Source organism: Nocardioides sp. (assembly GCF_035576065.1).
Lineage (GTDB): Bacteria > Actinomycetota > Actinomycetes > Propionibacteriales > Nocardioidaceae > Nocardioides.
Map to the genome: position 1 here is coordinate 110,766 of NZ_DATLWX010000011.1, position 56,604 is coordinate 167,369.

55 protein-coding genes (2 of these 55 running past the window's edge) are annotated in these 56,604 nt (G+C 68.9%); 38 read left to right on the forward strand and 17 right to left on the reverse strand.

The window, feature by feature from the left end:
* Positions 1 to 292, reverse strand: the 5' portion of a protein-coding gene (locus VNJ48_RS05210; protein WP_325599789.1) for a hypothetical protein. Its footprint begins 59 nt before the window's first position; only the first 292 of its 351 coding nucleotides appear in the window; the start codon lies at positions 290 to 292; its stop codon lies beyond the left edge, outside the window.
* Between the two features lie 67 nt (positions 293 to 359).
* Here VNJ48_RS05210 and VNJ48_RS05215 point away from each other — a divergent pair, with 67 nt between their 5' ends.
* Positions 360 to 1,787, forward strand: a complete 1,428-nt coding sequence (locus VNJ48_RS05215; RefSeq protein ID WP_325599791.1) for an HNH endonuclease signature motif containing protein — start codon at positions 360 to 362, stop codon at positions 1,785 to 1,787.
* Positions 1,788 to 1,834: 47 nt separating this feature from the next.
* Complete coding sequence (locus VNJ48_RS05220; protein WP_325599793.1) at positions 1,835 to 2,380, forward strand: maltokinase N-terminal cap-like domain-containing protein; 546 nt, start codon at positions 1,835 to 1,837, stop codon at positions 2,378 to 2,380.
* A 26-nt stretch (positions 2,381 to 2,406) separates the two neighbouring features.
* Here the strand turns inward: VNJ48_RS05220 and VNJ48_RS05225 are convergent, their stop codons facing one another.
* Positions 2,407 to 3,492: a Rossmann fold nucleotide-binding protein gene (locus VNJ48_RS05225; RefSeq protein WP_325599795.1), complete on the reverse strand. Its 1,086-nt coding sequence runs from the start codon at positions 3,490 to 3,492 to the stop codon at positions 2,407 to 2,409.
* 27 nt (positions 3,493 to 3,519) lie between these two features.
* A complete protein-coding gene (locus VNJ48_RS05230; RefSeq protein WP_325599797.1) occupies positions 3,520 to 4,401 on the reverse strand; it encodes a serine protein kinase RIO in 882 nt (293 codons plus the stop codon).
* Positions 4,402 to 4,570: 169 nt separating this feature from the next.
* On the opposite strand from VNJ48_RS05230, the gene VNJ48_RS05235 reads away from it, so the two are divergent.
* Positions 4,571 to 5,998 carry a M1 family metallopeptidase gene (locus VNJ48_RS05235; RefSeq protein WP_325599799.1) on the forward strand — a complete coding sequence of 476 codons (1,428 nt, stop codon included), beginning with the start codon at positions 4,571 to 4,573 and terminating at the stop codon, positions 5,996 to 5,998.
* 9 nt (positions 5,999 to 6,007) lie between these two features.
* On the opposite strand, the gene VNJ48_RS05240 is transcribed toward VNJ48_RS05235, so the two are convergent.
* Together VNJ48_RS05240 and VNJ48_RS05245 are read right to left on the reverse strand one after the other, a co-directional pair.
* Positions 6,008 to 7,393 carry an FAD-binding oxidoreductase gene (locus VNJ48_RS05240; protein ID WP_325599801.1) on the reverse strand — a complete coding sequence of 462 codons (1,386 nt, stop codon included), beginning with the start codon at positions 7,391 to 7,393 and terminating at the stop codon, positions 6,008 to 6,010.
* Positions 7,378 to 7,869, reverse strand: a complete 492-nt coding sequence (locus tag VNJ48_RS05245) for an Lrp/AsnC family transcriptional regulator (RefSeq protein ID WP_325599803.1) — start codon at positions 7,867 to 7,869, stop codon at positions 7,378 to 7,380. Before VNJ48_RS05245 ends, VNJ48_RS05240 begins: the two co-directional genes overlap by 16 nt.
* Positions 7,870 to 8,027: 158 nt before the next feature.
* On the opposite strand from VNJ48_RS05245, the gene VNJ48_RS05250 reads away from it, so the two are divergent.
* The 4 genes from VNJ48_RS05250 to VNJ48_RS05265 are packed head-to-tail and all read left to right on the forward strand — an operon-like array spanning position 8,028 to position 12,107.
* A complete protein-coding gene (locus VNJ48_RS05250) occupies positions 8,028 to 9,278 on the forward strand; it encodes a spermidine/putrescine ABC transporter substrate-binding protein (protein WP_325599804.1) in 1,251 nt (416 codons plus the stop codon).
* Positions 9,278 to 10,417, forward strand: a complete 1,140-nt coding sequence (locus VNJ48_RS05255; protein WP_325599805.1) for an ABC transporter ATP-binding protein — start codon at positions 9,278 to 9,280, stop codon at positions 10,415 to 10,417. Before VNJ48_RS05250 ends, VNJ48_RS05255 begins: the two co-directional genes overlap by 1 nt.
* On the forward strand, positions 10,414 to 11,307 hold the full coding sequence (locus VNJ48_RS05260; protein ID WP_325599806.1) for an ABC transporter permease: 894 nt from the start codon (positions 10,414 to 10,416) through the stop codon (positions 11,305 to 11,307). Before VNJ48_RS05255 ends, VNJ48_RS05260 begins: the two co-directional genes overlap by 4 nt.
* Positions 11,304 to 12,107 carry an ABC transporter permease gene (locus VNJ48_RS05265; RefSeq protein ID WP_325599808.1) on the forward strand — a complete coding sequence of 268 codons (804 nt, stop codon included), beginning with the start codon at positions 11,304 to 11,306 and terminating at the stop codon, positions 12,105 to 12,107. Before VNJ48_RS05260 ends, VNJ48_RS05265 begins: the two co-directional genes overlap by 4 nt.
* 147 nt (positions 12,108 to 12,254) lie before the next feature.
* On the opposite strand, the gene VNJ48_RS05270 is transcribed toward VNJ48_RS05265, so the two are convergent.
* Positions 12,255 to 13,628: an aspartate aminotransferase family protein gene (locus VNJ48_RS05270; protein WP_325599810.1), complete on the reverse strand. Its 1,374-nt coding sequence runs from the start codon at positions 13,626 to 13,628 to the stop codon at positions 12,255 to 12,257.
* A gap of 157 nt (positions 13,629 to 13,785) precedes the next feature.
* On the opposite strand from VNJ48_RS05270, the gene VNJ48_RS05275 reads away from it, so the two are divergent.
* From VNJ48_RS05275 to VNJ48_RS05310, 8 genes are all read left to right on the forward strand, one after another.
* Positions 13,786 to 15,432 carry an amidohydrolase gene (locus VNJ48_RS05275; protein WP_325599812.1) on the forward strand — a complete coding sequence of 549 codons (1,647 nt, stop codon included), beginning with the start codon at positions 13,786 to 13,788 and terminating at the stop codon, positions 15,430 to 15,432.
* A gap of 133 nt (positions 15,433 to 15,565) precedes the next feature.
* Positions 15,566 to 16,999: a gamma-aminobutyraldehyde dehydrogenase gene (locus tag VNJ48_RS05280; protein WP_325600201.1), complete on the forward strand. Its 1,434-nt coding sequence runs from the start codon at positions 15,566 to 15,568 to the stop codon at positions 16,997 to 16,999.
* A complete protein-coding gene (locus tag VNJ48_RS05285) occupies positions 16,996 to 18,240 on the forward strand; it encodes a saccharopine dehydrogenase family protein (RefSeq protein ID WP_325599814.1) in 1,245 nt (414 codons plus the stop codon). The genes VNJ48_RS05280 and VNJ48_RS05285 overlap by 4 nt, the downstream gene beginning before the upstream one ends.
* 24 nt (positions 18,241 to 18,264) lie before the next feature.
* Positions 18,265 to 18,858, forward strand: a complete 594-nt coding sequence (locus VNJ48_RS05290; RefSeq protein WP_325599816.1) for a hypothetical protein — start codon at positions 18,265 to 18,267, stop codon at positions 18,856 to 18,858.
* On the forward strand, positions 18,855 to 19,976 hold the full coding sequence (locus VNJ48_RS05295) for a 1-deoxy-D-xylulose-5-phosphate reductoisomerase (protein WP_325599818.1): 1,122 nt from the start codon (positions 18,855 to 18,857) through the stop codon (positions 19,974 to 19,976). Before VNJ48_RS05290 ends, VNJ48_RS05295 begins: the two co-directional genes overlap by 4 nt.
* On the forward strand, positions 19,973 to 21,319 hold the full coding sequence (locus VNJ48_RS05300) for a M50 family metallopeptidase (RefSeq protein ID WP_325599819.1): 1,347 nt from the start codon (positions 19,973 to 19,975) through the stop codon (positions 21,317 to 21,319). Before VNJ48_RS05295 ends, VNJ48_RS05300 begins: the two co-directional genes overlap by 4 nt.
* A 44-nt stretch (positions 21,320 to 21,363) precedes the next feature.
* Positions 21,364 to 22,527: a flavodoxin-dependent (E)-4-hydroxy-3-methylbut-2-enyl-diphosphate synthase gene (ispG, locus tag VNJ48_RS05305; protein ID WP_325599821.1), complete on the forward strand. Its 1,164-nt coding sequence runs from the start codon at positions 21,364 to 21,366 to the stop codon at positions 22,525 to 22,527.
* Between the two features lie 36 nt (positions 22,528 to 22,563).
* Positions 22,564 to 23,412, forward strand: coding sequence for a GNAT family N-acetyltransferase (locus VNJ48_RS05310; RefSeq protein ID WP_325599823.1), 849 nt, complete (start codon positions 22,564 to 22,566; stop codon positions 23,410 to 23,412).
* Here VNJ48_RS05310 and VNJ48_RS05315 read toward each other — a convergent pair.
* Positions 23,402 to 24,451 (reverse strand): hypothetical protein, encoded by a 1,050-nt coding sequence (locus VNJ48_RS05315; RefSeq protein WP_325599825.1) that lies wholly within the window; start codon positions 24,449 to 24,451, stop codon positions 23,402 to 23,404. The genes VNJ48_RS05310 and VNJ48_RS05315 overlap by 11 nt on opposite strands.
* A gap of 131 nt (positions 24,452 to 24,582) precedes the next feature.
* Here VNJ48_RS05315 and VNJ48_RS05320 point away from each other — a divergent pair, with 131 nt between their 5' ends.
* Both VNJ48_RS05320 and VNJ48_RS05325 read left to right on the forward strand, forming a co-directional pair.
* Complete coding sequence (locus tag VNJ48_RS05320) at positions 24,583 to 26,364, forward strand: proline--tRNA ligase (protein ID WP_325599827.1); 1,782 nt, start codon at positions 24,583 to 24,585, stop codon at positions 26,362 to 26,364.
* Entirely contained in the window at positions 26,357 to 27,061 is a 705-nt protein-coding gene (locus VNJ48_RS05325) for an HAD family hydrolase (protein ID WP_325599829.1), read from the forward strand. Before VNJ48_RS05320 ends, VNJ48_RS05325 begins: the two co-directional genes overlap by 8 nt.
* Before the next feature lie 225 nt (positions 27,062 to 27,286).
* Here the strand turns inward: VNJ48_RS05325 and VNJ48_RS05330 are convergent, their stop codons facing one another.
* Positions 27,287 to 27,712, reverse strand: coding sequence for a ferritin-like domain-containing protein (locus VNJ48_RS05330; RefSeq protein ID WP_325599831.1), 426 nt, complete (start codon positions 27,710 to 27,712; stop codon positions 27,287 to 27,289).
* Entirely contained in the window at positions 27,709 to 28,185 is a 477-nt protein-coding gene (locus VNJ48_RS05335) for a hypothetical protein (RefSeq protein ID WP_325599833.1), read from the reverse strand. The genes VNJ48_RS05330 and VNJ48_RS05335 overlap by 4 nt, the downstream gene beginning before the upstream one ends.
* 86 nt (positions 28,186 to 28,271) lie before the next feature.
* Between VNJ48_RS05335 and rimP the strand changes: the two genes are divergently transcribed.
* The 8 genes from rimP to VNJ48_RS05375 all read left to right on the forward strand — a co-directional run bounded on the left by rimP (position 28,272) and on the right by VNJ48_RS05375 (position 36,548).
* Positions 28,272 to 28,766, forward strand: coding sequence for a ribosome maturation factor RimP (gene rimP / locus VNJ48_RS05340; RefSeq protein WP_325599835.1), 495 nt, complete (start codon positions 28,272 to 28,274; stop codon positions 28,764 to 28,766).
* On the forward strand, positions 28,766 to 29,752 hold the full coding sequence (gene nusA / locus VNJ48_RS05345) for a transcription termination factor NusA (protein WP_325599836.1): 987 nt from the start codon (positions 28,766 to 28,768) through the stop codon (positions 29,750 to 29,752). The genes rimP and nusA overlap by 1 nt, the downstream gene beginning before the upstream one ends.
* A 123-nt stretch (positions 29,753 to 29,875) precedes the next feature.
* Positions 29,876 to 30,178 carry a YlxR family protein gene (locus VNJ48_RS05350; protein ID WP_325600203.1) on the forward strand — a complete coding sequence of 101 codons (303 nt, stop codon included), beginning with the start codon at positions 29,876 to 29,878 and terminating at the stop codon, positions 30,176 to 30,178.
* A gap of 94 nt (positions 30,179 to 30,272) precedes the next feature.
* Positions 30,273 to 33,089, forward strand: coding sequence for a translation initiation factor IF-2 (infB, locus tag VNJ48_RS05355; protein WP_325599838.1), 2,817 nt, complete (start codon positions 30,273 to 30,275; stop codon positions 33,087 to 33,089).
* Between the two features lie 189 nt (positions 33,090 to 33,278).
* The gene (gene rbfA, locus VNJ48_RS05360) at positions 33,279 to 33,761 is read left to right on the forward strand and encodes a 30S ribosome-binding factor RbfA (RefSeq protein ID WP_325599840.1); all 483 of its coding nucleotides are present in this window, start codon (positions 33,279 to 33,281) and stop codon (positions 33,759 to 33,761) included.
* Positions 33,761 to 34,636 carry a tRNA pseudouridine(55) synthase TruB gene (gene truB / locus VNJ48_RS05365; RefSeq protein ID WP_325599842.1) on the forward strand — a complete coding sequence of 292 codons (876 nt, stop codon included), beginning with the start codon at positions 33,761 to 33,763 and terminating at the stop codon, positions 34,634 to 34,636. Before rbfA ends, truB begins: the two co-directional genes overlap by 1 nt.
* Positions 34,637 to 34,659: 23 nt before the next feature.
* Positions 34,660 to 35,604: a bifunctional riboflavin kinase/FAD synthetase gene (locus VNJ48_RS05370; protein ID WP_325599844.1), complete on the forward strand. Its 945-nt coding sequence runs from the start codon at positions 34,660 to 34,662 to the stop codon at positions 35,602 to 35,604.
* On the forward strand, positions 35,601 to 36,548 hold the full coding sequence (locus tag VNJ48_RS05375) for a hypothetical protein (RefSeq protein ID WP_325599846.1): 948 nt from the start codon (positions 35,601 to 35,603) through the stop codon (positions 36,546 to 36,548). Before VNJ48_RS05370 ends, VNJ48_RS05375 begins: the two co-directional genes overlap by 4 nt.
* A 7-nt stretch (positions 36,549 to 36,555) precedes the next feature.
* Here the strand turns inward: VNJ48_RS05375 and VNJ48_RS05380 are convergent, their stop codons facing one another.
* From VNJ48_RS05380 to VNJ48_RS05390, 3 genes are read right to left on the reverse strand one after another with little or no spacing between them, the layout of a single operon-like run.
* Positions 36,556 to 36,798, reverse strand: a complete 243-nt coding sequence (locus VNJ48_RS05380) for an HPr family phosphocarrier protein (protein WP_325599848.1) — start codon at positions 36,796 to 36,798, stop codon at positions 36,556 to 36,558.
* A gap of 37 nt (positions 36,799 to 36,835) precedes the next feature.
* Positions 36,836 to 37,792, reverse strand: coding sequence for a 1-phosphofructokinase family hexose kinase (locus tag VNJ48_RS05385; RefSeq protein ID WP_325599850.1), 957 nt, complete (start codon positions 37,790 to 37,792; stop codon positions 36,836 to 36,838).
* On the reverse strand, positions 37,789 to 38,529 hold the full coding sequence (locus VNJ48_RS05390; RefSeq protein ID WP_325599852.1) for a DeoR/GlpR family DNA-binding transcription regulator: 741 nt from the start codon (positions 38,527 to 38,529) through the stop codon (positions 37,789 to 37,791). Before VNJ48_RS05390 ends, VNJ48_RS05385 begins: the two co-directional genes overlap by 4 nt.
* Before the next feature lie 132 nt (positions 38,530 to 38,661).
* Between VNJ48_RS05390 and VNJ48_RS05395 the strand changes: the two genes are divergently transcribed.
* Positions 38,662 to 40,350, forward strand: a complete 1,689-nt coding sequence (locus VNJ48_RS05395) for a phosphoenolpyruvate--protein phosphotransferase (RefSeq protein ID WP_325599854.1) — start codon at positions 38,662 to 38,664, stop codon at positions 40,348 to 40,350.
* Positions 40,351 to 40,395: 45 nt separating this feature from the next.
* Here the strand turns inward: VNJ48_RS05395 and VNJ48_RS05400 are convergent, their stop codons facing one another.
* Positions 40,396 to 41,442: a zinc-dependent dehydrogenase gene (locus VNJ48_RS05400; RefSeq protein ID WP_325599856.1), complete on the reverse strand. Its 1,047-nt coding sequence runs from the start codon at positions 41,440 to 41,442 to the stop codon at positions 40,396 to 40,398.
* Between the two features lie 184 nt (positions 41,443 to 41,626).
* On the opposite strand from VNJ48_RS05400, the gene VNJ48_RS05405 reads away from it, so the two are divergent.
* The 11 genes from VNJ48_RS05405 to VNJ48_RS05455 all read left to right on the forward strand — a co-directional run bounded on the left by VNJ48_RS05405 (position 41,627) and on the right by VNJ48_RS05455 (position 53,975).
* Positions 41,627 to 43,141, forward strand: a complete 1,515-nt coding sequence (locus VNJ48_RS05405; protein ID WP_325599858.1) for a PTS mannitol transporter subunit IICBA — start codon at positions 41,627 to 41,629, stop codon at positions 43,139 to 43,141.
* Between the two features lie 51 nt (positions 43,142 to 43,192).
* Entirely contained in the window at positions 43,193 to 43,627 is a 435-nt protein-coding gene (locus VNJ48_RS05410) for a PTS sugar transporter subunit IIA (RefSeq protein WP_325599860.1), read from the forward strand.
* Positions 43,628 to 43,741: 114 nt separating this feature from the next.
* A complete protein-coding gene (locus VNJ48_RS05415; protein ID WP_325599862.1) occupies positions 43,742 to 44,068 on the forward strand; it encodes a PadR family transcriptional regulator in 327 nt (108 codons plus the stop codon).
* Positions 44,065 to 45,126 (forward strand): hypothetical protein, encoded by a 1,062-nt coding sequence (locus VNJ48_RS05420; protein WP_325599864.1) that lies wholly within the window; start codon positions 44,065 to 44,067, stop codon positions 45,124 to 45,126. The genes VNJ48_RS05415 and VNJ48_RS05420 overlap by 4 nt, the downstream gene beginning before the upstream one ends.
* A gap of 54 nt (positions 45,127 to 45,180) precedes the next feature.
* Positions 45,181 to 46,404 carry a glycosyltransferase 87 family protein gene (locus VNJ48_RS05425; RefSeq protein WP_325599866.1) on the forward strand — a complete coding sequence of 408 codons (1,224 nt, stop codon included), beginning with the start codon at positions 45,181 to 45,183 and terminating at the stop codon, positions 46,402 to 46,404.
* Positions 46,401 to 47,888, forward strand: a complete 1,488-nt coding sequence (locus VNJ48_RS05430; RefSeq protein ID WP_325599868.1) for a bifunctional glycosyltransferase/class I SAM-dependent methyltransferase — start codon at positions 46,401 to 46,403, stop codon at positions 47,886 to 47,888. The genes VNJ48_RS05425 and VNJ48_RS05430 overlap by 4 nt, the downstream gene beginning before the upstream one ends.
* A gap of 87 nt (positions 47,889 to 47,975) precedes the next feature.
* Positions 47,976 to 48,239: a DUF6458 family protein gene (locus VNJ48_RS05435; protein WP_325599871.1), complete on the forward strand. Its 264-nt coding sequence runs from the start codon at positions 47,976 to 47,978 to the stop codon at positions 48,237 to 48,239.
* 180 nt (positions 48,240 to 48,419) lie between these two features.
* Entirely contained in the window at positions 48,420 to 48,695 is a 276-nt protein-coding gene (gene rpsO / locus VNJ48_RS05440) for a 30S ribosomal protein S15 (RefSeq protein ID WP_325599873.1), read from the forward strand.
* A gap of 241 nt (positions 48,696 to 48,936) precedes the next feature.
* Positions 48,937 to 51,183, forward strand: a complete 2,247-nt coding sequence (locus VNJ48_RS05445) for a polyribonucleotide nucleotidyltransferase (protein ID WP_325599875.1) — start codon at positions 48,937 to 48,939, stop codon at positions 51,181 to 51,183.
* Between the two features lie 2 nt (positions 51,184 to 51,185).
* A complete protein-coding gene (locus VNJ48_RS05450; RefSeq protein WP_325599877.1) occupies positions 51,186 to 52,550 on the forward strand; it encodes a pitrilysin family protein in 1,365 nt (454 codons plus the stop codon).
* Positions 52,551 to 53,015: 465 nt separating this feature from the next.
* Entirely contained in the window at positions 53,016 to 53,975 is a 960-nt protein-coding gene (locus VNJ48_RS05455) for a hypothetical protein (RefSeq protein WP_325599879.1), read from the forward strand.
* Between the two features lie 102 nt (positions 53,976 to 54,077).
* On the opposite strand, the gene VNJ48_RS05460 is transcribed toward VNJ48_RS05455, so the two are convergent.
* A complete protein-coding gene (locus VNJ48_RS05460; RefSeq protein ID WP_325599881.1) occupies positions 54,078 to 54,593 on the reverse strand; it encodes a class I SAM-dependent methyltransferase in 516 nt (171 codons plus the stop codon).
* 80 nt (positions 54,594 to 54,673) lie between these two features.
* Here VNJ48_RS05460 and dapB point away from each other — a divergent pair, with 80 nt between their 5' ends.
* On the forward strand, positions 54,674 to 55,426 hold the full coding sequence (dapB, locus tag VNJ48_RS05465) for a 4-hydroxy-tetrahydrodipicolinate reductase (RefSeq protein WP_325599883.1): 753 nt from the start codon (positions 54,674 to 54,676) through the stop codon (positions 55,424 to 55,426).
* A gap of 6 nt (positions 55,427 to 55,432) precedes the next feature.
* Here dapB and VNJ48_RS05470 read toward each other — a convergent pair whose 3' ends face one another.
* The 3 genes in view from VNJ48_RS05470 to VNJ48_RS05480 are tightly spaced (each overlapping or abutting the next) and all read right to left on the reverse strand, a layout consistent with a single transcriptional unit that may run on beyond the window.
* Positions 55,433 to 55,729, reverse strand: coding sequence for an AzlD domain-containing protein (locus VNJ48_RS05470; RefSeq protein ID WP_325599885.1), 297 nt, complete (start codon positions 55,727 to 55,729; stop codon positions 55,433 to 55,435).
* Positions 55,729 to 56,421 (reverse strand): AzlC family ABC transporter permease, encoded by a 693-nt coding sequence (locus VNJ48_RS05475; RefSeq protein ID WP_325599887.1) that lies wholly within the window; start codon positions 56,419 to 56,421, stop codon positions 55,729 to 55,731. The genes VNJ48_RS05470 and VNJ48_RS05475 overlap by 1 nt, the downstream gene beginning before the upstream one ends.
* Positions 56,421 to 56,604, reverse strand: partial view of a GNAT family N-acetyltransferase gene (locus VNJ48_RS05480; protein WP_325599889.1) — the 3' portion only. 362 nt of this gene lie beyond the right edge of the window; only the last 184 of its 546 coding nucleotides appear in the window; its start codon lies off the right edge, out of view; it ends in the stop codon at positions 56,421 to 56,423. The genes VNJ48_RS05475 and VNJ48_RS05480 overlap by 1 nt, the downstream gene beginning before the upstream one ends.

Below are 56,604 nucleotides of genomic sequence, written 5' to 3' on the forward strand. Positions count from 1 at the left end.
TCCCAGCGACTTGGGCGACCGCGTCACAGAGCTGGTCACACCGCTCCTGGCGCGACTCCGCCCGACTGGCGAACCACTTCGATCGGACCTCGACCACGATGTCGAGACCGCCGGAATCGTAGACACCTCGTGGGCGGAACCGAAGGTCCACGTCACCCGGCTGGAGCAGCCCGTCGTACGGCTCTTCAGGACATTCCACCGCGAGCGAGACTGCGTGCGGGAGCACTTCGGCGATGGCCTGCAACCTTGCCGCCGCGATCTCAGGGTCGTAGGTGACATCGACGATGGGCATGGGATGACGTTAGTTCCTCGCAGGAACGAGGGCCGCGTTGTCGGTGGTCGCGTCTAGGGTCGAAGACATGACCAGCACCCGTGAACGCGCCACTTCCGCGGCCGACGCGACCGACGGATTGTCGGCTCGTGAGGTGCTGGAGCTGGCCCGTTCGCAGCAGCGAGCGGAGGACGCTGCTGCGGCCCGGAAGCTCGAAGCGGCCGCGATGTGGGCCGACCTCCACCCGCCGGAGTCGATCCATGCCGCTGCGTCCTACATGGTGGCCGGGAGCGAGCACGAGGAGCCCATTGCCGGGCCGGGATGTCCGGCCGTGGCGCAGTTCTGCATCGCCGAGCTCGGCACGGTGCTGGGCATCTCCACCACCGCAGCGACCCGCCTCATCGGCCACGCGTTGGAGCTGCGTCACCGCCTTCCACGGCTCTGGGCGGCCGTGCACTCCGGCCGAGTCCCGGCGTGGCGAGCCCGCCTCGTCGCCGAGGCCGCCATCCACGCCACCCCAGGCCTGACGCCTGAGTCCGTGGGTTGGATCGACAGGCAGATCACGCCGTACGCCGCCAAGGTCGGCCCCGCGCAGCTCGACCGCCTCGTCTCCGAGGCCATCGCCCGCCAACACCCCGCCGAACGGCTCGACCCCGACGACCCGCACCCCGTGTGTCCTGACACCCGCCACGTCACCATCGACGCCGGGCAAGTTGCCTACGCAGGCACCACACAGATCACCGCGGAGCTCGACCTGGCCGACGCCTGTGACCTCGACCACGCGCTGCGCACCGGAGCAGCTGAGCTCAAGGCCCTCGGCTCCAACGCGCCCCTCGACGCTCGCCGCGCGATGGCGCTGGGACACCTCGCCCGACACCAGCTCGCCCTCGACCTTGCCGGCACACCCGCGACCTCGGCGTCGGGTTCGGGTTCGGGTTCGGCAGGTCACCCTGTCGGTGCCGGCCTGCCCACCACCCGGGCCCTGGAGCTGCACCTGCACTTCGACGCTGGGCTCGCGAGCGATCTCACGATCGACGCTTTCGGTCGGTTGGAAGAGGGCCAGCGACTGCTGCTCCTCGAGACGGTCAAGCAGTGGTGCGGCGACTCCCACACCCGCATCACCATCAAGCCCGTCATCGACCTCAACACCGAGCTGCACACAACGGGCTACGAGCCCACCGACCGCCAACGCGAGCAGATCGCTCTCCGTGATCGCACCTGCGTGTTCCCCTGGTGCAGCCAACCGGCCCGCCGTTGCGACCTCGACCACACGGAGCCGTTCGACCCGACGGCCGCCGCTGGAGGACGATCACAACCCGGCCCCACCACGACCGTCAACCTCGGCGCCCTGTGCCGGCGACACCACCGCCTCAAGACCCACGGTCGCTGGCACGTCACCCAACCCACCAGCGGGGTCTTCGACTGGACCAGCCCACACGGCCACACCTACCGCCGCGACCACACCGGCACCACCCGCACAGACACCGATCCCGACCCGCCCGCAGCCGCGCCCTGAGCGAACACCCGCGTACCGCGTCGCACGCGGCGCCTATTCTCCGACCCATGGCGATCATCCATCGGGCAACGATCTCTCCCACCAAGCTGGAGCTCCTCGACGAGTGGCTCGCTGGCGCCTTGCCGGGCGACTCGGCGCTGCAGCAGGTCGGCAGCTACCGCTTCGACGACCCCGACGGCGAAGTCGGCGTCGAAGCGTTGCTCGTCACTCGCGGCCGCCCGGTGCGCCACGTCGTGCTGACCTACCGGGCAACGCCACACGAGGCTGCGGACGCCCACCTGATCACCACGATGGAGCACTCAGTCCTGGGCCGCCGTTGGGTGTACGACGGTCGCAGCGACCCGGTCGCGGTGGCGGCATACCGGCGCGCGCTCGCCGCCCAGCAGCAGCAGGCGCCACTCGAGGTCTGGGATGGCGACTCGCTCGTCGAGACCCGGGCACCCACGGTCGAACTCTCGGTCCGTCACCCGGCGGCATCCCCGGACGCGCTCGACGTACGGATGGCAGAAGAGATCACACCGAGGGCGACGACCGGACCCAGCTTGTTCGCCCGATGGGCCGGCGGCGAGGGCACTGTCGCCTGGGTCGAATAAGGCCTGATCTCAGGGCAGAGCAAGCGTCACGGAGCAAGCACCGCGACCGCCTCGTCGACCGAGTCGACGAGGTGGACGTACGACTCCATGGTGCGGCCCGCGGCGAGCGAGGAGAGCAGGGGCCACGCAGGCACTGTCACCGTCCAGTGCTCCACGCCGACGAGCACCATCGGAGCGACGGACGACTCGTCGGCGTAGTAGTTCTCGCAGGCGTCCTGGAAGATCTCCTGCACCGTTCCGCCGGCGCCGGGCAGGAACACGATCCCCGCGTTGCAGACCTCCAGCAGGACCGCCTCCCGGGTGGCGTTGCGGACGTACTTCGCAATGGCGGTCGCGAAGGGGTTGGGCGGTTCGTGCCCGTAGTGCCACGTCGGGATGCCGAGCGAGTCGACGCCGGGGGAGTGCTCCTCGATCACCGCGAACGCGCCTGCCGCCCAGGCGCCGATGTCGGGACTGAAGGAGGGGACCGATGCCAGTGAAGCGAGCGCCGACTCAAGGACGGCCTCCGGTTCCGCCGACAGGAACGCCCCCAGGTTGGCCGCCTCCATCGCCCCGGGCCCACCGCCGGTGGCCACCGTGAGGCCAGACTCGGCCAGCAGCCGGCCGAGGCGCGCCGCCTCGGCATAGCCGGCTGAGCCGCGCTGGTGCGCGTGCCCACCCATCACGCCCACGATCGATCGGTCCCCGGTCCACGCCAGGAGGGCCCGGTCGACCGAGTGGTCGTGCAGCGCCTGCGCGAGGGCATCGTCCGGGTCGGGTGCCCGTTGCGACCACGCGTATGCGCGGGCGTCGACGGTGTCCGGATAGCGGGGGGTGTCGAAGAGCTCGCCGGGGGAGTAGAGCGTGGTGCGGTAGGTGTCGACCGGCGTGTCGGTGAGTCGCGGCAGGACGATGGCCCCCCGTCGGCGTACGGCCTCCTCGTCACCAGGAGCGAACGTGCAGCCCTGGAAGAGCGACTGCGCCACGCTGACGGCGCCCAACGCGTCGCCGCGCTGGCTGAGGTCGAGGCCCGTCACCCGCCAGCCCGACAGGGACCGCGCCCCCGCTGCGAGGCGCTGGTCCAGGTCGGCCAGCGAGGTGACGTCGACGACGCGTCCATGGGTGTGCTGCACGCGCCGACTCTAGAACGCGTGCAGGACTCAGAAGGCGTGCGCCATCAGCTCGGAGAAGAACACCTGCTCATCGACGTCGTGCCCGCGGGCCCGGAACCACGTGCACATGTTGGTGCAGTCACGCAGCAGGAAGTCCATGCCCTGGGGGTTGCCGACGAGGTCGACGATCTGCGGGAGGTCGATGATGACCAGGCGGTCGCCCGCAGCAAGCGTGTTGTACGGCGACAGGTCACCGTGCACCACGCCCGCCTGCACCATCGTCGTCAACGCATCTCGGAGCTGCTCGAAGTAGTGCTCAAGGAGGTCCGGCGTCGGTCGGGTCTGAGCGAGACGTGGGGCTGTCTCCACCTCTCCGTCGATGGAATGGGTGATCCACTCCATCAGGATCTCGGTGCCCTCGATCTGCACCGGGTAGGGCACCGGCAGACCGAGCTCGTACAACCGCTTGAGAGCGCCCCACTCGGAGGCCGCCCACTCGCCGGAGGCCACCAATCGGCCCCAGGTCGACTTCCGCTTGAGAGCGCGCACGTCGCGCGATCGCTTCATCGAGCGACCCTCGGTGTAGCTGGCGGCGCGGTGGAAGGTGCGGTGGTCGGTGTCTCGGTAGCGCTTGGCGGCCATGACGACGCCGCGGTCGGGCTCGAGCGGATCAGTGCGCTCGACCAGGAAGACGTCTGCTTCCTTGCCGGTCTTGAGGATGCCGAGATCGGTGTCGATGGCGCCCTGGGACGTCACTACCCAGTCGGGGCGTGGCTCGGGGCCGCGCATGAGTGGCTCGACGTCGAGCCAGGTGGACCAGCGCTGGTGGGGCGCGAGGTCCTCGTCGTAGGCCTGGAAGCCGATGACGAAGGTGGGGTCGAGCTCGTCAGGCGTGCCCGGGGTGCTGCGAGAAGGCGTGCGGTGCGACAAGAGTGCTCCAGAGGTGAGAGGGACGGACTGCGGACAGGCCGAAGACATCGATCGTCATGTCACGACTCCTCTCGTCTGGGCGCCGGCACCAGGCGTGCGGCTGGGGTCCATCGTGGGTCCATCCGGGACCGGACGCAATCCAATTGTCGTCGCGGGTAGATTCGGGCGGGTGATCTCACAACGACTCGCCCGCACAGCGGCCGCAGCCCTCCTCCTGCCACTGGTGATCGGCGGCGGACACGCCATCGCCGTCGAGGACCGCACGGCCCCCATCCCCGGGTCTAGCGGCGTGGGCGATCCCTACTGGCCGCTCGACGGCAACGGCGGCATCGACGTGGCGGCGTACAAGATCAACAACCGCTACAACCTCAAGACCTTCCAGCTGCGGGGCTCGACCAGGATCGACCTGACGGCCACGGTGGAGCTGAACCGCTTCAACCTCGACTTCCTCCTGCCGGTGACGAAGGTCAAGGTCGACGGGGTGAAGGCGCGCTTCCACCAGAGGGACAAGCACGAGCTCGTGATCTCACCGGCGACGACACTCGCCGCCCGGTCGCCCCACACCGTCAAGGTCTTCTACGCCGGCAACCCGAAGAGCAAGCGTTATGCGGGCGAGAAGAACTGGCTGGCCAACACCCGCGAAGTGGTCACGATGAATGAGCCCCACATGGCCCCGTGGTGGTTCCCGGTCAACGACCACCCGATCGACAAGGCGACCTTCGACGTCAGCACCACCGTGGCCAGGGGGCGCGAGGTCGTCGCCAACGGCAAGCTGGTGAGCAAGAAGCGCACCAGGAGCGGGACGACCTGGCGCTGGCGCGCGGACGAGCCCATGGCGCCCTACCTGGCGTTCTTCGCCGCCGGCGACTTCACGATCAAGCGGGGCGCGAGCAACGGCCTGCCGTGGGTCAACGCCGTCTCGCAGCAGCTCCCGGCGGGTGAGCAGAGGGCAGCGCTCAAGCTGCTCAGCCGCACCCCCGGTGTGGTCGAGGCCCTCTCGGCGGACCTCGGCGACTACCCGTTCTCGGTCACCGGTGGCCTCACGACCGGCCTCCCGGTCTACTTCGCGCTGGAGAACCAGACCCGGCCCACCTACCCCTCCGTCGGGAGCCGCGCGACCTCCCTCGTCGTGCACGAGATCGCCCACCAGTGGTTCGGCGACGACGTCGCAGTCGCTCGCTGGCGAGACATCTGGCTCAACGAGGGTGCCGCGACCTTCATGGAGTGGCGCTACGCCGAACAGCACGGCGGGCAGCCGGCCGCCGAGACGCTGCGCCAGAACTACGAAGCGATCAGCGCGTCCGACCGGTTCTGGAAGCTCTCCATCGCCGACCCCGGCCCCGCCAACATCTTCGACGAGGCGGTCTACGTCCGCGGTGGCATGACGATGCAGGCGCTCCGCGCTCGCATCGGCGAGGAGAAGTTCTGGCTGCTCATCCGCACGTGGCTCGAGACCAAGGCTGGTGGCAATGGCACCTCGGAGGAGTTCGAGGCACTGGCCGCGCAGATCAGCGGCCAGGACCTGACCGACTTCTTCGCGGCGTGGCTGCGCACGCAGTCCAAGCCGGCCGAGACGGCCGCCAACGGCCTCGGCTGACGCTGACGCTCAGTGCACGACCCGGTTGAGCGCCCGGGCAACGACGCTGGGGCGTCGGGTCAGTCGCTCCTCCGCGTCCGCCGCCGCCGCTGCCCGCAGGCCGAGGTTGACCCCGGTCCAGCGCAAGGGCTCGGGCTCCCATTGGCGTGACCGGTGACCGACCCAGGGCAACCCGGTGAGTGCGGTCTCGCGGGCCAGGATGAGGTCGGTAAGGGTGCGCCCGGCGAGGTTGGCCGTGCTGACGCCGTCACCGACGTAGCCGCCCGCCCACCCGAGTCCGGTGTCACGGTCGAGGCCGACCGAGGCGCACCAGTCGCGGGCGATGCCCAGCGCGCCTCCCCAGCGGTGGGTGATCTTGACGTCGTGCATCGACGGGAAGAGGTCGACCACCGCGGCCCGCAGGTGCTCGAAGACCGACGCCTGCCCGCTGAAGTCGGTGAGAATTCTCGAGCCGTAGCGGTAGGGCGCTCCGCGACCGCCGAAGACCAGTCGGTCGTCCGCGGTGCGTTGGCCGTAGACGATGAGGTGCCGGTGGTCCGTGAAGGTCTCACGTCGACGCAGCCCGATCTCGTCCCACTGCTCGGCGCGCAGGGCTGCGGTTGCCACGACGAGCGAGTGCACCGGTGCCAGGGTCCGTCGGTGCCCGGCGAGGGACGACGTGTAGCCCTCGGTCGCCCGCACCACGACGTCCGCGCGGACCGTGCCACGGTCGGTGTGCAGCGTGTGCGGCTCGATCGACCGCACCCGGGTCAGCTCGTGGATCGTGACTCCCCGCTGCTCCACGGCATCTGCCAGACCACGCACCAGCTTCGCCGGGTGCACGACAGCACAGTCGGGGGTGTACGTCGCACCGAGCGCGCCTCGGGCCCGGACCAGGGATTCGGTCGCCTTCCGGTCCAGCAGCGCCAGCTCGTCCTCCCCGCAGTCCCAGGTGCGCGCGTCGGCAACGGCTGCCTGGGCGCGTGCCCACTGCGCCTCGGAGCGCGCGAGGTCGATGGTGCCGCCCTTGGCGATGTCGGCGTCGATGCCCTCCCGGGCGGCCGCGTCGATGACCTCGTCCACGCTCGCGCGCATCGCCTGGTGCTGCGCCAGCGCGGCGTCCCGGCCGGCCAGGCCTGCCAGAGTGGCCGTCGAGGCCGGGAACAACGCCGAGCACCAGCCGCCGTTGCGGCCCGATGCGCCGTACCCCGCGACTTCCGCGTCCACGACCACGATGCGCAGGCCCGGGTCGGCAGCCGCGAGGTAGAGGGCCGTCCAGAGTCCTGTGTAGCCCGCGCCGACGATGGCGACGTCCGCCTTGGTGTCGCCGGGAAGCGCTGCCCGTGGCGTCCAGTCGGTGTCGGTCGTCTCGTGCCAGAGCGACAACCGCGCGTAGCGGCTCAGCGCACACCCCACGAGTACGTCTGCTTGCGCAGCTCGAGATACATGAACGTCTCGGTGGAGGTCACGCCCTCGATGGTGCGGATCTTCTCCGAGATCAGCTCGAGGAGATCGGCGTCGTTCTCGCAGACCGCCTCGCAGAGGAGGTCGTAGGAGCCGGCGGTGATGACGACGTAGTCGATGGCGTCGATCTCGGCGAGCCGGTCAGCCACCGGACCCAGCGCCCCGCTGACGCAGATCCCGATCATCGCCTGGCGGGCGAAGCCGAGCTGGAGCGGGTCCGTGACGGCCACGACCTGGATGACCCCGTTGTCGGTCAGGCGCTGCACCCGCTGTCGTACGGCGGCCTCGGAGAGCCCGACGACCTTGCCGATCGCGGCGTAGGAACGCCGGCCGTCCTGCTGCAACTGTTCGATGATGGCCTTGGAGACGTCGTCGAGGGGGGCCCTGCGATCGGACGGGCGATCGGACTGGCTGGCTCGGGTGTTCACCTTGGCATGGTGTCAGTGCTGGCGATGTCGTTCAATATGTAGCGCCGAACTGCTGGATTTCGTTGCAACCACGTTACGAACCGACGGAATCCCTTGTGAGCGATCCGTTGGCATGGCACGATCCGCCATGCACGCACCGCACTGCGAGGAGGACTGACATGGTCAAGGGTCGGCACGACAGGCACGGGGACACGGCGCTCGACCGGCTGGCTCGCGAGGTGGCGCGGGGGATGTACGGCCAAGGCGGCCCGAGCGTCTCGCGGCGCGGACTCCTTCGCACGGCCGGCGTCGGGGCGATGACACTCTCCTCGGGAGGACTGCTGGCGGCCTGCGGTACGTCGGGGACCAAGCAGACGTCCGATTCGTGTGCGAGCAAGGACCTGAGCGCTGGCGAGAAGGAGCTGAACTGGTCCAACTGGCCGCTCTACATCGACGAGAAGGGCAAGAGTCTGCCCACGCTCGAGGACTTCGAGGCGAAGACGGGTATCTCCGTCACCTACAACACCGACGTCAACGACAATGCCCAGTTCTTCGCCAAGGTGCGCAACCAGCTCGGCGCGTGCGAGTCGACGGGTCGTGACATGTTCGTCCTCACCGACTGGATGGCGGCCAAGATGATTGGTCTGGGCTGGGTGCAGGAGCTCGACATGGCAGCGATGCCCAACGTCGAGGCCAACCTGGTGGACACGCTGCGCGAGCCGGACTGGGACCCCGGGCGCAAGTTCTCGGTGCCGTGGCAGAGCGGCCTCACCGGCATCGCCTACAACGCGAAGGTCACCGGCGAGGTCTCGAGCTTCGAGGAGCTGGTGACCCGCGCCGACCTCAAGGGCAAGATCAGCATGCTCACCGAGATGGGCGACACCATGGGCTTCATGCTCAGGCTCACCGGGGCCGATCCTTCGGACTTCTCCGACGACGAGTGGGGCGCAGCCCTGGCCCGGCTGGAAGAGATCGTCGCGTCCGGTCAGGTCCGGCGCTTCACCGGGAACGACTACACCGGGCCGCTCAACAAGGGTGACATCGCCGCCTGCGAGGCCTGGTCGGGCGACGTCATCGCCATGCAGTACGACAACCCGGACATCAAGTTCGTCGTGCCAGAAGAGGGCATGGCCCTGTGGAGCGACAACATGATGGTGCCCAACAAGGCCGATCACCTGGGCAACGCCCAGGAGCTGATCAACTACTACTACGACCCCGAGGTCGCCGCCAAGGTGTCTGCGTGGGTCAACTACATCTGCCCCGTCGAGGGCACTGAGGAGGCGATGGCGCAGCTCGACGAGTCGCTCGTGGGCAACCCGCTGATCTTCCCGACCTCGTCCGACCTCGAGGCGACCTTCTCCTTCAAGAACCTCGACACCAAGGTGCGCGAGGGGTACGAGAAGGAGTTCAACCAGGTGATCGGCGCCTGATGTCCGTGCCCCAGCAGCCCTCGGACGACCTCGTCCTGGAGGGCCTGACCAAACGCTTCGGCGGCTTCGTCGCGGTCGACGACCTCGACCTGACTGTGCCGCAGGGTGCGTTCTTCGCACTGCTCGGCCCGTCCGGCTGTGGCAAGACCACGACGCTGAGGATGGTCGCCGGCCTCGAGGACGTGACGGCCGGGACGATCCGGCTCGGAGCCGACGACATCACCCACCGCAAGCCCTACCGCCGCCCGGTCAACACGGTGTTCCAGAGCTATGCGCTCTTCCCGCACCTGACGATCTTCGAGAACGTCGCGTTCGGGCTCCGTCGTCAAGGACGCAAGGACGTCAAGACCGCCGTCGGCGAGATGCTCGAGCTGGTGGAGCTGGGGGAGTACGCCGCTCGGAAGCCGGCCCAGCTGTCCGGTGGCCAACAGCAGCGGGTCGCCCTGGCCAGGGCCCTGATCAACCGGCCCCAGGTCTTGCTGCTCGACGAGCCGCTCGGAGCCCTCGACCTCAAGCTCCGGCGCCAGATGCAGGTCGAGCTCAAGCGCATCCAGTCCGAGGTCGGGATCACGTTCGTGCACGTGACCCACGACCAGGAAGAAGCCATGACGATGGCCGACACGGTCGCGGTGATGAACGCTGGAGTCATCGAGCAGATGGGCAGCCCGGTCGAGCTCTACGAGCACCCGAGCACCACCTTCGTGGCCAACTTCCTCGGCCAGTCCAACCTCATCCGCGGCAACGTCGTCGAGACCAGCGGCGCCCGCGTCCACGTGGAGGTCGAAGGCGCCAAGGTCCAGGCCCCTCCCGGCGTCTCGGGGACGGAGTCAGGCGAGGTGTGGGTGGGGGTCCGCCCGGAGAAGCTCAACCTGTCCGAGGCCGGCTCGGAGCCCGACGGCAGCTCCAACGTCCTGCGCAACGCGACGATCACCGATGTGAGCTTCATGGGGGTCAGCACGCAGTACCTCACCCGGATGTCATGGGGCCAGGAAATGATGGTCTTCGAGCAGAACACGGGGGCTCACGGGACGTTCCGGGTGGGTGACATCGTGGACCTGCACTGGCTGCCCGACCACACCTTCCTGCTCGACCCAGCGCAGGACGTCACCGCCGGGGTGGAGCGCGAGGACGCCCTGTGAGCGCGTCCCAGATCATCTCCGCGACACCGGCTGCACCCGTGTCCAAGCGCCGCCCGTCGCGCACGGCGTACCTCCTGCTCTCGCTGCCGCTGCTGTATCTGCTCGTCTTCTTCGTCGTCCCGCTCGTGAGCCTCGTGAGCACCTCGCTCTACGACCCTGCGGGGTCGCTGGAGACGGGCTACGCGATGACGGGCCACGTGCAGAACTACTTCAGCGTCCTCGCCGACTATCGCGGACACATCTTCCGGTCCTTCGGGTACGCCGCCGCGGCGACCATCGCCTGCATCGTGCTCGGCTACCCACTCGCGTACGCCATCGCGTTCAAGGCGGGCAAGTGGAAGAACCTCATGCTCGTCGCGGTGATCGCGCCGTTCTTCACCTCGTTCCTGATCCGCACCCTGTCCTGGCAGCTGCTGCTGGGCGACCAGGCGTGGTTTGCCGACACGCTGCGGTTCCTGCACGTCCTGGGGCCGGACGGGCACCTGCTGGCCACGCCCTTCGCCGTGGTCACCGGACTGACGTACAACTTCCTGCCCTTCATGGTGCTGCCCCTCTACACCTCTCTGGAAAAGGTGGACCCCAGGCTCATGGAAGCAGGATCTGACCTGTACGCCTCGCCGTTCACGACGTTTCGCAAGGTGACTCTTCCGCTGTCCATGCCCGGGCTCGTGGCGGGCACGCTGCTCACCTTCATCCCGGCAGCGGGGGACTACATCAACGCCGAGCTCCTGGGCAACCCGCGCACCCAGATGATCGGCAACGTCATCCAGAACCTCTTCGAGAGTGGGTCCTATCCCGAGGCGGCCGCGCTCTCGGTGACGCTGATGGCGGTCATCGTGGTGATGGTGCTGGTCTACATCCGCCGCGCCGGCACCGAGGAGCTGTTGTGACGCGCGCCGGGAAGTGGCTCGGGGACCACCTCGTCCTGGGTGCTGGACTGCTGGTGCTGCTCTACCTGCTCACGCCGATCTTCGTCGTGGTGCTCATGAGCTTCAACGACCCCGCCTCACGCATCAGCTACTCGTTCGACGGGTTCACCCTGGACAACTGGCGTCAACCGTGCCAGCCCAACGGCCTGTGCGAGTCGGTGGTGCTCTCGGTGGAGATCGCGTTGCTGGCGACGCTCTTCGCCACCCTGCTGGGCACGCTGATGGCGTTCGCCATCGTCCGGCACCGGTTCCGCGGCCGTGCCGGGGTCAACGTCATGACCTTCCTGCCGATGGCCTCACCCGAGATCGTCATGGGGTCCTCGCTGCTCGCCCTCTTCGTCTCGTCCGGCTTCGCTGGGGCGCTGGGCTTCTGGACGATCCTGGTCGCCCACATCCTCTTCTGCCTGAGCTTCGTCGTCGTGACGGTCAAGGCCCGGCTCGCCGGCCTCGATCCGCGCCTGGAGCAGGCCGCGATGGATCTCTATGCCAACGAGGCGCAGACCTTCCGGAAGGTGACGTTCCCGCTCGTCTTCCCCGGCATCCTGGCCGCCGCGCTGCTGAGCTTCTCGCTGTCCTTCGACGACTTCATCATCACCAACCTCAACGCCGGCCAGGAAGTCACGTTCCCGATGTATGTCTGGGGCGCGGCCCAACGAGGGGTCCCGCCGCAGATCAACGTCATCGGCACCGCGATGTTCTTCCTGGCGCTGGCCCTCGTCGTTGCCGGTGAGCTCCGCGCGCGCCGAGCAGCCCGCGTCTGACTCCTTGCTGGCGGGGCTGACTGTTCACCAAGGTATGCAGCGCAATGGGCACTTCCCACGGTCAATTGACCGAGGGAAGTGCCCATTCACCGACATCCCATGGTGAAGCGTCAGTGGAGCCCAGGGCTCGAGCGGAGGCGGTACGCCTCAGAGCATCGACCAGGCCTTGTCCAGGACCGTCCGCAGGATCTGCTCGATCTCGTCGAAGTGGGTCTGGTCGCAGATGAGCGGCGGCGCGAGCTGGACCACCGGGTCGCCCCGGTCGTCGGCACGGCAGTAGAGGCCCTCGTCGTACAACGCCTTGGAGAGATAGCCGCGCAGCAGCTTCTCGGCCTCGTCGCCCTCGAAGGTCTCCTTCGTGGCCTTGTCCTTGACCAGCTCGATCCCGTAGAAGTAGCCGTCGCCGCGCACGTCGCCCACGATCGGCAGGTCCTTGAGGCGTTCCAGCGTCGTGCGGAAGGCGTCCTGGTTGGCGAGCACGTGCTCGAAGACCTTCTCGTTCTCGAAGATGTCGAGGTTGGCCATCGCCACCGCCGTCGAGACCGGGTGCCCGCCGAACGTGTAGCCGTGGGCGAAGGACGCGTGGCCCTTCAAGAAGGGCTCCATCAGCCGGTCGGAGGCGATCATCGCGCCGAGCGGCGCGTAGCCGGAGGTGATCCCCTTGGCGCACGTGATCATGTCCGGCTGGTAGTCGTAGCGCTCGGCGCCGAAGTAGTGCCCGAGCCGGCCGAAGGCGCAGATGACCTCGTCGGAGACCAGCAACACGTCGTAGGTGTCGCAGATCTCGCGAACGCGCTGGAAGTAGCCGGGCGGCGGCGGGAAGCAGCCGCCGGCGTTCTGGACGGGCTCGAGGAAGACGGCGGCAACGGTCTCCGGACCCTCGTCCTCGATGGCCACCGCGATCTGGTCGGCGGCCCACCGGCCGAACGCCTCCAGGTCGTCGCCGTGCTGGGGAGCGCGGTAGAAGTTGGTGTTGGGCACCCGGAAGGTGGACGGCACCAGGGGCTCGAAGACGGCCTTGAGCCCCGGCAGACCGGTGATGGACAGCGCTCCCTGCGTGGTGCCGTGGTAGGCGATCGACCGGCTGATGACCTTGTGCTTCATCGGCTTGCCGGTCAGCTTGTAGTAGTTCTTGGCGAGCTTCCAGGCGGTCTCCACCGACTCGCCGCCGCCGCTGCTGAAGAAGACCCGGTTGAGGTCACCTGGGGCCTTCTGGGCGACCCGCTCCGCGAGCTGGATCGCGCTGGGGTGGGCGTAGGACCACAGCGGCATGAACGCCAGCTCCTTGGCCTGCTTCGCCGCTGCCTCCGCCAGCTCGGTCCGGCCGTGGCCCAGCTGGCTCACGAACAGGCCTGCCAGGGCGTCGAGGTAGCGCCGGCCCTTGGCGTCGTAGATGTAGGCACCCTCACCTCGCACGATGATGGGCACGTCGTGGTCCTCGAAGGACGAGTGCCGCGTGAAGTGCATCCAGAGGTGATCGCGCGCGGCCTGCTGGAGGTGGTCGTAGTCGCCAGTAGCCATGGGTATCGCGTCCTTGATTGGGAGGTGTGGTGGTCGCCAGTCTGCCCCGCCAGGTGGGGCCTCGGCAAGTGAATCCGCATTAGTACGCCCCTTCAACAGCCGAAAACATGGCTAGGGTGGGATTCGGATTCGAAATCAGCACCGAAAGGGCCGCGACGTGGTCACTGTCTTCCGCAACGGCAACCTCTTCGACGGGCGTGCGCACCGCACCGGCACGGCACTCGTCGTCAAGGGCGGGCGGATCTCCCGACTGGTCCCCGAGGCCGAGGTCGGCGACGTTCCCTGCGATGACGTCGTTGACCTCGCAGGGGGGCTGGTGGCACCGGGTTTCGTGGACGCCCACGTGCACGCCGTGCAGGGCGGTCTCGAGCGGATCCGCTGCGACCTGTCCGGAGCCGCGACCCGCGAGGAATATCTGGCCATCATTGCGGCGTACGCCGCCGCGAACCCCGACCTGCCCTGGATCCTGGGTGGCGGCTGGTCGATGTCCGCCTTCCCCGGGGGCGCTCCCAGGGCGGAGGACCTCGACGCAGTGGTGGCGGACCGACCGGTGTTCCTGCCCAACCGGGACCACCACGGTGCCTGGGTCAACACCCGAGCCCTGGAGGTCGCCGGCGTGCACGCGTCGACACCTGACCCGGCCGACGGCCGGTTCGAGCGGGACGACGGCGGCAGGCCTACCGGCACGCTGCACGAGGGTGCCATGGAGCTGGTCGGGAGGTGCGTGCCGGCCACTGACCCGGAGGAGTGCTACCGCGGTCTGCTGGCCGGGCAGGCGTACCTGCACGAGCTCGGGATCACCGGCTGGCAGGACGCGATCCTGGGCGCGTACGCCGGGATGGACGACCCGTCGCGCACCTACCTGCGCGCGGCCAGTCGGGGGGACCTCACGGCCCACGTCGTCGGCGCTCTGTGGTGGGACCGCCAACGGGGCGAGGAGCAGGTCGCCGACCTGGTGGCGCGACGCGCAGAGCTCACGCACGGTCGGCTGAGCGCGACCTCGGTCAAGATCATGCAGGACGGAGTCGCCGAGAACGGTACGGCCGCGTTGTCCGCGCCCTACCTCGACCGCTGCGGTCACTCGACGGACAACCGCGGTCACAGCTTCGTCGACGCCCGAGCTCTCGGGCGCTACGTCTCCCTTCTCCACCTCGAGGGGTTCCAGGTCCACGTGCACGCCATCGGTGACCGTGGGGTGCGCGAAGCCCTCGACGCCTTCGAGGGCCTCGCCGGGACCACCCCGCGAGCGGGGCACCGCGAGCCGCGCCACCACATCGCTCATGTGCAGCTGATCGACCCTGACGACATCTCGAGGTTCGCCACCTTGGGGGTGGCAGCGAACCTACAGATGCTCTGGGCCCGGCTCGATCCTCAGATGACGGAGCTGACCCTGCCCTTCCTGGGGGCCGAACGCGGGGAGTGGCAGTACCCCTTCGGCGATCTCGACCGCGCAGGCGTCGACCTGGCCGCCGGGAGCGACTGGCCGGTGACGACGCCGGACCCGCTCGCGGCGATCCACGTCGCGGTCAACCGGTGGGAGTACGGCGCAACCGGACGAGCGGGGGAGGAGGCGTTCCTGCCGGCCCAGGCGTTGCCCCTCGAACGCGCCTTCGCTGCCTACACCTCGGGATCGGCTCGCATCAACCATCGTGACGATGCAGGCCTTCTCCGGCCGGGCGCCGTGGCCGACCTCGTCGTGCTGGATCGCGATCCGTTCTGCGGTCCGACCCAGGAGATCGGGGCGACCCGGGTGCGGTCGACCTGGATCGACGGCGAGGTCGTGCAACGAGAGAAGTCTGATTGACTTCGAAATCATGGGCCGCGAGCCACGATTTGGGGCCATTTGGTCCGTATTGACGCTTTGTCCCTATCGATTCCGTTGTGTTGTGGCTAGGCTCCCGACCATCAGGAACGACCATCGCAACCGGACGGACTTCATGGGACACCAGACATTTCGCAACGTCATCGACGGCGAGGTCGTCGAGTCGAGCAGTGGCGAGACCTATGTCGTGATCGACCCGAGCACCGGCGAGGTGTACGCGACGGCCCCGATGTCGGGCACCGACGACGTCGACCGGGCCTACGCCGCGGCCGAGGGCGCGTTCGTCGCATGGGGCCGGACGACCCCGCAGGAACGGTCGCTGGCCCTCCTGCGGATGGCGGACGCGCTGGAGTCGCGCGCCGAGGAGTTCGTCGCGGTCGAGTGCCGCGACACCGGGAAGCCGCTCAGTCTCACCGCCAGCGAGGAGATGCCACCGACGGTGGACCAATTCCGCTTCTTCGCCGGCGCTGCCCGCGTGCTCGAGGGCAAGTCGGCGGGGGAGTACATGGAGGACCACACGTCCTTCATCCGCCGCGAGCCGATCGGCGTCATCGGCCAGGTGACGCCCTGGAACTACCCGCTGCCGATGATGGTCTGGAAGATCGCCCCGGCCCTGGCCGCCGGCAACACCGTCGTCCTCAAGCCGTCCGACACCACTCCTGCCACCTCCACCATGTTCGCCGAGCTGGCCCAGGAGTTCCTGCCGCCGGGCGTGCTCAACGTGGTGTGCGGGAACCGTGACACCGGCCGCGCGCTGGTGCAGCACCCCACGCCCCAGATGATCGCGATCACCGGCTCGGTGCGCGCCGGCATGGAGGTGGCCGGCTCTGCTGCTGCCGACCTCAAGCGCGTCCACCTCGAGCTCGGCGGCAAGGCGCCGGTCATCGTGTTCGACGACGCCGACGTCGAGCGGGCCGCCCAGGGCATCGCCGAGGCGGGCTACTTCAACGCTGGCCAGGACTGCACCGCGGCGACCCGGGTGCTGGTCGGTCCCGGCATCCACGACGACTTCGTCGCCGCCCTGACGGCACAGGCGAAGGCCACCCGCACCGGCATGCCCGACGACCCGGACATCTTCTACGGCGCGCTCAACAACGCCGACCAGCTCGCTCGGGTCACCGCGATGGTGGACCGCCTCCCGGACCACGCGGTCCTCGAGGCCGGTGGCCACCGGCAGGGGGCGTCCGGATACTTCTACGAGCCGACGGTGCTGTCCGGCCTCCAGCAGACCGATGAGCAGGTGCAGGACGAGATCTTCGGTCCGGTCATCACCGTGCAGCGCTTCTCCGACGAGGCGGAGGCCCTGCGGTGGGCCAACGGCGTGAAGTACGGCCTCGCCTCTAGTGTGTGGACGCGCGACCACGGCACGGCCATGCGTATGTCGCGTGGTCTCGACTTCGGGGTCGTGTGGATCAACACCCACATCCCCTACGTCTCCGAGATGCCGCACGGCGGGTTCAAGCACTCGGGCTACGGCAAGGACCTGTCGATGTACGGACTCGAGGACTACACGCGCATCAAGCACGTCATGTCCTACATAGGAGAATGACGATGCGCATCCTGTTGATCGGCGCCGGCGGAGTGGGCAGCGCGTTCGCGGCCATCGCTGCCAGGCGCGACTTCTACGAGGCGATCGTGATCGCCGACTACGACGAGGCCCGCGCCGCGCGCGCTGCGGAGGACGACCCTCGGTTCGCCTCTGCCCGTGTCGACGCCTCGTCGGAGGCGTCGGTGGCCGAGCTGTGCCGGACCCACGCCATCACGCATGTCATGAACGCGGTGGACCCGGTCTTCAACATGCCGATCTTCTCGGGGGCTCTTGATGCCGGGGCCGACTACCTCGACATGGCCATGTCGCTGTCACAGCCGCACCCGGAGGCGCCGTACTCGAAGACAGGGGTGAAGCTCGGCGACGAGCAGTTCGCGGCCGCGGTCGAGTGGGAGCAGGCCGGGCGCCTGGCCCTGGTCGGCATGGGTGTGGAGCCCGGGCTCTCGGACGTGTTCGCGAGGTATGCCGCCGACCACCTCTTCTCCGAGATCGACGAGCTCGGCACGCGTGACGGGGCCAACCTGAGGGTCACCGACGAGGAGGACAACGAGGTGTTCGCGCCGTCCTTCTCGATGTGGACCACGATCGAGGAGTGCCTCAACCCGCCTGTCATCTGGCAGGACGGCGAGTGGCACACCACACCGCCCTTCAGCGAACCCGAGGTCTTCGACTTCCCCGAGGGCATCGGGCCGGTCGAGTGCGTCAACGTGGAGCACGAAGAGGTGCTGCTGATGCCGCGCTGGGTCGACGCCAAGAGGGTGACGTTCAAGTACGGCCTCGGCGACGAGTTCATCAACATCCTCAAGGTGCTGCACACCCTCGGGCTCGATCGCACCGAGCCGGTGCGGGTCAAGGCCGGAACAGGTGGGCACTGTGAGGTCAGCCCGCGCGACGTCGTCGCTGCAGTCCTGCCCGACCCCGCGAGCATCGGTCCGCGGATGGTCGGCAAGACGTGCGCCGGGTTGTGGGTGACCGGCACGGGCAAGGACGGCGAGCCCAGGTCGACGTACCTCTATCACGTGGTGGACAACGAGTGGACGATGCGCGAGTACGGCCACCAGTGCGTGGTGTGGCAGACGGCCATCAACCCCGTGATCGCCCTGGAGCTCCTTGCGACGAAGGTGTGGTCCGGCACCGGTGTGCTCGGTCCGGAAGCCTTCGACGCGGTGCCGTTCCTGCGGCTGCTCGAGGACTACGGCAGCCCGTGGGGGCAGCGCGACGACGAGGTCGACGGCGGCTGAGGACGATGGGGAAGGATGCTCCCCATGGACGTGATCTGGTTCCGAGCGCCGGCTGGCGACGCCGGCATGCTCAATGCCTGCTACAACGCTCTCGACGTCCACGTGATCCGGGGCCGGGCCGAGGACGTCGCGCTGCTCGACGGGCAGCGTCCGATGTCGTTCGCCGGACTGCTGACCGAGGTGGGTGCCTTCGCCGGGGTGCTGGGGGCCTTCGGCGTCGCCGCAGGTGACGAGGTGGTCGTCCTGGACGTGCCTCCCCTCCACGACACCGTCGCCCAGCTCGCCTGCGCCCGGGTCGGGGCGGTGCACTTCGACGAGCTGTCCCCGACGCCCGCACTGGTGCTGGTCGGCACCGCTGGGAGCCACGACGTTGGCTCGGTGCCGCTCATCACGGTCGACGACACCGGCGAGCTCGACTGGGACCTGGCCATGCGGGCGGGACGGACCCAGCCCGCCGGCTGTGCAGAGGTCGCGGGTGACGCCCCGCTGCGTGTCGTCGGCGGCACACCCGTGCCGACCGCCCAGCACCTCCTCGCCGTGGCGACGGGCGAGGTGGTCGACCCTGTCCTGACCCCGCTGATGGGCGGCGAGACCCTGGTCCTGGCGGGACGCCCGTGAGGCGCGACGTCGTCATCCTCGGGTCCACCGGCTCCATCGGCACCCAGGCTCTCGACCTGGTGCGAGCCAACCCCGACCGCTTCCGCGTCGTCGGCCTGACTGCCGGCGGATCCCAGGAGGAGCTGTTCGCCGGCCAGGTGAGGGAGTTCGCTCCGGCCTTCTCCGGGCTCGGCGAGGACGCATCGACCGAGGCCGCCGCGATGGCGTGCGACGTCGTTCTCAACGGCATCACCGGAGCGGTCGGGCTCCGACCCACCCTGGCTGCCCTGGACGCCGGGAACACCCTCGCCCTGGCCAACAAGGAGTCCCTGGTCATGGGCGGCCCCCTGGTCACCGCCCGTGCGAAGCCCGGCCAGATCGTCCCGGTCGACTCCGAGCACTCCGCCCTGGCCCAGTGCCTGCGTGGGGGCGCCGCGAGCGAGGTACGCCGACTGGTGCTCACCGCCAGCGGCGGACCGTTCCGCGGCCGCACCCGCGACGAGCTCGCCGACGTCACCCTCGAGGAGGCGCTGCAGCACCCGACGTGGTCGATGGGTCCGGTGATCACCATCAACTCCGCGACGCTGGTGAACAAGGGACTCGAGGTGATCGAGGCGCACCTGCTCTTCGACCTGCCGTTCGACCGGATCGAGGTCGTGGTGCACCCGACCAGCGTGGTCCACTCGATGGTGGAGTTCGTCGACGGCTCGACACTGGTGCAGGCGAGCCCACCCACGATGATGATCCCGATCGCCCTCGGTCTCGCTTGGCCCGACCGGGTCCCCGACGCAGCGCCGTCGGTGGACTGGACCCGGCCCGAGACCTGGGAGTTCTTCCCCCTCGACGACGAGGCCTTCCCGGCCGTGTCCCTGGCTCGGACGGCCGGGGAGCAGGGAGTCACCGCTCCGGCCGTCTACAACGCCGCCAACGAGGCGTGTGTGGCGGCGTTCATGGCCGGCAGGTTGCGGTTCGTCGACATCGTTCCCGTGGTTGCCGATGTTGTTGCGCGCCACGACGTACCCTCGAAGGAGCACCTGACGATTGACGACATCCTCGCGGCCGACGCGTGGGCGCGTGATGAGGCCACCATCGCGATCGACCGCATGATCGACGCAGCACGCATCGGAGACCCCACGTGACCGCGCTCTACTACACGATCGGCGTGCTCGTCTTCGCGTTCGCCATCATGGCCTCGATCGGCCTGCACGAGTTCGGCCACCTGATCCCCGCCAAGAAGTTCGGCGGCAAGGTCACCCAGTGGTTCGTCGGCTTCGGGCCGACCGTCTGGAGCAAGCAGATCGGCGAGACCGAATACGGGATCAAGGCGATCCCGCTCGGCGGCTACGTCAAGATCGTCGGGATGCTGCCCCCCGGCAAGGGCGATGTCGCGGGAGAGCCCGGTGACGACCTGCGGGTCCGCAAGTCGAACACCGGGATGTTCACGCAGCTGGTCAGCGATGCCCGGGCGGCCGAGTGGGAGCACATCGGACCCGAGGACCGCGACCGCCTGTTCTACAAGCGCACCTGGTGGCAGAAGGTCGTGGTGATGGCGGGCGGCCCGATGGTCAACATCGCGATCGCGTTCTTCCTGTTCTGGGGGGTCTTCGCCACCGTTGGCCAAGTGGTCGGCGCCGAGGCAGAGCCCGTGGTCGCCGAAGTGGTGCCGTGCATCGTGCCGGTCGACGAGGACGGCCGCGTCTGCACCGCCGAGGAGCTGCGGGACAACCCGAGCCCAGCTGCCGCAGCCGGCCTGCAGCCGGGAGACCGCTTCGTGTCGTTCAACGGCGAGCCCGTCACCAGCTGGGAGCAGATCCAGGAGGACATCCGCGCCAACGACGACAGCCTCGCCACCATCGTGGTGGAGCGTGACGGCGAGGAGGTCGTCGTCGAAGCCACCACCTCGGTGCAGCCCCGTCCCCTCGACGCGGACTCCGAGGAGCTGACCGAGGTCGGTTTCCTCGGTGTGCTCCCGGAGGTGACGCTGATCTCCGAGACGGGCGGTCCGATCTACACGGCCCAGCAGATGGGGACCATGACCGTCGAGGTCGTCAAGTCCCTCGCCGAGCTGCCCGTGAAGGTGTACGGCGTTGCCAGGGCGATCGTCGGTCTCGAAGAACGCGACCCCAACGGTCCCGTCAGTGTCGTCGGTGGTGGACGGCTCGCCGGCGAGGTCGCTGCGCACGAGACGTTCCCGCTCAAGGACAAGGTGACCTCGCTGCTGATGCTGATCGCCGGGTTCAACCTCTTCATCGGCCTGTTCAACTTCATCCCGCTGCTGCCCCTCGACGGCGGTCACATCGCCGGTGCGCTCTACGAGGGCCTGCGCCGCGGCTGGGCCCGAGTGCGAGGGCTGCCGGACCCGGGCTACGTCGACGTCGCGCGGTTGCTGCCGATCGCCTACGTCATGGGGCTGGCCCTGCTGGTGATGGGCGTCGTGCTGATCATCGGCGACATCGTCGTACCCCTGCACCTGACCAGCTGACCCGCACACCCGAAGGGCGGCGGCCCGCCCCGTAGGCTTGGCCCATGACGTCTGTCGGCTCCACCGTTGGTTTGGGCATGCCCGCACTTCCCCCACCCGTTCTCGCGCCTCGCCGACAGACCCGGCAGATCAAGGTCGGCTCCGTGGGGGTCGGCAGCGAGAGCCCCATCTCGGTGCAGTCGATGACGACCACGCTCACCTCCGACATCAACGCGACGCTCCAGCAGATCGCCGAGCTGACCGCCACCGGCTGCGACATCGTGCGGGTGGCGTGCCCGAGCCAGGACGACGCCGACGCGCTCCCAGCCATCGCCCAGAAGTCCCAGATCCCGGTCATCGCGGACATCCACTTCCAGCCGAAGTACGTCTACGCCGCCATCGACGCCGGGTGCGCCGCGGTCCGGGTCAATCCGGGCAACATCCGCAAGTTCGACGACCAGGTGCGCGAGATCGCCCGAGCCGCGAAGGACCGTGGGACCTCGATCCGGATCGGCGTCAACGCCGGTTCGCTCGACAAGCGGATCATGGACAAGTACGGCAAGGCCACGCCCGAGGCGCTCGTCGAGTCGGCGGTGTGGGAGGCGTCCTTGTTCGAGGAGCACGACTTCCACGACTTCAAGATCTCGGTGAAGCACAACGACCCCGTCGTGATGGTGCGCGCCTACGAGATGCTGGCGGCTGCCGGTGACTGGCCGTTGCACCTCGGTGTCACCGAGGCCGGCCCCGCCTTCCAGGGCACCATCAAGTCCAGCGTGGCTTTCGGCCACCTCCTGAGCCAGGGCATCGGCGACACCATCCGGGTCTCGCTCTCGGCGCCGCCCGTCGAGGAGATCAAGGTCGGTCTCCAGATCCTGGAGTCGCTCAACCTGAAGCCCCGCCGTCTCGAGATCGTCTCCTGTCCGTCCTGCGGCCGCGCCCAGGTCGACGTCTACAAGCTCGCTGAGGAGGTCACCGCCGGCCTCGCCGGGCTGGAGGTGCCGTTGCGCGTGGCCGTGATGGGCTGCGTGGTCAACGGTCCCGGCGAGGCCCGCGAGGCCGACCTCGGAGTGGCGTCGGGCAACGGCAAGGGTCAGATCTTCGTCAAGGGCGAGATCATCAAGACGGTCCCCGAGTCGCAGATCGTCGAGACCCTGATCGAGGAGGCCATGCGCCTCGCCGAGGGCATGGAGCCCGTCGAAGGTGCCGGAGCTGCCGTCAGCGTGAGCTGACCACCCGGGTCCACGGCTTGGGTCTAGGCTCGGAACGTGTTGACCACTCGCGCCTCCGTGCGGCTGCTCGGCCCCGACGACCGGGACGAGTTCTTGGCGCTCACAGCCGAGGATCCCGTGGTCAACGTGTTCGCCGACTACCGCGCCCGGGTGACCAACCTCGACCCACGCTGGCTGGGAGGGGAGATGTGGGGCCGCTTCGAGGGTGACCGTCTCGTGGCGGCCTGCCACATGGGGGCCAACCTGGTGCCGGTGCAGTGCACCGCCGAGGACGTGACGTGCTTCGCGGAGCCGGCGCTGGCGCGCGTGCGGTCCACCGCCACCATCGTGGGACCGCACCCCGTCGTGGCCGCGCTCTGGGAAGCGGTCGGTGATCGCTGGTCGGCGCCGCGCGAGACGCGGTGGCGTCAGCCGCACCTTCAGATCGACCGGGATCCCGATGTGCTCGCGGACCCGGAGGTCCGCCAGACCACGCCGGCCGACCTCGGCGGGCTCTACCCGGCCTGCGTGGCGATGTACACCGAGGAGGTCGGGGTCTCACCGGAGGCTGCCGGCGGCAAGGACCTCTACCGCGCTCGGGTGCAGCAGCTGATCGCGCGCGGGTGGTCGTTCGCCCGGTTCGACGAGTCGGGACGGGTGATCTTCAAGGCGGAGGTGGCGTGTGCCACGCCGTACGCCGCGCAGGTCCAGGGCGTCTACGTCCATCCCGACCGACGGGGCGAGGGCCTGGCGGTCGGCGGCATGGCCGCGGTCGTCGCGCTCGTGCGTGACCGGATCGCGCCGACCGTCTCGCTGTACGTCAACGAGTGGAACGCCCCTGCGCGGGCGGCCTACGACCGGGTCGGCTTCACCGAGAGCACCCGGCTGTCCACCCTCATGTTCTAGAGGGCCCCACCGATCCGGTCCGGTGAGCCGGCAGCGCGGGGCTGAGTCTCGGGTTGCGCACCGTGACCGGGTCGCTGGCGTTCTCGCACGCGCCCTCGCTGCAGCGGACGGTCGAGGCCAGGGTGTCGCCGTTGACCTCGAGCAACAGGTCGGTGTTGCTCTCGAAGCTGATCGCTCCGAACCAGCCGGTCGAGTAGTCGCCGAGCAGGGTGCCGTCGATCTCGCGTTCTTGCACCTCGTTGGGGCCGATGCCGTCGGAGAGGATGTGCACGGTCGCCATCCGCTCACCGTCGGGGGAGAAGGCCACGATCCGTTCGCTGCACGACTTCCAGAGCCTCGTGCTCGGGGACGACAGGAGGGTGAGCCGCACGCAGCCGCCCATGTAGGGGTCCTTGGTGTAGGTGGCCAGCAGGTTGTTGCCGACGTCGACGATGTTGGCGGGCTTCCTCGTGATCCGGGTGATCGCGCCGGTCGTGATGTCCCACGACCGGACGCCGAGGTCGGTGGCCACCCAGCTGGACAGCAGCACGCTCGGACCGGCCATCGCGACGACCTCGGGGTAGTTGGCGAAGTCCTTCTCCGCCTTGAGCTCGCCGGTGCGGGCGGAGAACACCCGGATGGGGACTGCCCTGCGGGTGCCGCGTCCCATGTGGACGAAGAAGCGGCCGTTCTCCGACAGCGTCAGCTCGAAGACGGAGATGCCGCGCTTGATGACCGTGGTGGAGTCGTCCGGTCCCACCCGCACGATGCGGAACTCGCCGACGCCGTCGACGTCACTCGTGCCCACGAGCCAGCTGCGGCCCGACCTGCCGATCAAGGTGCTGCGGTCGCCGCCGACGTCGACGACCCTCTCGCCCTGCACGAAGTCGCCGTCCTCGATGTGCGCGATGGCGATGTCCGCCCCGCGGGGCAGGTCCTCGGGCTGCAGGTCGGTCGGGGCAGCGTGCGTGGGCACCACCAGCGCGGTGCTGCCGAGGACTGCGACGGCCGCCGCGGCGACTGCCGTCTTCCGGGCAAGGGCTCGGAGTGCGTCGGTCATGGGTCTCCTCGAGATCGGTGGGGGAATGCTCCACTGTCTCAGACGCCACCGACAGGGTTTTCGTTGCGAGCCGCCGACCCCGGTGCAAACCGCCTCGCTCGGCGGGTGAGCCCGCACCTATCCTTCTCGACATGATCCTGAGGATGTCGACCCTGTTCGTGCGCACGCTGCGTGACGACCCCAACGACGCGGAGGTCCCGAGCCACCGGCTGCTGGTGCGCGCCGGCTACATCCGGCGGGTTGCTCCGGGCCTCTACACCTGGCTCCCGCTGGGGCTTCGCGTGCTGCGCAAGGTCGAGCAGATCGTGCGGGACGAGATGGACGCCATCGGCGCCCACGAGATGCTGTTCCCGGCTCTGTTGCCGAAGGAGCCCTACGAGGCCAGCAACCGCTGGACCGACTATGGCGACAGCATCTTCCGGATCAAGGACCGCAAGGGCAACGACTACCTCCTCGGGCCCACCCACGAGGAGATGTTCACCCTCGTCGTCAAGGACCTCTACTCCTCCTACAAGGACCTGCCGCTCTCGATCTACCAGATCCAGACGAAGTACCGCGACGAGGCGCGCCCCCGCGCGGGCATCCTGCGCGGTCGCGAGTTCGTGATGAAGGACTCCTACTCCTTCGACGTCGACGACGCGGGCCTCGACGTCAGCTACCAGAAGCACCGCGACGCCTACATCCGGATCTTCGACAAGCTCGGCTTCGAATACGTCATCGTCAAGGCCACGTCGGGAGCCATGGGCGGTTCGAAGTCGGAGGAGTTCCTGGCGAAGGCGGAGGTGGGGGAGGACACCTACGTCCGCTGCACCCACTGCGACTACGCCGCCAACGTGGAGGCCGTGACCGTGCGCGCCCCAGATGCTGTGTCGTACGACGACGCGCCGGCCGCGCACGCCGAGGACACGCCCGCGACGCCGACCATCGACACGCTGGTCGAGCACCTGAACGCGGCCTACCCCCGCGACGACCGCCCCTGGGCGGCCGGCGACACGCTCAAGAACGTGCTCGTGGTGCTCAAGCACCCCGACGGCACCCGTGAGCCCCTGGCCATCGGCCTGCCCGGCGACCGCGAGGTCGACCAGAAGCGCCTCGAGGGACAGCTGGAACCGATCGAGGTCGAGGCGATGGACGAGGCCGAGCTGGCCAAGCACCCCGCTCTGGTCAAGGGCTACATCGGCCCTGAAGCTTTGGGTGAGGACTCTGCAGACAACGGGGGGTCAGGGATCCGCTACCTCGTCGACCCCCGCGTCGTCGAGGGCACCCGCTGGGTGACCGGAGCCAACGTGCCCGGCTCTCACGTGATCGACCTCGTCGCCGGACGCGACTTCATGCCCGACGGGACGATCGAGGCTGCCGAGATCCGTGACGGCGACGACTGCCCCAACTGCACGGACGGCATGCTCGAGTCCGCCCGCGGTATCGAGATGGGCCACATCTTCCAGCTGGGCAGGCTGTATGCCGACGCGCTCGGCCTCAAGGTGCTCGACGAGAACGGCAAGCTCGTGACCGTCACCATGGGGTCCTATGGCGTCGGTCCCTCGCGCGCGGTCGCTGCGATCGCTGAGGGCACCCTGGACGAGATCGGGCTGGCCTGGCCGCGCAACGTTGCTCCCGTCGACGTCCACATCGTCGCCGCGGGCAAGGACGACGCCATCTTCGCTGCGGCCTCGGCGCTGGCCGAGGAGCTGTCCGCCCGGGGGATCGAGGTGCTCTACGACGACCGCACGGGCAAGGTCTCACCCGGCGTGAAGTTCAAGGACGCGGAGCTCATCGGTGTGCCGACCATCGTCACGGTCGGTCGTGGACTGGCCGATGGCACGGTGGAGGTCCGTGACCGTGCCTCCGGCGAGCGCGTCGAGGTGGCAGTGAAAGACGCTGCGGCGCACCTCGTGGAGCTCGTGCGTGCCTGAGCTCGAGGCGGTCATCTTCGACTGGGGCGGCACCCTGACCCGCTGGCACGACGTGGACTTCCACGCCGAGTCGCTCGCCCTGGCGCAGGCCGTCGTCAACGCCGATCACGATCCGCACGAGATCACCGCACGCCTGCACGCCGCAGGCGATGTCGTCTGGGGGCGCAGTCGCGACCACCAGCAGTCGGCGACGATCGGCGACCTCTTCACCGAGGCCGGTCTCGAGCACGATCCCGAGCTGCTGGCGGCCTACTACGACTTCTGGGAACCACACACTGCGACCGACCCGGAGTGTCGGGAGATGTTCACCGAGCTGCGCGCGACGGGGCTCAAGATCGGCGTGCTCTCCAACACCATCTGGCCGCGCGCCTGGCACGTCGAGTTCTTCGAGCGCGATGGTGTCTACGACCTGATCGACGGCGACGTCTACACCTCCGAGATCCCGTGGACGAAGCCGTCGCCACGCGCGTTCGAGGCCGCGATGGCCTCGGTCGGAGCGGCCGAGCCGGGGCGTTGCGTCTATGTCGGAGACCGGCTCTTTGACGACGTCTGGGGTGCTCACAACGCGGGACTGAAGGCGATCCACATTCCCCTCAGCTCGATCCCGGGCAACCAGGTCGGCCACACGGAGGGCACTCCCGACGCGGTGGTGCGGTCCTTGGGCGCCATCCCCGGTGCGGTCGCCTCACTGCGATAGCTTTTGCAGGTTTTCGCAGTGCAAAGACCTGCACCGCGATCGGCTAGGTGGTCAACCACTTTGTGTTGCACACTTATGCACGTGGTCGACCACCCCACATTTGGGAGACCACCAGGGTGATGCTGACAACCCCTTTCGGGACCGGTCTGCATCTCGCCAGATGAGGAAGATCTCGGGACTTCCTCAACTGGTGAGGTTGCAGGCCGGTTCTGCATTTCCCACCCGTCAGAGCTCGGGGGCACCCGGGAACGTCTCGGGCCGCCCGCCCAGCACGATCCTGGCCTGCGCCGCCTCACCCAGCGCGGCGATCGCCCAGTCGCGGTCCGCGCCCGTCGTGTGGGCGACCTGCGCGGCGTACACCTCTGCGCAGCGCTTCTCGATGCGCTGCGCATGCATGCGTACGGCGCCAGCCGTGCCCAGCGGCGCCGGCAGGTCGTAGGTCGGCTCGGCTGCGACGGGGGTCGCGCCGCGGTCGGTGAGGAGAAGCCGGAGCTGGTCGCGCCGAGCGCGGTGGGCTCGGTAGAGCGAGGAGATGGTGGCGAAGAGCTCCGGCTCGCTGGACTGCGAGGTGTGGGCGCCCGCGTCGCCGTACAGGAAGATCGCGGCGTGCTCGGCGGCGAGGGTCGCCTGGAGGGACGCGATCGTGCTCACGTGACCAACCGCTGCCTCATGGCAGCCGACATGCTGGCCAAGGCACGCGCCAGATCGCCGCTGGCCGCCTGGCGGGCCCCATCGGCGAGCCGAGCGGCGAGGACGGTCTCCTCGTCGAGGATCCGGCGACGGTCGACGGCCTGCTTGCCCGTCGGGGTGGTGCCCTCGACGACCTGATCCTCTGTGCCGTCGTCCAGCACCTCGAGGTGGGCGGCGTGGAGGGAGAGCCACAGGTCGAGCTCGGGGCCCAGGCGCGGGTGGGCGGCCGCCGCGGCCTCGACGGAGGCGACCGTCACCGAGATCGCCTTGCGGGCCAGCCCCACGACCTCGGCGTCGGGCACGGGCTCGGGGGACGGAGTCTGCGGAGGAGCGGTCGACGGTGGATCCAGCTCGCACGCGCCCAGCACCGCAGGTGCGGCCACCGCCAGCGAAATCACCGCTCGCCGCGACGTGACGACGCGCAGGGTGGACACGAGCGTGACCCTAACTCGCCGGTCGGCACACCGTCTCGGAGCGGCTATCGTTGCGGCCAACAACAGCACAAGGAGGTCGCACGATCGTGAGCAGCGCCAAACAGGACGCCACCAGGGATCGCATCGAGGCGGAGGTCACCGAGCCGCTGCGTGTCATGGACCTCGACGTCGAGGCCGTGGAGCTGACCCCGGCGGGAAAGCGCCGCGTGCTGCGCATCGCCATCGACAAGGACGGCGGGGTGACGCTCGACGATGTTGCCGATGCCACCCGCGAGGTCTCCCGCGTGCTCGACGACTCCGACGTCCTCGGCGAGATGCCCTACACGCTCGAGGTCACGTCTCGCGGTGTCGATCGACCGCTGACACTCCCGCGCCACTGGCGCCGCAATGAGGACCGGCTCGTCAAGGCCACGCTCGTCGAGGGCGACGAGATCACCGGACGCATCCTCGCCTCCACCGAGGACCACGTGACGCTCGACGTCGACGGCGAGAGTCGCGACATCCGCTACGCCGACGTCGCCAGGGCTCTGGTCCAGGTGGAGTTCAACCGCAAGAAACGCAACGACAGCGAGGACGCCTGATGGACATCGACCTGAGCATCCTGAGGATGCTCGAACGCGAGAAGGAGATCTCCTTCGAGGTGCTGGTGGAGGCGATCGAGCAGGCCCTGCTCACCGCCTACCTCAAGAGCCCGGGTGCGGGCGAGCATGCCCGCGTCGTCCTGGACCGCAAGACTGGCCACGTGCGCGTGCTGGCGCGCGACGTCGCCGAGGACGGCACCGCGAGCGAGGAGTATGAGGACACCCCCGACGACTTCGGCCGGATCGCTGCCACCACCGCCAAGCAGATCATGCTGCAGCGCCTGCGTGACGCAGAGGACGACATCCGGTTCGGGGAGTTCTCCGGCAAGGAGGGCGACATCGTCTCCGGGATCATCCAGCAGGGCCGCAGCCCCGGTGACGTGATGGTCGACCTCGGCAAGATCGAGGCGAACCTCCCGCTCGGCGAGCGCGTGCCCGGCGAGGAGTACACCCACGGCGACCGCATCAAGTGCCTGGTCATCTCGGTCCGCAAGGGCATGCGGGGACCCCAGATCACGCTGTCGCGGAGCCACCCGACCTTGGTCAAGAAGCTCTTCGCCCTCGAGGTGCCGGAGATCGCCGACGGGACCGTGGAGATCGCCGGCATCGCCCGCGAGGCCGGTCACCGCAGCAAGATCGCCGTGCACACCTCGGTCCCCGGAGTCAACGCCAAGGGCGCCTGCATCGGCCCGATGGGTCAGCGGGTGCGCAACGTGATGGCTGAGCTCCACGGCGAGAAGATCGACATCGTGGACTGGTCCGAGGACCCAGCCGAGCTGGTCGGACATGCACTGTCGCCCGCGCGGGTGAGCTCGGTGGAGATCGTCGACCTGGCGGCCAGGTCGTGCCGGGTCGTCGTACCCGACTTCCAGCTCTCCCTCGCCATCGGCAAGGAGGGCCAGAACGCCCGCCTCGCCGCTCGGCTGACGGGATGGCGGATCGACATCAGGTCCGACGAGGCGCCGGCACCGGCCGACGACGAGTGAGGCTATGGAGCGGCCTGTCACGGCGTACGGCTCGGCGCTGACCTCGCCATTCGGGGTTTGGCCGCGAACGCGATAGAGTTCCCGGTGGTGGATTCCTTGACCGAGAGCCCTGCTGGTGTGCCTGTGCGCATCTGTGTCGGCTGCCGGGCCAGAGCCGCCAAGAGCGAGTTGCTACGAGTCGTCGTCGGCTCGGACGCCCAGGGCCAGCCGGCCGTGTGCCCCGATCCACGCGGCACGGCACCGGGCCGGGGGGCGCACCTGCATCCCACGGCCCAGTGTTACGACCTCGCGGTTCGTCGGCGGGCGTTTCCCCGGGCCTTGCGCCTCGGGGCAGGGCCGGCCAGCACACCGGTGAGGGACTACCTCGACTCGCTCGCAGACCAACAACCAGACCCACCGACCAGAAGCTGGAGCAGCAGCTCATGAGCACTCGATGAGTACTTTCCGATGAGTTTGCACCACTAGCGTCTCCGTTCGCCCTCCTTCTGGGTTGACGGAACCAGAAGGAGCGTAGTTTCACGTGGCCAAGACCCGAGTCCATGAACTCGCCAAAGAGTTCAACGTCGAGAGCAAGTTCGTTCTCGAGAAGCTCAAGGAAATGGGTGAGTTCGTCAAGTCGGCATCGTCGACTGTCGAGCCTCCCGTCGAGATGCGCTTCAAGAAGCAGTACGGCGAAGAGCTGAAGGCGTCCTCCGCCGCAGCCCCCGCTGCCGAGCCCGCGTCGGCTGATGCAGCCGCAGCCAAGAAGCCTGGTGCCAGGCCCGGTCCCAAGCCCGGCCCCAAGCAGGCCGCTGCCCCCGTCGAGGAGCCGGTCGTCGAGCAGGCTCCCGTGGTGGAGCCCACCCCCGTCCCGGAGCCGCAGGCAACCCAGGCGCCCGCGCCGGTCGCCGACGACACCGACGGTCCCGCTGAGCCCGAGGCTCCGGCCGCCGACGCTCCGAAGGCGCCTGCGCCTCGTCCCAGTGCCCGTCCGGGTGCTCCGCGTCCCGGCAACAACCCCTTCGCTCCCAGCCAGGGGATGGGTCGCCGCCCGGCGCCCGCCCCCAGCGCTGAGCCGGCCGCGCCCGGCGCCGACCAGCGTTCGCCGCGTCCAGCAGCCGCTCGCGAGGGTGGAGCCCCCGCGCGTCCCGGTATGCCGCGCCCCAACCCCGCGATGATGCCGAAGTCGCCTGCTGCCTTCGGCGGCGGCGCCGGCGGCCGTGGTGGCCCCGGTGGTGCTCCCGGTCGTGGTGGCCCCGGTGGTGCTCCCGGTCGCGGTGGCCCCGGTGGTGCCCCCGGTCGCGGTGGCCCCGGTGGCGCCCCCGGTCGCGGTGCACCCGGCGGTGCCCCCGGCGGTGCTCCCGGTCGTCCCGGCGGCTTCGGGCCGCCCGCCAGTGGCCGCCCGGGCCAGCGCCCGGGTCAGCGCGGTCAGACCCAGGGTGCCTTCGGTCGCCCCGGTGGTCCGTCGCGTCGCGGTCGCAAGAGCAAGCGCGCCCGTCGCCAGGAGTTCGAGGCCATGGAGGCCCCGACGATTGGTGGCGTGCGCGTCCGCAAGGGCAACGGCGAGACCGTCCGTCTGCCCCGTGGCGCCTCGCTGACCGACTTCGCGGAGCGCATCAACGTCGACGCTGCTGCGTTGGTGCAGATGCTGTTCTCCCTCGGCGAGATGGTCACGGCCACCCAGTCGGTCGGTGACGAGACGTTCGAGCTGCTCGGCGAGGAGCTCAACTACGTCGTCCAGGTCGTCTCCCCCGAGGACGAGGACCGCGAGCTGCTCGAGACCTTCGACCTCGAGTTCGGTGCTGACCAGGGCGACGAGGAAGACCTCGTCATCCGTCCGCCCGTCGTCACGGTCATGGGTCACGTCGACCACGGAAAGACCAAGCTCCTCGACGCGCTGCGCAACGCCAACGTCGTGGACAAGGAAGCCGGCGGCATCACCCAGCACATCGGTGCCTACCAGGTCCACACCGAGGTCGACGGCACCGATCGCCGGATCACCCTGATCGACACCCCCGGTCACGAGGCGTTCACCGCCATGCGTGCTCGTGGTGCCCAGGCAACCGACATCGCCATCCTGGTGGTCGCGGCCGACGACGGCGTCATGCCGCAGACGGTCGAGGCGCTCAACCACGCCAAGGCGGCGGGCGTGCCCATCGTGGTCGCGGTCAACAAGATCGACAAGCCGGAGGCCGACTCCACCAAGGTACGAGGCCAGCTGACCGAGTACGGCCTGATCCCCGAGGAGTACGGCGGCGACGCGATGTTCGTCGACGTCTCGGCCAAGTCCGGGCTCAACCTCGACAAGCTGCTCGAGGCCGTCGTCCTCACCGCCGACGCCTCGCTCGACCTGCGTGCCAACCCGAAGCAGGACGCCCAGGGCCTCGTGGTCGAAGCGCACCTGGACCGCGGTCGCGGCCCGGTCGCCACTGTGCTGGTCCAGCGCGGAACGCTGCGGGTGGGCGACTCGATCGTCGCCGGTCCGGCTCACGGTCGTGTCCGCGCCATGCTCGACGAGCACGGCAACGAGATCACCCAGGCCGACCCGTCGCGCCCGGCCATGGTCCTCGGCCTGAGTGCTGTCCCCGGAGCGGGCCAGAACTTCATCGTCGTCGAGGACGACCGCATGGCTCGCCAGATCGCCGAGAAGCGCGAGTCGCGTGAGCGGGCGGCCATGCAGGCCAAGCGTCGCGTGCGTCGCAGCCTCGAGGACTTCATGGCGTCCATGGAGAAGGGCGAGAGCCAGGAGCTCAACCTCATCCTCAAGGGCGACGTGTCCGGCTCGGTCGAGGCGCTGGAGGACGCGCTCGCCAACATCGATGTCGGCGACGAGGTCTCGCTGCGCGTCATCGACCGCGGTGTCGGTGCGATCACCGAGACCAACGTCGACCTGGCCGCTGCCTCCGACGCGATCATCATCGGCTTCAACGTCCGCCCGCAGGGCAAGGCGGGCCAGATGGCTGACAAGGAGGGTGTCGAGATCCGTCACTACTCGGTCATCTACCAGGCCATCGAGGAGATCGAGGCCGCGCTCAAGGGCCTGCTCAAGCCGGTCTACGAGGAGTCGGTGCTGGGCCAGGCGCAGATCCGCGAGATCTTCCGCTCGTCCAAGGCAGGCAACATCGCGGGCTGCATGGTCATCGGTGGCCTCATCCGCCGCAACGCCAAGGTGCGCATCCTGCGCGACGGCGCTGTGGTGGCCGACAACATCGACCTCACCTCGCTCCGCCGCGAGAAGGACGACGCCTCCGAGGTCAGGGAAGGCTTCGAGTGCGGTCTCGTGCTCAAGAACTTCCAGGACATCAAGATCGACGACATCGTCGAGTCCTTCGAGATGCGCGAGATCGCCAGATCTTGATGGTAGTGCTGAATGGCGCTCGCTCCGCTCGCGCGGCTCGGCGCCCCTGAAGAGCCCGTCTTCCCTCCTCGGTTCGCTCGCTTCGCTCGCATCGCTCGTCAGTCCAGACGGGCTCGGGCGCCGAGCGACCGGGTGGGGGAGGCGGGCTCTTCGCCCGCCGCTCCACCGTTCCACTGATAGGACTGACTCATGACCAACCCCCGCGTCCGCAAGATCGCCGACCGGATCCATGTCATCGTCGCTGAGATGCTCGAGCGTCGGATCAAGGACCCGCGCCTCGGCTTCGTCACGATCACCGACGTCCGGGTGACGGGCGACAGCCAGCAGGCCAGCATCTTCTACACCGTCCTCGGTGCCGACGAGGAGCTGGAGAGCACGGCCGCCGCGCTCGACTCGGCCAAGGGCGTCATCCGGTCCGAGGTTGCCAAGCAGCTCGGGATGCGGATCGTCCCGACGCTCACGTTCATCCCGGACGCACTGCCCGAGAGCACGCGCGCTCTTGACGAGGTGCTCGCTCGCGCCAAGGCGCAGGACGAGGCCGTAGCGGCGCTGCGGGTGGAGACCTACGCCGGCGAGCCGGATCCCTACAAGAAGCCCCGTGAGCTCCGTGCCGAGGACGACGAGGACGACGAGGACGACCAGAAGGTCGACTCCGAGGACCGCGAGGACTGATGGCGGACGCACCCGGCCTGGTCATCGTCGACAAGGTCGCGGGGATGACGTCGCACGACGTCGTCGCACGCGTACGCCGACTGGCCGGCACGCGCAAGGTGGGCCACGCCGGGACGTTGGACCCGATGGCGACCGGGGTGCTCGTGCTCGGCATCAACCGCGCGACCCGACTTCTCGGGCACCTGATGCTGACCGAGAAGGCCTACGACGCGACCCTCCGGCTGGGTGTGTCGACCACCACCGACGACGCGGAGGGCGAGGTCACCGGGGCGACGCCCGCGGCGTTCCTCCAGCCCGGCCTGGTGGACGCCGAGCTGGCCGGGCAGGTCGGCGAGATCATGCAGGTGCCCACGGCGGTCAGCGCGATCAAGGTCGACGGCAAGCGGGCCTATCAGCGGGTCCGTGACGGCGAAGAGGTAGAGCTCAAGGCGCGCCGGGTGACGATCCACTCGCTCGACGTCCTCGACCATCGGGTCGTCGGTGACTGCCTGGACGTCGACGTCTCGGTCCGCTGCTCCAGCGGCACCTACATCAGGGCGATCGCGCGAGACCTGGGAGCGACGCTCGGGGTCGGCGGGCACCTGACTGCCCTGCGGCGTACTGCCGTCGGCCGCTTCGACCTCGAGCAGGCGCGCAGTCTCGAGGAGCTCTCGGACGGGCTCGTGCTCGTCCCCATCGCCGAGGCGGCCCGTGCCACGTTCAGCTGTGTCGAGCTGGACGACGCCCAAGCCGCGGATGTCCGCTTCGGCCGACCGATCGAGCTGGCGCTGCCCGGCACCGGCGAGCATGCCCTGTTTGCGCCCGATGGGGAGTTTCTCGCGCTCTACGAGCCGAGCGCGACCGGCGCGCGCCCGGTGGCGGTCTTCGTCGGCTGAACGGCGTCGATAGGCTGCGCATCGTGCAGATCTGGTCCTCCCTCGACGACGTCCCGGCCGACTTCGGTCCGACGGTCGTCACGATCGGCAACTTCGACGGGATCCACCTCGGGCACCAACACGTGCTCCAGCAGGCGCAGACCACGGCGGGCGAGCTCGGGGTGGCGAAGGTCGTCGTCGTCACCTTCGACCCGCATCCCATCGCGGTGCTCCGACCCGAGCACGCACCGCCCACACTGACCAGCATCGAGACCCGCGTCCGCCTGCTGACAGAGGCGGGCATCGACGCCGTCCTGGTGGTGCCGTTCGACCGCGACATGGCGGCGTGGTCGCCCGTCGAGTTCATCGACCGGGTCCTGCTCGACGCGCTGAGCGCTCGGGCGGTGGTCGTCGGCGCCAACTTCCGCTTCGGCAACCGCGCGGCCGGAGACGTCGCCCTGCTGCGAAGGGTGGGGGAGGAGCGCGGTTTCCTCGTCGAGGGGGTGGACCTCGACGGAGGTCCACAGGTCTGGAGCTCGACCTACATCCGCAGCTGCCTGGCGGCCGGCGACGTCTCGGGGGCCGCCGAGGCGTTGGGGCGTCCGTTCACCGTGCGTGGCGTCGTGGTGCAGGGCGACCGACGCGGGCGCGAGCTGGGCTACCCCACCGCCAACGTCCCCACGCCCGCGGACGAGGCCGCCCCGGCCGACGGGGTCTACGCCGGGTGGCTGACCCGCCTGGACTCCGGTGAGAGCTACCCAGCCGCCATCTCGGTGGGGACCAACCCGACCTTCGACGGCGAACGTGAGCGCCGGGTCGAGTCCTACGTCCTGGACCGCGACGACCTCGAGCTCTACGGCGTCGAGGTCGAGGTCTCCTTCGTCGAACGCTTGCGCGGCATGGTCAAGTTCGAGGGCGTCGAGGCCCTGGTCGAGACCATGCACGACGACGTACGCCGCGCCCGCGAGATCCTGGTGACCAGCCCGTGACGCGGGCTCCGGCTCACCCCGAGCCGACGACCCGGGCGGAGGCGGAGGCCTGGTTCCTGGCCCACGGCCTGCCCTACTTCGTCGACGACACCCGCGAGCAGGTACGCCGCAGGCTCGCCCGCGGCCGGCTGCTGCTGGTCGCAGGGGTCGGGCTCATCCTTGCCGTCCCCGCGGGCGTCGGTGTGGGCTGGTGGGTGGCCACGAGCACCAAGGAGCAGAGCGGCGTGTCGGCGGGCATCTCGGTGGGCGTGACCGTGCTGCTCCTCGTGGCGGCCGTCTACGCCGGCCGCGCGCTGAAGTTCCACGTGATCGGGAAGTGGGCCCTGCGCCACTCGCTGGCCAGCCTCGAGCTGCTGTTCCCGCTGGCCACGCGGGCCATGCCGATGCTGCTGCTGTTCGTGACGTTCCTCTTCATCAACACCGAGGTGTGGATGATCGCCTCAGCCCTGGATGGCGGCATCCTGTGGGGCGCGGTGATGATGTTCGCGGGCGTGGCCACGGGGTTCCTGCTGGTGCGGCTGAGCGAGGAGGTCGACCGTCTCGACGACGAGGTCGGCCGCGACGAGCTGGGCGACCGTGCCGACATCGTCGGGCTGCAACGGACCAACCTCATGCTGGTGCTGCTCATCACGCAGGCCTTCCAGGTGCTGCTGCTCGCACTGGCGGTCTTCGTCTTCTTCGTCATCTTCGGCGCGATCGTGATGGACGAGACCGTGCTGATCAAGTGGATCGACGAGGGGGAGTCGCTCACCTACCCGTGGGGCTTCGAGCTGATCAGTCTCGAGCTGGTCCAGGTGTCGGTGTTCCTCGCCGCCTTCAGCGGCCTCTACTTCGCCGTCTTCGCTGTGACCGACGAGACCTACCGTCGTGAGTTCTTCACCGAGGTGCTCGGCGAGCTCGAGCAGGCGCTCAAGGTGCGGGTGAAGTACCTCAGCCGCGGTTAGGCGCTCCTCAGGTGTCGAGGTCCTGCTCGATCAGGGCCGCGATGGCGTCGACGGCCGCCTGGTCGTCTCCTGCGACCACCACGGTGTCGCCGTTCCCGGCGCCCAGCGTCATGATCATCAGTGACGAGCCGGCGTCGACACCGTTGATCGTCACCTCGGCGCCCAGCTCGCCGGCCTTCTCGGCGATGATCGCGGCAGGGCGAGCGTGCAGGCCGACGGCAGAGCCGACGACGACGGACTTGGTGGGCATGACTGCTCCTATGTGCGTGGCGGATGAGCGGTGCGGGTCACACGATGGCGATGTCGAGAGCACAGACGATGACGTGCTGGGTGTGGACGTGTGCCGGCGCGGGGATGGTGGTCCCGGGGAGTCCGGCGGCAGCGCTGCCGTAGGCCACGGCGAGGGCCAGGCGGTCGGGCGCGGCCAGCCCGCGGATGTCGCCGAGGAGATAGCCGAACAAGCTGGAGTCGCCGGCACCCACTGTGCTGACGACCGTGGTGGGCGGCGGAGCAGCGTGCCAGGAGCCTTCCCGAGTGACCAGTACGGCCCCGTTGCTCCCGAGGGTCACGAGGACCGTGCCGACACCGCGGTCGATGAGGGTGCGCGCTGCTCCGGCCGCCTTGACGGGGTCGTTCTCCAGCTCGTCGGCGTCGCTGCCGGTGAACGACGCGAGCTCGTGCCCGTTGGGCTTCATCAGGTCCGGAGCAGAGCCGGGCAGCGCGTCGACGAGGGCCCGGAGTGGGGCATCGCTGGTGTCCACCGCCACCTTGGCGTGGATGGCGCGCAGGCGGCGTACGAGATGGGCATAGAACTCTGGCGGGGCACCGGCCGGCAGCGAGCCCGCCAGGACGGTCCAGCTGGCGCCCGGCGCCCGGGCCAGGAGCGTGCTCGCCATGGCCTCGAGATGCACGGCCTCCACCGAGGCACCGGGGGAGTTGAGCTTCGTGGTGGTGCCGTCGGGCTCGGTGATGGTGATGTTGACTCGGACCCCTCCCGCGGGCCGGACCGGGCGACAGTCGATGCCGGCGGCCAGGAGCTCGGTCACGAAGGGGTCGTCCTTGTCCGCAGGAACGACCGCCACCGTGGGCTCCCCGGCGATGACTGACGCCCGGGAGATGTTGACCCCCTTGCCACCGCCCTGCGAGGTCACCGAGACCACCCGCTGGACCTGGCCGCGGGCAAGTTCGCCGGCGAGGGTGATGGTGCGGTCGATGCTCGGGTTGGGGGTGAGGGTGAGGATCACGCGATCACGACTTCCACATCGGCCGCAGCGAGGGCCGACGCGTCTTCGTCGGAGACCCCCGAGTCGGTGATCAGCACGTCGATGTCGCTCAGGGCAGCGAACCGGAGGGACGACTCGACGCCGATCTTGGTGGAGTCGGCCAGCACGACCGTACGCCGACCAGCCGCGACGATGGCGCGTTTGGTGGCAGCCTCGTCCCGGTCGGGTGTCGTCAGGCCGTGGGCGATGCTCAGCCCGTTGGTCGCCACGAAGGACACGTCGGCCCGGACGTCCGACAGGGCCAGGACGGTGTCGACCCCGACGGCTGCGTGCGTCGTCGGCCGTACACGTCCGGGCAGCAGGACGAGGTCGATGTGAGGGAGTCCGGCCAGGCGGGCTGCGATGGGCACCGCGTGAGTGACGACGGTGAGTCCGTGGTCACGCGGCAGCAGGGCCGCGAACCGTGCCGTGGTCGAGCCGGCGTCGATGACGATCATGGACCCGGGAGGGGGCAGGAGTGCGATGGCGGCGGCCGCGATGGCGTCCTTCGCCTCGGTGTTGGCCTGATCGCGCTCCGAGATGCCCGACTCGATGCTCGCGAGGGCGCTGGCGGGGACGGCGCCACCGTGCACGCGACGGATCAACCCCATTCGCTCCAGAGCCGACAGGTCGCGCCGGACCGTCTCGGTGGTGACGGACAAGTTGTCCGACAGCTCCGCCACAGACATGCGGCCCTGTTGGCTGATCAGCTGCACCATGGCCTGCTGTCGTTCCTCTGCGTACACCGGGATCCTCGACATCTCATGGGGGCGCCAGCCACGTATCTGTGTATGTGTTGTTTTATAGCCGAACCTGTTGAGTGTCAAGTGGACCTGGCCTACGGTGAGGTGATGATCCCTCCCACGACTGCACCGACGAGCCTGCGTGGCACGCCCGTCGTCCCCGGCGTTGCCGCCGGCCCGGCCCTGCTGGTCCACGGGGAAGTGTCACCCGAAGCGATCGAGCGCTTCGGCGACGGTGGCTTCGCCGGCCCAGACGTTGCCTTGGCGGCATACGACGCGGCCGTCCAAGCCGTCGCGGACACGTTCGGCCGCAAGGCCGAGAAGGCGACCGGCCCGGCTGCCGAAGTCCTCACGGCGAGCGCTGGACTGGCCCGCGACAAGGGCCTGCGAGGTGCGGTGGCCAAGAACCTCGCCGCCGGGCTGTCCCTCGTGCCGGCGGTCGATGCGGCGGTCGAGCAGTTCGTCTCGATCTTCACCACCATGGGTGGCCTCATGGCCGAACGAGTCACCGACCTGGAGGACATCGAACGACGGGTCGTCGCTCACCTCGTGGGCGAGCCGGAGCCGGGGGTGCCGACCCCCGGGGTGCCGTCCGTGCTCATCGCCAGCGACCTGGCTCCCAGCGACACCTCCGGCCTCGACCCGGAGGTGATCATCGCTCTGGTCACCGAGCGCGGGGGAGCGACCAGCCACACCGCGATCATCGCGCGTCAGCTGGGCATCCCGTGCGTGGTCGGTGTCGCCGGCGCCACCCTGGTCGAGTCGGGCACCCTGCTGATGGTCGACGGCGAGATCGGCTCCATCGATGTCGTCACCGACCCCGAGGAAGCCGCAGCGCGAGTCGCCGAAAGCCGGGAGGCGCGCGCTGCGCTGGCCAGCTGGACCGGCCCGGCCGTCACGACCGACGGCACGCCGGTCAAGCTCCTTGCCAACGTCGCCGACGGGCCGGGCGCCATACAGGCCAAGGACGAGCCCGTGCAGGGGGTGGGTCTCTTCCGGACCGAGCTGTGCTTCCTCAACGCCACCGACGAGCCCAGCGCACAGGAGCAGGGCGAGATCTACAGCCAGGTCCTCGGGGCCTTCGGTGGCGATCAGCACGTCGTCGTCCGCACCCTCGACGCAGGGTCGGACAAGCCGATCGCATTCGCGACGACCGCGGGGGAGGAGAACCCCGCCCTCGGGGTCCGTGGCCTGCGGCTGTCCTTCGGCAACCCCGGGCTGATGGATCGACAGCTCGAGGGCATCAAGCTCGCCGCCGACCGGACCGGCACCGAGACCTGGGTGATGGCACCCATGGTCGCCACCGTTGCCGAGGCCTCGGAGTTCGCCGGCAAGGTGCGCGCCCATGGGCTCAAGGCAGGGGTGATGGTGGAGATCCCCAGCGCGGCGCTGCTGGCTCACCGGATGTTCGAGGTCGTCGACTTCCTGTCCATCGGCACCAACGACCTCACGCAGTACACGATGGCTGCGGACCGGATGGCCACCGATCTCGCCCACCTCACCGACCCCTGGCAGCCGGCTGTGCTGCAGCTGATCGCGATCACCGCGGAGGCCGGCGTGCAGGCACGGAAGCCGGTGGGGGTGTGCGGGGAGGCCGCGGCCGACCCGATGCTCGCCTGCGCGCTCGTCGGGATGGGCGTCACGTCACTGTCGATGGCAGCACGGGCCGTCCGCCCGGTCGGGGCGCAGCTCTCGCGCGTCTCGATGGACACCTGTGAGGCCGCCGCCGAAGCAGCCTTGGGTGCGAGCGACCCGGCGGCAGCCCGGGAAGCGGTCCGTGCCTTGCTGACGGCATGATCGGATGAGCGGACGGCCAGACAGCGCGGACCTGGGGTCACCTCATCAGGGTTCGACCGTCACCTTGATGGCCTCACCGTCGGCGACGATGTCGAAGGCCGACATCACCTCCGAGAGCGGGACGTGCCGGGTGATCAGGTCCTTGACGGGCACCTGGCCGGTGGAGATGTATTCCAGCGCGCGCTTGTTGTGGGCGGGCGACGAGCCGTTGGCGCCATGGATGTGCAGCTGGCGGTAGTGCACCACGTTGGAGTCACAGGTGATGGTCGGGTCGTTCTTCGGCAGACCGCCGAAGAGCGAGATGCGACCGTTCCTCGCGGCCATGGCGATGGCCTGCTCCTGCGTGATGTTGGCAGGGGTGGCAGTGATGATCACATCGGCGCCACGGCCGCCCGTGAGCTCCATGACCTTCGCCACGACGTCGACGTCGGCAGCGTTGATCACGTGATCCGGGGAGACTGCCTCCGCCGACATCGCCAGCCGCTCGGCGTTGACGTCCACCAGGACGACGGTGCCGACCTTGTGGACGCCGCGGGCGATGCGAATGTGCATGCAGCCGATCGGGCCCGCGCCGAACACCACGGTGAAGTCACCCTCCTCGATGCCGAGCTGCTCCTGGGCGTTGATCGCGCAGGCGAACGGCTCGGCAGCCGACGCCTCGTCGTAGCCGACGTTGTCCGGGATCTTGTTGAGCCCGTCGACCTTGAGCACCTGCGCCGGGACGATCATGTATTCGGCGAACCCGCCGTCGTACTGGTAGCCCACGGACGTCTGGTTCTGGCAGACCTCCATCCATCCCTTGCCGCACTCGTAGCAGTCACCGCACGGGACGGCCGCGATGCACTGCACCCGGTCGCCCACGGCGAAGTCGCCGATCGCGTCGGCGCCGACCTCGACGACCTCGCCCGCGACCTCATGGCCCAGCGTCGTCTCGCGGGTGATGTTGACGTGGCCGTTCTTCTTGATCTTCACGTCCGTTCCGCACGTCGAGCAGTTCTTGACCTTGATCTTGATCTCGGCGGGCCCGCAGATGGGCTCCGGCACGTCCACGAGGCGGACGTCTTCGGGGGCGTAGAAGCGCAGGGCGAGCATGGGATGGGTTCCTTCCAGGGAAGCGACGAGGCGGCCGGCTGAGCGGTTCTGCCACCGTAGCGGGCAGAACGGGGCGAAAGCCACACCGATTAACCATAATGTCGGCCCGTTTGCTTGGCAACGTGCCCGATTTGATGTTTACTGGCGACAGATGTGACTGAGGTCACCCGACCTGGAGGAAGCAATGTCCACTCAGACGCCACCCCGCAGCGGGGCGAGGGTCCACGTGCAGAAGTTCGGCACGTTCCTGTCCAACATGGTCCTGCCCAACATCGGCGCGTTCATCGCATGGGGCCTGATCACTGCCTTGTTCATCGAGAATGGCTGGCTCAACCTGGGTGGCGGGGACAACGCCTGGCTCAGCCCGGGCAGCTGGGTCGCCGAGTTCGGCGGCTGGGGTGACTTCGCGGACGGCGGCATCGTCGGCCCGATGATCACCTACCTGCTGCCACTGCTCATCGGCTACACCGGTGGCCGGATGATGTACGACAACAACATCCGCGGCGGCGTCGTCGGGGCCATTGCCACGATGGGGGCCATCGCAGGCGCCGGGGTGCCGATGTTCCTGGGCGCGATGATCATGGGCCCGCTGGGTGGCTGGTCGATGAAGAAGCTCGACGCTGTGTGGTCGCACAAGATCCGACCGGGCTTCGAGATGCTGGTCAACAACTTCTCGGCCGGCATCTGGGGCATGATCCTGGCGATCGTCGGCTTCGTGGTCGCCGGGCCGTTCGTGTCGTGGTTCAGTGCCCGGGCTGGGGAGATCATCGACTTCCTCGTCGACAACAGCCTGCTCCCGCTCACGTCGCTGTTCATCGAGCCGGCCAAGGTGCTGTTCCTCAACAACGCGATCAACCAGGGCATCCTCACCCCGCTCGGCACTGCGGAGGCCGACCAGGACGGGCAGTCCATCTTGTTCCTGCTCGAGGCCAACCCGGCCGCGGGTGCGGGCCTGCTGCTGGCGTTCATGATGTTCGGCAAGGGTGCGGCCAAGGCCTCGGCCCCCGGCGCGCTGCTCATCCACTTCGTGGGCGGCATCCACGAGATCTACTTCCCCTACGTGCTGATGAAGCCCAAGCTGATCCTCGCGATGATTGCCGGCGGCATGACCCAGATCTTCATCAACCTGGCGTTCAGCTCCGGGCTGCGATCGCCGGCCGCTCCGGGATCGATCATCGCGGTCCTGATCGCCACTCCGGGTGGTAGCTATGTCGGGGTCATCCTGTCCGTCATCGGCGGTGCTGCGGCGTCCTTCACCGTGGCTGCCTTCCTCCTCAAGACGGACCGGGCGGCCGACGAGGGCGACCTCACGGCAGCCACGGCGAGCATGGAGTCGATGAAGGGCAAGAAGTCGATCGCCTCCTCGACTCTCGGCGGCACCGCAACCGAGACCCGCGAGATCCGCACCATCGTGTTTGCCTGCGACGCGGGCATGGGTTCCTCGGCCATGGGCGCCTCCGTGCTCCGCAAGAAGATCCACGGTGCCGGTCACCCCGAGGTGACGGTGGTCAACAAGGCCATCTCCGACCTCACCGACGACGTCGACCTGGTGGTCACCCACCAGGACCTCACCGATCGAGCCCGACAGAAGACCCCGTCCGCCCAGCACGTCTCGGTGGACAACTTCATGGGCAGTCCGAAGTACGACGAGATCGTGGAGATGGTCCGTCAGTCCCACGGCACGACAGAGAAGATCTGACGGAGGGATCAGCACCCCACGCACATGTACCTCGACAGAAGGCGGCACGACATGAGGGAACTGCTCGCTCAGGAATCCATCGTCCTCGAGGGGGTGGCGCGCACCCGCGATGACGCGATCACCGAGGCTGGCCGCCTGCTGGTGGCCAGCGGCGCCGTGGAGGAGTCCTATCTCGAGGCCATGCACGAACGGGAGAAGTCGGTCTCCACCTTGATGGGCAACGGCCTCGCCATCCCGCACGGCACCAATGAGGCGAAGTCAGCCATCCGCCGAAGCGCCGTCTCGTTCGTGCGGTATGCCGATGCCATCGACTGGAACGGCAAGCCGGCCGACTTCGTGGTCGGCATCGCCGGCGCCGGCGATGACCATCTGGCGGTGCTGCAGGCGCTTGCCGGTGTCTTCACCGACGAGTCCAAGATCGCCGAGCTGCGGGCGGCGCAGACCCCGCAGGACGTCCTCGACGTCCTTGCCCGCGAAGACGCCTGAGTCAGACGACTCCCGCTCGGACGTGTGCACCATCGCAGCGTCAGGGCTTTGTCGGACACGCCGACAGTGATCCGGTTCGAGCACTAGTACGCATTCCACAGTAGTGTGTCAGGCATGGACACCACGCAGCTCCTCAAGGGAGTTCTCGACCTCGCCGTCCTCGCGGTGGTCGATGAGGAGGACGGCTACGGCTACGACGTCGTGCGCCGCCTGCGCGCCGGCGGGCTCGACGATGTCGGCGATGCGTCGGTCTACGGCACCCTTCGCCGTTTGTACGCCGCCGGGGCGCTGACGTCCTACGTCGTGGCGTCCGAGAGCGGGCCCCACCGGAAGTACTACGGCATGACGCCGCTGGGACGCGCCCAGCTCAAGTCCCAGCGCGACGACTGGGTCCACTTCTCTGCCACCGTCACCCACCTCCTCGAGGGAGCACACACATGAGCGACACCATCCGGATCTCGCCCGAGGTCGACGTTTTCGTGCAGGCCGTTCATGCCCACTTCGCCGATCTCGACCCGGACGAGCGCGAGGAGCTTCTCGGCGGACTCGCCGCGGACATCACCGATCTCGTCGACGAGCACGGTCCCGGGGCGCTGGGGGACCCGGGGGCGTACGCCGCAGAGCTCCGCGCGGCAGCCGGGCTGGCCGTGACCCGGAGCCGGAGAGGCCACATCCTCCCCGCGAGCCCGAAGGTGGACGCGGTCCTCGACAACATGCGCGCGGAGTGGGAACGGCTCGCGACCGCGTTGCCCGGTGACGCGTGGGGCTTCCTCCAGTCGGTTCGCCCCTTCTGGTGGCTGGTGCGAGCCTGGGTCGCCGTCCAGCTGATCGACCTCGCGTGGGGCAACGGGGGCTACAACGCCGGCCTCGACGTCATCCCCTCACTGCGCTGGCTGGGCTTCCCGCTGCTCGTCGCCGCGTCGGTGATCAGTGTCCAGATCGGCCGCGGGAAGTTGTGGTCGGCGCCTCGGCGCGGCATGCGCCGCGTCGCCCTGCTCCTGCTCAACCTGTTCGCGCTGGCGCTCGTACCCGCGGTGGTCGACAACCTCGTCACCACGGCAAAGGTCCACAGCTGGTACGGCGGCTACCTGACGGGCTCTGCCCCCCAGGAACCCGGCCTGTCCCTCAACGGTCGACCGGTCCGCAACATCTATCCCTACGACGCCGCCGGCAAGCCGCTCGTGGGCGTGCAGCTCGTCGATGAGAGCGGTCGGCGTCTCGGCGCCGACAGTTGGGCCTTCGAGTGGGGGAGCCCACGCACCGTGCCGTGGATGAACGGCCGGACCGAGGCATGGAACGTCTTTCCTCTCTCGGAGCAGCCCACCCGGGCCCGCAACGGCCGGCCCACGGGAGACCCGTCGCAGCCGCCGGCGCCGTACGCCGTCCTGCCCCCGGTGACGCTGACGGGCGTCACGCCCTCCGATCTCGTCGTGCCCGAGCCCGTCACACGAGGGCGGGAGGACCGCTCGGGCCCGACTGGAGGCGACCGGTCGCCGTGACCTAGGATTCGCCGGAATCGGCTTGATGGGCACGCCGAACGGGGACGGCGAGGAATGTTGAGCACTGTGGCGCACGCACGAGCCCGGTCTGTCTCCGACGCTCGGATCCCGCTGCTGGTGCTCTTCGCAGCGGTGACGGCGACGGCTGCCAAGTTCTACCTCGCGGCGACGACGCTCGGCACCAACGACATCATCTACTGGACCCAGTTCGCAGCCGGCGTCGAGGCGTTCGGTCCGATCGGCATCTACGGCAACGTCTTCGAAGCGCCCTACAACCATCCGCCCCTCGCGGGCTGGTGGCTGCTGCTCCTCAACGCCGGCCAGGACCTCGGCCTCAGCTTCGCGCTGCTCATCCGCATTCCCGCCATCGTGGCCGATGTGCTCACCTGCTGGCTCGTGTTCCGGCTCCTCAGCGAGCGCACCAGCCTCCGCGTAGCCGGTGCGGCCGCCGCCGGGCTGGTGTGGAGTCCGGTGCTGGTGGTGGTCTCGGGTTTCCACGGCAACACCGACCCGGTCTTCGTCGCCCTGACGATCAGCTCCTTCTACCTGCTCACCCGCAAGGACCGTCCGCTGCTGGCCGGACTGTGTCTGGGTCTGGCCGTGAGCATCAAGCTCGTGCCTCTGGTGGCGATCCCCTTCCTGTTGTTCCTCGCGCTGCGCCGAGGCCCGATGGTGCTCCTCAGGTTCGCCCTCGGCGGCACGATCGTCCTGGCTGTCCTGTGGGTGCCTGTTGTCGTGAAGGCGTGGCCCGAGTTCTACGCCGCGGTGCTGGGCTACCGCGGCATTCCCGTCAGGGAGTGGGGGATCGCGGAGTTCCTGCAGCAAGCGGGCTACCTGGAGGCCGACGTCTGGCTGGCCGAACGCGGTTCCTGGGTGGTGGTCATCGCTGCACTCGTCCCGTTCGCGGCCTGGCTCCACCGCCGCAGCGCCCACTGGGACGTGGTCGGCCTCGGCCTGGCCCTGGTCTCCATGCTGCTGCTGACGCCCGCCTTCGGGATGCAATACCTCTCCTGGGCCCTGGCCGCGGCGTACCTCCTGTCCATCCGCATGGCGTGGTTCTACAACATCGCGGCCAGCCTGCTGGTGCTCTCCGTCTACTCCATGTGGAGCGGGGGCGGGCCCCCGTGGCGATGGGAGCAGGCGTGGGGCATGCCGTTCACAATTGGCCAACTCATGTTGATGGCTGCAACATGGACCTGTCTCCTGCTGGTCTGGATCGACGGCCTGGTTGCGCCAGCGAGGGTCAGCACCGACACGACGAGGAAGAAGACGACATGAGCATCGACGGCACCCGGATCGGGGTCGTGGTCGTGGCATACAACGCCGAGACCACCCTCACCTCCACGCTGGAGCGGATCCCCGCACACTTCCGGCAACAGCTCGACGAGGTCATCATCCTCGACGACGCGAGCAGCGATGCGACCACGGCGCACGCCCAGGAGTGGGCGGGCCGCGTCCCGGACCTCACCACGGTGGTCGTGACGCACACCAAGAACCTCGGCTACGGCGGCAACCAGAAGGCCGCGTACGCCCTGGCAGCCGAACGTGGTCTCGACATCGTGGTCCTGCTGCACGGTGACGGCCAGTACGCCCCCGAGCTCTTGCCGGAGATGGTGGCGCCGCTCCTCGTCGGCGACGCGGACGCGGTCTTCGGGTCCCGGATGATGGAGCCCGGTGCGGCGCGTGCCGGCGGCATGCCGACGTACAAGTGGCTGGGAAACCGGGTGCTGACCCGGATGGAGAACCGCCTCCTGGGCACCGATCTCAGCGAGTTCCACTCCGGCTACCGCGCCTACCGGGTCTCCTCGCTCAACAGCATCCCGCTCGAGCACAACAGCGACGACTTCGACTTCGACACCCAGATCATCATCCAGCTCGTGGATGCCGGCTACCGCATCGTGGAGATCCCGATCCCGACCTACTACGGGGACGAGATCTGCTACGTCAACGGGATGAAGTACGCATGGGACGTCATGAAGGACGTGGGCGAGTACCGCCTCAACCGCATGGGATTCGGCACCAGCCAATGGGTCTCCCAGGTCGCGGAGTACGACCTCAAGGAAGGTGACGGCAGCTCGCACTCCGTCATCCTTGACATGCTCCGTGACCGGCCCCGCTCGCGGATCCTCGACCTCGGCTGCTCCGGCGGTGTCCTGGCGGAGAAGGTGCGCAAGCTCGGGCATCACGTCGTCGGGGTCGACGTGATCGAGATCCCGGGGGTCCGTGACCGCGTCGACGAGTTCCACCTGCTGGATCTCGCTGCGGGTGCCGACCAGGACCTGGGCCGCGACTACGACGCGGTCATCCTGGGCGACGTGATCGAGCACCTGCCCGACCCCCTCGTCACCCTGCGCCGCGCGGTCGAGCTCTTGCGGCCCGCGGGCGAGGTCATCATCTCGGTGCCCAACTTCGGCCACTGGTATCCCCGGTTGCGCGCCGCCTCCGGCCTCTTCGGCTACGACCGTCGCGGGATCCTCGACGACACCCACCTGCGGTTCTTCACGCGGCGCAGCCTGCTGCGGCTGGTGCGTCGGGCGGGGCTCGATGTCCTCGAGGAGCGACACACAGGGCTTCCCCTCGGCCTCGTCCAGGACCAGGGAGAGGGCAAGGTCTCGCTGACCCGTCGCGTCGACGCGGCCCTCGTCTCCGCCCGGCCGCCGTTGTTCGCCTACCAGTTCGTCCTGCGACTTCGCCCGCACGTCGAGTCCACCCACGTGTCGGTGTTCGAAGCGACCCGCGCCTCTTCTGGCGGCCACCCCTGAGGGTGGAGCGACGGCACCCCGTGGTGGTGGACACTTCGCGCGGCGCTACCTTCACTTCACCATCACCCCCGAACATCGGAGAGAACCATGGGATACGGACTAGGCGTCTTCCTGCTTGCGGTCGGCCTCATCCTGGCCCTTGCCGTCCAGGACGCGATTGAAGCGATCGACCTGACGATGATCGGCTGGATCCTCTGCCTTGCTGGTCTGCTGGTCATCGCTCTGACCGCGTTCCAGACCAACGCCAAGCGTCGCCACACCACGACGGCCACCACCGTCGACGACCAGGGCCGCTCTGCCACCACGCAGCGCCACACCGAGACCGACCCGCCGGCGCCGCCGGCGATCTGATCGTCCTGCGCAGCACGCTCCTCGGCCCGGTCCCCAGCGTTTTGGGGGCCGGGCCGGTGCGTTGCTAGGCTCCTCAGGTTGCCCACTCCGGTGGGAATCGCCGTATGAACGGCCGCGGATCGAGAGAGCCCCGGGCATCCTGCCCCGAGCGCCGCGCAACGAGACCGAAGGAGCCTGCGTATGTCGATCGGTACCGACGCTGAGACCAAGAAGAAGATCATCGCCGAATTCGGTCTCACCGAGGGTGACTCCGGTTCGCCCGAGGTGCAGATTGCGCTGGCCAGCCACCGCATCGCGCACCTGACCGAGCACCTCAAGGTGCACAAGAAGGACCACCACAGCCGTCGTGGCCTGCTGCTCCTCGTGGGCCAGCGCCGTCGGCTGCTCAACTACCTGCAGAAGACCGAGATCGCGCGCTACCGCTCGATCGTTGAAAAGCTCGGCCTGCGTCGATGAACTTCTGAGGAGCGGATCCCCCCGGGGGCCGCTCCTCAGCTTTTGGCCCACCCACCGATAAGGTCGGGCCGCACCACAACTGCACATTCCAGATCCAGGAGCGACCCGCCTCACCCGGCTCGGTCCTCGGTAGTGGCTTTCAGGTGCCAGGCAGTGAGCCGACACCTGCGGGCCTCGATCGAAGACCGGCACTCACATGAGCGGCGTCGCGGATCGCTCCGCGAAGAGAAAGGGAAACCCTTTGAACGAGGGCCCCATCATTTCTGCCGTCGAGACCGTTCTCGACAACGGCAAGTTCGGCAAGCGCACCGTCAAGTTCGAGACCGGCCTCCTGGCCCGTCAGGCAGCGGGTTCCGTCACCGCCTACCTCGACGACGAGACCATGCTGCTCTCGGCCACCACCGCCGGCAAGACCCCGAAGGACCACTTCGACTTCTTCCCGCTCACGATCGACGTCGAGGAGCGGATGTACGCCGTGGGCCAGATCCCCGGCTCCTTCTTCCGCTCCGAGGGTCGACCGGGCGAGGACGCGATCCTCACCTGCCGCCTCATCGACCGGCCGCTGCGCCCGACCTTCAAGAAGGGCCTGCGCAACGAGGTCCAGGTCGTCATCACCGTCATGGCGCTCGACCCCGACATGCCCTACGACGTGCTGGCCATCAACGCCGCCTCGTTGTCGACCCAGCTCTCTGGCCTGCCGTTCTCCGGCCCCGTCGGTGGCGTCCGCGTGGCGCTCATCGAGGGCCAGTGGGTGGCGTTCCCGACGCACTCGCAGCTCGAGAACGCCGTCTTCGACATGGTCGTAGCCGGTCGGGTCACCGACTCCGGTGACGTCGCAATCATGATGGTCGAGGCCGAGGCCACCGAGAAGACCATCACCCTCGTGCAGGACGGTGCCCAGGCGCCGACCGAGGAGGTCGTGGCCGGTGGCCTCGACGCAGCGAAGCCCTTCATCAAGCAGCTCGTCGAGGCCCAGGCCGAGCTCGCCAAGGAAGCCTCCAAGCCGCTTCAGGAGTTCCCGGTCTTCCTCGACTACGAGGACGACGTCTACGCCGCGGTCGAGGCCGCGGCCAAGGACGACGCCGCTGCCGCGATGAAGATCGCGGACAAGCAGGAGCGCGAGCTGAAGACCGACGAGATCAAGGGCGCCCTGCTCGAGAAGCTCGCCGGCCAGTTCGAGGGTCGCGAGAAGGAGGTCGGCGCAGCGTTCCGCTCGCTCACCAAGTCGATCGTGCGCGAGCGCGTCCTGCGCGACAAGGTCCGCATGGACGGTCGCGGCCTGGCCGACATCCGCCCGTTGCACGCCGAGGTCGGCGTCATCCCGCGTGTGCATGGCTCCGCACTGTTCGAGCGTGGCGAGACCCAGATCCTGGGCGTCACCACCCTCAACATGCTCAAGCTGGAGCAGCAGCTCGACACGCTCTCCCCGGAGAAGCACCGCCGCTTCATGCACAAGTACGTCTTCGCGCCGTTCTCCACCGGTGAGACCGGTCGCGTGGGTTCGCCCAAGCGTCGCGAGGTCGGCCACGGTGCGCTCGCGCGCCGCGCCATCTTGCCGGTGCTCCCCACCCGCGAAGAGTTCCCCTACGCCATCCGCCAGCTCTCGGAGTGCATGGGCTCCAACGGCTCCACCTCGATGGGCTCGGTCTGTGCGGCCACCCTGTCGCTCCTGCAGGCGGGTGTGCCGCTCAAGGCGTCCGTTGCGGGCATCGCGATGGGTCTCATCTCCGGTGAGGTCGACGGTGAGACGCAGTACGTCGCACTGACCGACATCCTCGGAGCCGAGGACGCCTTCGGCGACATGGACTTCAAGGTCGCCGGGACGCGCGAGTTCGTGACGGCCCTGCAGCTCGACACCAAGCTCGACGGCATCCCCGCCGAGATCCTGGCAGCGGCGCTGACCCAGGCTCGCGACGCCCGTCTGGCGATCCTCGACGTCATGGCCGAGGCCATCGACGCGCCCGAGGAGATGTCGATCCACGCTCCGCGGATCATCACGATCAAGGTGCCCGTCGACAAGATCGGCGAGGTCATCGGCCGGAAGGGCAAGAGCGTCAACCAGATCCAGGACGACACGGGCGCAACCCTGTCGATCGAGGACGACGGCACGGTCTACATCGGGGCGACCAACGGCGAGGCGGCGCAGGCGGCCAAGGACGCCGTCAACGCGATCGCCAACCCGACGATGCCCGAGGTCGGCGAGCGCTACCTCGGCACGGTGGTCAAGACGACCAACTTCGGTGCGTTCGTCTCGCTGATGCCCGGCAAGGACGGCCTGCTGCACATCAGCAAGCTCCGCTCCCTCGCCGGCGGCAAGCGCGTCGACAACGTCGAGGACATCGTCTCGGTGGGTCAGAAGATCCAGGTCGAGATCGGCGAGATCGACGACCGCGGCAAGCTGTCGCTGATCCCGGTCGTCGAGGGTGGCGAGTCGGCCGAGGACGAGGCCGAGGTCGCTGAGCTCATCGACGCGTCTGACGACGAGTGATCTTGTCCCACACGTACGAACCGACCGGCCAGCAGAGCTTCTCTGCTGGCCGGTCGGCCGTACCCTCGAACATCGGCTCCACCCGCACCCTGCAGACCGTCAAGGACAGCGACGGTCAGGTGACGTCCCGCGTACGCCGCACGGTGCTGCCCGGCGGCTTGCGAGTCGTCACCGAGCAGATGGCCGGTGCCCGCTCGGCGAGCATCGGCGTGTGGGTCAACGTCGGTTCGCGCGACGAGACACCCACCCTGCACGGCTGCTCGCACTTCCTCGAGCACCTGCTCTTCAAGGGTACCCGCGAGCGCTCGGCGCTGGACATCTCCGTGGCGCTCGACGCCGTGGGGGGCGAGTTCAACGCCTTCACCGCGAAGGAATACACCTGCTTCCACGCCCGGGTGCTCGACGCCGACCTGCCCCTGGCCGTCGACGTGCTCGGCGACATGATCACCAACTCGCTCATCACGACCGCTGACGTCGAGGCCGAGCGTGATGTGATCCTCGACGAGATCGCCATGCACGACGACGACCCCGACGACGTCGTCCACAACCTGTTCGCCCGCCAGGCGTTCGGCGACTCGCCCCTGGGGCGCCCGATCGCCGGCACCGTCGCCTCGATCGCCGCCATGACCCGCGAGCAGGTGGAGCGGTTCTACCGTCGCCACTACCGCGCCGACAACATGGTCGTCGCCGTGGCGGGCAACCTCGAGCACGCCAAGGTCGTCCGCGACGTGCGCCGGGCCTTCGGCCGCCATCGCTTCCTCGCCGGCTCCACCACGCCCGTCGAGCCGCGCAACACGACCCGGGCCCGCCCGGTCGCAGCGGGGGAGTCGCGCACAGCGCGGCCCTTCGAGCAGGTCAACGTCGTGCTGGGGATGAAGGGCATCACCCGCACCGACGAGCGGCGCTACGCCCTCGGTGTGCTCAACACCGCACTGGGCGGCGGCACCTCGTCGCGACTCTTCCAGGAGGTGCGAGAGCGCCGCGGACTGGCCTACTCGGTCTACTCGTTCGCCTCGCACCACGCCGACGCCGGTCTCGTGGGCGTCTCGGTGGGCTGCCTGCCCGGCAAGCTCGACGACGTGCTCGCCACCGTCCGTGCCGAGCTGGCCAAGGTCGCGGCCGAGGGCATCACGGCTGACGAGCTCACCCGTGGCAAGGGCCAGCTCCGTGGCGGGCTCGTCCTGGGTCTCGAGGACTCCGGCTCGCGGATGTCACGGCTGGGCAAGGCTGAGCTGGTCTATGCCGATCTGCTGTCCATCGACGAGGTGATCGACCGGATCGACGCGGTGACCCTCGAGGAGGTCCGTGAGATCGCTGCCGCGTTGTTCGCCCAGCCCGAGGTCCTGGCCATCGTCGGCCCGGCCTGAGCCCTTCCGCCTTCGTCGACCTTCAGCGGCATGTGGGTCACCCGCGCGCTCAACTGGCGGCGCGCGGCATGTCATTCGACGGCGTGCGCTCAACTGGCGGCGCGCTACATGTCATTCGGTCAAACGGCCGTCGTACGCCGCCAGTTTGTGGCCGGGGCCGGGGCATCAGCCCCCTCGGGCGGAGTGCCACCGCCCATCCGCTCCTACTGGCGGCGCGCGACATGTGATCCGCCGGCGTGCGCTCAACTGGCGGCGCGCGACATGTCATTCGGTGGAACGGCCGTCGTACGCCGCCAGTTCGTGACCCGGCCGGGGGTAGTAGCCCATCGGGCTTCGCACTCCGCCTCCTGACTCTCCGACCGGGGCGCGCCCGAGAGCGTCCACAGCGCGACCGGTCAGGTCGTGCGTCCACAGGGGACGGCGGCGGGACTGTCTGCCGTCGGTGCTCCGACACACCGTGGGTCCATGACACAGATCGCATATGACGCGGTGCGTGGGCGCCCGCGCCGGGGATGCTTCCAGGCAGTGACGCGCGGCATTCATCGCAGGAAGCTCGGCGTCGCCGAGTCTGAGCGCGGCTGGCTGGCCGACTTGAGCGGTTGGCAGCTGCTGCTGCCCAACCACGGCTGCTTCACCGCAGTCACCGCCGCGCGGCTTCGGGGCTGGGAGCTGCCACCCATACCTGCCGGAACACCCGTCTTCGTCGCCATGCTGCTTGACGACCCCCGTCCTGTGCGGGCCGGCATCCGGACGAGTCGTCATCCTCAACCGATAGCCCAGGAGGAGGTCAGGGGTCTCCGGTGCGCTGTCCCGGCCGAGACCATCCTGGCGTGTGCTCGCTGGTTGTCCCTGATCGATCTCGTCGCGCTCATCGACAGTGCACTACAAGCCGGTGACGTGACGGTCGAGACGCTGACCGCGGTCTGCGCACCGCATCGGCGTGGACGACGAGCGCTGCTGACGGCCCTCGGGTGGGCCGACGGTCGAGCGGAGTCGACCTGGGAGTCCTTGCTCCGGATGCTTCACGTCGTGATCGAGGTCGAGGTGGAGCCCCAGGTGGAGATCATGGACGTGGAGCGCGAATTCGTTGCTCGCGCTGACCTCCGCGTCAGCGGGACGAAGTCGTTGCACGAGTTCGACGGCGGTCACCACCGCGATGCGCGACAGCACCGAGACGACCTACGCCGCGAGCGTCGCCTTGATGCAGAGGGATACGTCCGCCGGGGCTATACGGCCTCTGACGTCGTCAACCGGCCCCTCGGCGTGCTGCGAGACGCCGACCGCGCGGTGGGCAGGGTCCACGATCATGCCCGCATCCGCCCATGGCTGGCCTTGTTGCGCGCGTCTCTCTACACCCCCTCCGGCCAGGCGGCGTTCTTGGCGCGTGTCACGGCGTGTCCACCAAGTGGCGGGGAACGACGCTGAATCAGCCACACCGATGTCGTCCGCCGCCAGTTCGTGGCGCCCAGGGGCGACCAGCCGCGACCCGGTGGCGAGGGTGACGAGGGTGTACGGCGAAGCCCGACGTCAGCGCTTGCCGATGATCCCGATCACGGCGGGGGCCTTCTGTTCCACCACGGAGACGCGGAAGCCGGCCTTGGCCAGGGCGGCCGAGGTCTTCTTCACGATGTTCGGCACGAGCTCAGGCTGGTGGGCGTCGTAGAAGAGGTAGACCGCACCACCCGGGACCACACGCTCGTGCAGCAGCGCCACCTCGTCATCACACGGACGGACCCAGAACAGGTTGACGTTGAAGGCGAACACCTTGTTGAGCCGCTTGACCGGGACCCGCAACGTGGCGAGATCGATCTGTCGGACCACGAGGCGCCCGGCCTCGACGTAGGCGTGGTTGCGGCGCTTGGTGCGATCCACGCCGGACTCAGACCGGTCGATTGCGAACAGCTTCCCGGTCTCCAGCTTGGCGCAGATCAGCTCGGCGCCGGCGCCGGGTCCGCACCCGATCTCGAGGACCTGGTCGTTGGACTGGACGTCCATGAGCTCGACCGCCCAACGGATGCGCGGCGGGATCGTCTGCACTGGCATGGGTCATACCCTGCCACCTCGGCGCCCGCACGTCAGGCACCCCCACCCGTCACCGGCCCGGATCGCAGTAGGTTGGCCCCGTGAATGAACAGTTCCGGGTCGGTGTGCTGGGTGCGCGCGGCAAGGTGGGAGCGGAGATCTGTCGGGCCGTCGAGGCGGCCGAGGACCTCGCGCTGGTCGCCGGGATCGACGCCGGCGACGACATCGGTCAACTCCTGACCAATGAGGCCCAGGCGGTGGTCGACTTCACCCATCCCGACGTGGTGATGGACAGCCTCGCCTTCTGCATCAAGCACGGCATCCACGCCGTCGTCGGCACCACCGGCTTCGACGAGGCGCGACTGGCGCAGCTGTCGGAGTGGGTGGGCGAGGCTCCGGTCGGCGTTCTCGTCGCTCCCAACTTCTCCATCGGCGCGATCTTGATGATGCGCTTCGCGGCCCAGGCAGCCCCGTTCTTCGAGTCTGCCGAGGTGATCGAGCTGCATCACCCCAACAAGGCGGACGCCCCCTCCGGGACGGCCCGGCGCACGGCCGAGCTCATCGCGCAGGCCCGTCGCGACGCCGGCAGCCCGCCGATGCCCGACGCCACGTCCACCGGCCTCGACGGCGCCCGGGGCGCCGACGTCGACGGCGTCCGCGTCCATGGCCTGCGGATCCGGGGCCTCGTGGCCCACCAGGAGGTTGTCCTCGGCGGCGTGGGGGAGACCCTCACGATCCGCCACGACTCCCTCGATCGGGCCTCCTTCGTTCCCGGGGTCCTGACCGGCCTCCGCGAGATCAGCAGCCACCACGGCCTCACGGTCGGGCTCGAGCACTTCCTTCCTCTCGACTGAGCCCGCTCAGAGGAGGCGGATCAGCGCAGCGACCGCGGCGGCGCCGATGACGACGACGAGGAAGGGCGCCCGGAGCAGCAGCGCGACCACGGCGAAGGCCAGGCCCGCGCTGCGGGCGTCGATGGTCAGGGAGGACCCCTCCGACCACACCTGGACCGCGATCAGCGCAGCGAGGAGGGCGACCGGGATGAGGTCGGCGACGCGCTCCACCGACGGGTTGGACAGCACCCGCTGAGGCAGCGAGAGCCCGGCCAGCTTCAGGGCGTAGCAGCCCAAGGCCGCCACCAGGATCGCCAGCCACATCAGGCATCCCCCCTCGGAAGGCTCAACAGGCCGCCCAGGAGGGCGACGGCACCGGCGGCCAGCACCGGGACGCCGGCGGCCGTGAAGGGAACGAGAGCCAGCGCCACGCCCGCGGCGGCGATCGCAACGACCTGGGACCGAGCGACGCCCAGTCGGGGCCAGAGCAGCGCGAGGAAAGCCGCACCGACGGCGGCATCGAGCCCGTAGGTGCGGGGGTCGCCGATCGCCGTACCGGCGAGTGCGCCCGCAAGGGTCGCGGCGTTCCACAGGACGAACACCGAGAGCCCGGTGGCGAGGAACCCGAGCCGCGCGGCCGGCACCGTGTCGCGGTTGACCGACATGGCGGTCGACTCGTCGATGAGGATCTGTGCCGCACCGACCCGGCGTACACCGGACCACTGCAGCAGAGGGGCGAGACGCAGCCCGTAGAGGGCGTTGCGGGTGCCGAGCAGCATCGCGGTCAAGGCTCCGCTCATGGGCGCCCCGCCGGCCGCGACGACCCCGACGAAGGCGAACTGTGAGGCGCCGGTGAAGACCAGCAGCGACAGGGCGCAGGCCTGGAGGACGCTGAGTCCTGAGCTGACGGCCACGGCGCCGAAGGAGATGCCGTACGCCCCGGTGGCGACCCCCACGGCGACGGCGTCTCGGATGATCCCGGAGCGCTCGGTGCTCGGCAGGGAGGGCTGCGACATCAGCCGATCGCGGTGTGCAGGCGGACCTGCTTGACCGTGGTCGTCCCCGTCCCGTCCAGGTCGAGCTCGCGGTGGGCGCCGTCGGGGGCCCATCCGGCCTCGGTCAGGAACCGGCGGTGGTCGTCGTCGGTCGCGATCACCCAGCTGACGGCGCGGGTGAACCGGTCGGCCGCGAGCGTGTCG

Excerpts from the sequence above, each read along its gene's own strand:
- VNJ48_RS05380 (WP_325599848.1), bottom strand. The coding sequence starts at position 36,798 with ATGCCCACCAAGTCCGTCGTCGTCGGCTCTGCCGTCGGCCTGCACGCT.
- VNJ48_RS05395 (WP_325599854.1), top strand. The coding sequence starts at position 38,662 with ATGATCCCTCCCACGACTGCACCGACGAGCCTGCGTGGCACGCCCGTC.
- VNJ48_RS05280 (WP_325600201.1), top strand. The coding sequence starts at position 15,566 with ATGGGACACCAGACATTTCGCAACGTCATCGACGGCGAGGTCGTCGAG.
- nusA (WP_325599836.1), top strand. The coding sequence starts at position 28,766 with ATGGACATCGACCTGAGCATCCTGAGGATGCTCGAACGCGAGAAGGAG.
- VNJ48_RS05475 (WP_325599887.1), bottom strand. The coding sequence starts at position 56,421 with ATGTCGCAGCCCTCCCTGCCGAGCACCGAGCGCTCCGGGATCATCCGA.
- VNJ48_RS05405 (WP_325599858.1), top strand. The coding sequence starts at position 41,627 with ATGTCCACTCAGACGCCACCCCGCAGCGGGGCGAGGGTCCACGTGCAG.
- VNJ48_RS05290 (WP_325599816.1), top strand. The coding sequence starts at position 18,265 with ATGGACGTGATCTGGTTCCGAGCGCCGGCTGGCGACGCCGGCATGCTC.
- VNJ48_RS05435 (WP_325599871.1), top strand. The coding sequence starts at position 47,976 with ATGGGATACGGACTAGGCGTCTTCCTGCTTGCGGTCGGCCTCATCCTG.
- VNJ48_RS05425 (WP_325599866.1), top strand. The coding sequence starts at position 45,181 with ATGTTGAGCACTGTGGCGCACGCACGAGCCCGGTCTGTCTCCGACGCT.
- VNJ48_RS05470 (WP_325599885.1), bottom strand. The coding sequence starts at position 55,729 with ATGTGGCTGGCGATCCTGGTGGCGGCCTTGGGCTGCTACGCCCTGAAG.
- truB (WP_325599842.1), top strand. The coding sequence starts at position 33,761 with ATGGCGGACGCACCCGGCCTGGTCATCGTCGACAAGGTCGCGGGGATG.
- VNJ48_RS05215 (WP_325599791.1), top strand. The coding sequence starts at position 360 with ATGACCAGCACCCGTGAACGCGCCACTTCCGCGGCCGACGCGACCGAC.
- VNJ48_RS05220 (WP_325599793.1), top strand. The coding sequence starts at position 1,835 with ATGGCGATCATCCATCGGGCAACGATCTCTCCCACCAAGCTGGAGCTC.
- ispG (WP_325599821.1), top strand. The coding sequence starts at position 21,364 with ATGACGTCTGTCGGCTCCACCGTTGGTTTGGGCATGCCCGCACTTCCC.
- VNJ48_RS05315 (WP_325599825.1), bottom strand. The coding sequence starts at position 24,451 with ATGACCGACGCACTCCGAGCCCTTGCCCGGAAGACGGCAGTCGCCGCG.
- VNJ48_RS05415 (WP_325599862.1), top strand. The coding sequence starts at position 43,742 with ATGGACACCACGCAGCTCCTCAAGGGAGTTCTCGACCTCGCCGTCCTC.
- VNJ48_RS05390 (WP_325599852.1), bottom strand. The coding sequence starts at position 38,529 with ATGGTGCAGCTGATCAGCCAACAGGGCCGCATGTCTGTGGCGGAGCTG.
- VNJ48_RS05320 (WP_325599827.1), top strand. The coding sequence starts at position 24,583 with ATGATCCTGAGGATGTCGACCCTGTTCGTGCGCACGCTGCGTGACGAC.
- VNJ48_RS05455 (WP_325599879.1), top strand. The coding sequence starts at position 53,016 with ATGACACAGATCGCATATGACGCGGTGCGTGGGCGCCCGCGCCGGGGA.
- VNJ48_RS05285 (WP_325599814.1), top strand. The coding sequence starts at position 16,996 with ATGACGATGCGCATCCTGTTGATCGGCGCCGGCGGAGTGGGCAGCGCG.
- VNJ48_RS05410 (WP_325599860.1), top strand. The coding sequence starts at position 43,193 with ATGAGGGAACTGCTCGCTCAGGAATCCATCGTCCTCGAGGGGGTGGCG.
- rpsO (WP_325599873.1), top strand. The coding sequence starts at position 48,420 with ATGTCGATCGGTACCGACGCTGAGACCAAGAAGAAGATCATCGCCGAA.
- VNJ48_RS05420 (WP_325599864.1), top strand. The coding sequence starts at position 44,065 with ATGAGCGACACCATCCGGATCTCGCCCGAGGTCGACGTTTTCGTGCAG.
- VNJ48_RS05270 (WP_325599810.1), bottom strand. The coding sequence starts at position 13,628 with ATGGCTACTGGCGACTACGACCACCTCCAGCAGGCCGCGCGCGATCAC.
- VNJ48_RS05430 (WP_325599868.1), top strand. The coding sequence starts at position 46,401 with ATGAGCATCGACGGCACCCGGATCGGGGTCGTGGTCGTGGCATACAAC.
- rbfA (WP_325599840.1), top strand. The coding sequence starts at position 33,279 with ATGACCAACCCCCGCGTCCGCAAGATCGCCGACCGGATCCATGTCATC.
- VNJ48_RS05255 (WP_325599805.1), top strand. The coding sequence starts at position 9,278 with ATGTCCGTGCCCCAGCAGCCCTCGGACGACCTCGTCCTGGAGGGCCTG.
- VNJ48_RS05400 (WP_325599856.1), bottom strand. The coding sequence starts at position 41,442 with ATGCTCGCCCTGCGCTTCTACGCCCCCGAAGACGTCCGCCTCGTGGAC.
- VNJ48_RS05460 (WP_325599881.1), bottom strand. The coding sequence starts at position 54,593 with ATGCCAGTGCAGACGATCCCGCCGCGCATCCGTTGGGCGGTCGAGCTC.
- VNJ48_RS05250 (WP_325599804.1), top strand. The coding sequence starts at position 8,028 with ATGGTCAAGGGTCGGCACGACAGGCACGGGGACACGGCGCTCGACCGG.